At 68.2% G+C, this 56778-nt stretch carries 50 protein-coding genes and 1 pseudogene (1 of these 51 cut by a window edge); 36 read left to right on the top strand and 15 right to left on the bottom strand.

From position 1 onward, the window contains the following. Positions 1-21: 21 nt before the first annotated feature. On the bottom strand, positions 22-453 hold the full coding sequence (locus ABGB01_RS30060; protein WP_347776894.1) for a hypothetical protein: 432 nt from the start codon (positions 451-453) through the stop codon (positions 22-24). A gap of 797 nt (positions 454-1250) precedes the next feature. On the opposite strand from ABGB01_RS30060, the gene ABGB01_RS30055 reads away from it, so the two are divergent. Next, the gene (locus ABGB01_RS30055; protein ID WP_347776893.1) at positions 1251-1655 is read left to right on the top strand and encodes a hypothetical protein; all 405 of its coding nucleotides are present in this window, start codon (positions 1251-1253) and stop codon (positions 1653-1655) included. A gap of 104 nt (positions 1656-1759) precedes the next feature. Next, positions 1760-2608, top strand: coding sequence for a site-specific integrase (locus tag ABGB01_RS30050; RefSeq protein ID WP_347776892.1), 849 nt, complete (start codon positions 1760-1762; stop codon positions 2606-2608). Between the two features lie 179 nt (positions 2609-2787). Here ABGB01_RS30050 and ABGB01_RS30045 read toward each other — a convergent pair whose 3' ends face one another. Both ABGB01_RS30045 and ABGB01_RS30040 read right to left on the bottom strand, forming a co-directional pair. Next, positions 2788-3096, bottom strand: coding sequence for a hypothetical protein (locus tag ABGB01_RS30045; RefSeq protein ID WP_344987592.1), 309 nt, complete (start codon positions 3094-3096; stop codon positions 2788-2790). Further along, a complete protein-coding gene (locus tag ABGB01_RS30040) occupies positions 3097-11841 on the bottom strand; it encodes a DNRLRE domain-containing protein (RefSeq protein ID WP_347776891.1) in 8745 nt (2914 codons plus the stop codon). 1339 nt (positions 11842-13180) lie between these two features. On the opposite strand from ABGB01_RS30040, the gene ABGB01_RS30035 reads away from it, so the two are divergent. After that, positions 13181-13783, top strand: coding sequence for a histidine phosphatase family protein (locus ABGB01_RS30035; RefSeq protein WP_347776890.1), 603 nt, complete (start codon positions 13181-13183; stop codon positions 13781-13783). On the opposite strand, the gene ABGB01_RS30030 is transcribed toward ABGB01_RS30035, so the two are convergent. Together ABGB01_RS30030 and ABGB01_RS30025 are read right to left on the bottom strand one after the other, a co-directional pair. Continuing rightward, the gene (locus ABGB01_RS30030; RefSeq protein ID WP_347776889.1) at positions 13784-15793 is read right to left on the bottom strand and encodes a GxGYxYP domain-containing protein; all 2010 of its coding nucleotides are present in this window, start codon (positions 15791-15793) and stop codon (positions 13784-13786) included. Between the two features lie 169 nt (positions 15794-15962). Beyond that, positions 15963-18872, bottom strand: a complete 2910-nt coding sequence (locus tag ABGB01_RS30025; protein WP_347776888.1) for an AAA family ATPase — start codon at positions 18870-18872, stop codon at positions 15963-15965. Between the two features lie 163 nt (positions 18873-19035). Here ABGB01_RS30025 and ABGB01_RS30020 point away from each other — a divergent pair, with 163 nt between their 5' ends. From ABGB01_RS30020 to ABGB01_RS30005, 4 genes are all read left to right on the top strand, one after another. Further along, a complete protein-coding gene (locus ABGB01_RS30020; RefSeq protein ID WP_347776887.1) occupies positions 19036-22842 on the top strand; it encodes a S8 family serine peptidase in 3807 nt (1268 codons plus the stop codon). Between the two features lie 134 nt (positions 22843-22976). Next, positions 22977-23327, top strand: coding sequence for a hypothetical protein (locus ABGB01_RS30015; RefSeq protein WP_347776886.1), 351 nt, complete (start codon positions 22977-22979; stop codon positions 23325-23327). Between the two features lie 3 nt (positions 23328-23330). Continuing rightward, positions 23331-25454 (top strand): carbon starvation CstA family protein, encoded by a 2124-nt coding sequence (locus ABGB01_RS30010; RefSeq protein ID WP_347776885.1) that lies wholly within the window; start codon positions 23331-23333, stop codon positions 25452-25454. Positions 25455-25813: 359 nt separating this feature from the next. Beyond that, on the top strand, positions 25814-27034 hold the full coding sequence (locus tag ABGB01_RS30005) for an MFS transporter (RefSeq protein ID WP_347776884.1): 1221 nt from the start codon (positions 25814-25816) through the stop codon (positions 27032-27034). Here ABGB01_RS30005 and ABGB01_RS30000 read toward each other — a convergent pair. Continuing rightward, positions 27000-27881 (bottom strand): helix-turn-helix domain-containing protein, encoded by an 882-nt coding sequence (locus ABGB01_RS30000; protein ID WP_347776883.1) that lies wholly within the window; start codon positions 27879-27881, stop codon positions 27000-27002. The two genes, ABGB01_RS30005 and ABGB01_RS30000, sit on opposite strands and share 35 nt — an antisense overlap. Positions 27882-28093: 212 nt before the next feature. On the opposite strand from ABGB01_RS30000, the gene ABGB01_RS29995 reads away from it, so the two are divergent. Beyond that, positions 28094-28558, top strand: coding sequence for a GNAT family N-acetyltransferase (locus ABGB01_RS29995; RefSeq protein WP_347776882.1), 465 nt, complete (start codon positions 28094-28096; stop codon positions 28556-28558). Positions 28559-28573: 15 nt separating this feature from the next. Here ABGB01_RS29995 and ABGB01_RS29990 read toward each other — a convergent pair whose 3' ends face one another. Continuing rightward, positions 28574-28981: a hypothetical protein gene (locus tag ABGB01_RS29990; RefSeq protein WP_347776881.1), complete on the bottom strand. Its 408-nt coding sequence runs from the start codon at positions 28979-28981 to the stop codon at positions 28574-28576. 102 nt (positions 28982-29083) lie between these two features. On the opposite strand from ABGB01_RS29990, the gene ABGB01_RS29985 reads away from it, so the two are divergent. After that, positions 29084-29674 (top strand): TetR/AcrR family transcriptional regulator, encoded by a 591-nt coding sequence (locus tag ABGB01_RS29985; RefSeq protein WP_347776880.1) that lies wholly within the window; start codon positions 29084-29086, stop codon positions 29672-29674. A gap of 50 nt (positions 29675-29724) precedes the next feature. On the opposite strand, the gene ABGB01_RS29980 is transcribed toward ABGB01_RS29985, so the two are convergent. Next, complete coding sequence (locus tag ABGB01_RS29980) at positions 29725-30945, bottom strand: family 16 glycosylhydrolase (RefSeq protein ID WP_347776879.1); 1221 nt, start codon at positions 30943-30945, stop codon at positions 29725-29727. A gap of 198 nt (positions 30946-31143) precedes the next feature. On the opposite strand from ABGB01_RS29980, the gene ABGB01_RS29975 reads away from it, so the two are divergent. The 3 genes from ABGB01_RS29975 to ABGB01_RS29965 are packed head-to-tail and all read left to right on the top strand — an operon-like array spanning position 31144 to position 33679. Continuing rightward, complete coding sequence (locus ABGB01_RS29975) at positions 31144-32187, top strand: BtrH N-terminal domain-containing protein (RefSeq protein ID WP_347776878.1); 1044 nt, start codon at positions 31144-31146, stop codon at positions 32185-32187. Positions 32188-32221: 34 nt separating this feature from the next. Next, positions 32222-32905, top strand: coding sequence for a DNA alkylation repair protein (locus ABGB01_RS29970; protein WP_347776877.1), 684 nt, complete (start codon positions 32222-32224; stop codon positions 32903-32905). A 45-nt stretch (positions 32906-32950) separates the two neighbouring features. Then, entirely contained in the window at positions 32951-33679 is a 729-nt protein-coding gene (locus tag ABGB01_RS29965; protein WP_347776876.1) for a peptidase E, read from the top strand. Positions 33680-33773: 94 nt separating this feature from the next. Here the strand turns inward: ABGB01_RS29965 and ABGB01_RS29960 are convergent, their stop codons facing one another. Then, positions 33774-34529 (bottom strand): hypothetical protein, encoded by a 756-nt coding sequence (locus tag ABGB01_RS29960; protein WP_347776875.1) that lies wholly within the window; start codon positions 34527-34529, stop codon positions 33774-33776. Continuing rightward, entirely contained in the window at positions 34516-35028 is a 513-nt protein-coding gene (locus ABGB01_RS29955; RefSeq protein WP_347776874.1) for a SigE family RNA polymerase sigma factor, read from the bottom strand. The genes ABGB01_RS29960 and ABGB01_RS29955 overlap by 14 nt, the downstream gene beginning before the upstream one ends. A 143-nt stretch (positions 35029-35171) precedes the next feature. Between ABGB01_RS29955 and ABGB01_RS29950 the strand changes: the two genes are divergently transcribed. From ABGB01_RS29950 to ABGB01_RS29935, 4 genes are all read left to right on the top strand, one after another. Next, positions 35172-36068, top strand: a complete 897-nt coding sequence (locus ABGB01_RS29950) for a hypothetical protein (RefSeq protein WP_347776873.1) — start codon at positions 35172-35174, stop codon at positions 36066-36068. A 169-nt stretch (positions 36069-36237) separates the two neighbouring features. Then, a complete protein-coding gene (locus ABGB01_RS29945) occupies positions 36238-36636 on the top strand; it encodes a metalloregulator ArsR/SmtB family transcription factor (protein ID WP_347776872.1) in 399 nt (132 codons plus the stop codon). After that, entirely contained in the window at positions 36569-37051 is a 483-nt protein-coding gene (locus ABGB01_RS29940) for an SRPBCC family protein (protein WP_347776871.1), read from the top strand. The genes ABGB01_RS29945 and ABGB01_RS29940 overlap by 68 nt, the downstream gene beginning before the upstream one ends. After that, positions 37038-37610: a TIGR03086 family metal-binding protein gene (locus tag ABGB01_RS29935; RefSeq protein ID WP_347776870.1), complete on the top strand. Its 573-nt coding sequence runs from the start codon at positions 37038-37040 to the stop codon at positions 37608-37610. Before ABGB01_RS29940 ends, ABGB01_RS29935 begins: the two co-directional genes overlap by 14 nt. A gap of 303 nt (positions 37611-37913) precedes the next feature. Here the strand turns inward: ABGB01_RS29935 and ABGB01_RS29930 are convergent, their stop codons facing one another. Then, complete coding sequence (locus ABGB01_RS29930) at positions 37914-38597, bottom strand: DJ-1/PfpI family protein (RefSeq protein ID WP_347776869.1); 684 nt, start codon at positions 38595-38597, stop codon at positions 37914-37916. Between the two features lie 25 nt (positions 38598-38622). Beyond that, the gene (locus ABGB01_RS29925) at positions 38623-39588 is read right to left on the bottom strand and encodes a nitronate monooxygenase (RefSeq protein WP_347776868.1); all 966 of its coding nucleotides are present in this window, start codon (positions 39586-39588) and stop codon (positions 38623-38625) included. On the opposite strand from ABGB01_RS29925, the gene ABGB01_RS29920 reads away from it, so the two are divergent. The 15 genes from ABGB01_RS29920 to ABGB01_RS29850 all read left to right on the top strand — a co-directional run bounded on the left by ABGB01_RS29920 (position 39587) and on the right by ABGB01_RS29850 (position 50826). Beyond that, complete coding sequence (locus tag ABGB01_RS29920; protein WP_347776867.1) at positions 39587-39892, top strand: hypothetical protein; 306 nt, start codon at positions 39587-39589, stop codon at positions 39890-39892. The two genes, ABGB01_RS29925 and ABGB01_RS29920, sit on opposite strands and share 2 nt — an antisense overlap. Before the next feature lie 18 nt (positions 39893-39910). Continuing rightward, positions 39911-40378, top strand: coding sequence for a CBS domain-containing protein (locus ABGB01_RS29915; RefSeq protein ID WP_347776866.1), 468 nt, complete (start codon positions 39911-39913; stop codon positions 40376-40378). Further along, positions 40375-41565, top strand: coding sequence for a helix-turn-helix domain-containing protein (locus ABGB01_RS29910; protein WP_347776865.1), 1191 nt, complete (start codon positions 40375-40377; stop codon positions 41563-41565). Before ABGB01_RS29915 ends, ABGB01_RS29910 begins: the two co-directional genes overlap by 4 nt. Next, on the top strand, positions 41562-42101 hold the full coding sequence (locus ABGB01_RS29905; protein WP_347776864.1) for a Na+/H+ antiporter subunit E: 540 nt from the start codon (positions 41562-41564) through the stop codon (positions 42099-42101). The genes ABGB01_RS29910 and ABGB01_RS29905 overlap by 4 nt, the downstream gene beginning before the upstream one ends. After that, positions 42098-42358 (top strand): monovalent cation/H+ antiporter complex subunit F, encoded by a 261-nt coding sequence (locus ABGB01_RS29900; protein ID WP_347776863.1) that lies wholly within the window; start codon positions 42098-42100, stop codon positions 42356-42358. Before ABGB01_RS29905 ends, ABGB01_RS29900 begins: the two co-directional genes overlap by 4 nt. Continuing rightward, positions 42355-42669, top strand: a complete 315-nt coding sequence (gene mnhG, locus ABGB01_RS29895) for a monovalent cation/H(+) antiporter subunit G (RefSeq protein ID WP_347776862.1) — start codon at positions 42355-42357, stop codon at positions 42667-42669. Before ABGB01_RS29900 ends, mnhG begins: the two co-directional genes overlap by 4 nt. Beyond that, positions 42666-43649 carry a DUF4040 domain-containing protein gene (locus ABGB01_RS29890; RefSeq protein WP_347776861.1) on the top strand — a complete coding sequence of 328 codons (984 nt, stop codon included), beginning with the start codon at positions 42666-42668 and terminating at the stop codon, positions 43647-43649. The genes mnhG and ABGB01_RS29890 overlap by 4 nt, the downstream gene beginning before the upstream one ends. After that, a complete protein-coding gene (locus ABGB01_RS29885) occupies positions 43646-44011 on the top strand; it encodes a cation:proton antiporter subunit C (protein ID WP_347776860.1) in 366 nt (121 codons plus the stop codon). The genes ABGB01_RS29890 and ABGB01_RS29885 overlap by 4 nt, the downstream gene beginning before the upstream one ends. Beyond that, the gene (locus ABGB01_RS29880; RefSeq protein ID WP_347776859.1) at positions 44008-45483 is read left to right on the top strand and encodes a proton-conducting transporter membrane subunit; all 1476 of its coding nucleotides are present in this window, start codon (positions 44008-44010) and stop codon (positions 45481-45483) included. The genes ABGB01_RS29885 and ABGB01_RS29880 overlap by 4 nt, the downstream gene beginning before the upstream one ends. Continuing rightward, positions 45480-46925 (top strand): proton-conducting transporter membrane subunit, encoded by a 1446-nt coding sequence (locus ABGB01_RS29875; RefSeq protein ID WP_347776858.1) that lies wholly within the window; start codon positions 45480-45482, stop codon positions 46923-46925. Before ABGB01_RS29880 ends, ABGB01_RS29875 begins: the two co-directional genes overlap by 4 nt. Beyond that, positions 46922-47188: a hypothetical protein gene (locus ABGB01_RS29870; protein WP_347776857.1), complete on the top strand. Its 267-nt coding sequence runs from the start codon at positions 46922-46924 to the stop codon at positions 47186-47188. The genes ABGB01_RS29875 and ABGB01_RS29870 overlap by 4 nt, the downstream gene beginning before the upstream one ends. Continuing rightward, positions 47148-48863 carry a Na(+)/H(+) antiporter subunit D gene (locus tag ABGB01_RS29865; protein WP_347776856.1) on the top strand — a complete coding sequence of 572 codons (1716 nt, stop codon included), beginning with the start codon at positions 47148-47150 and terminating at the stop codon, positions 48861-48863. Before ABGB01_RS29870 ends, ABGB01_RS29865 begins: the two co-directional genes overlap by 41 nt. A gap of 155 nt (positions 48864-49018) precedes the next feature. After that, entirely contained in the window at positions 49019-49525 is a 507-nt protein-coding gene (locus ABGB01_RS29860; protein ID WP_347776855.1) for an RICIN domain-containing protein, read from the top strand. A 630-nt stretch (positions 49526-50155) separates the two neighbouring features. Further along, positions 50156-50416, top strand: coding sequence for a CopG family transcriptional regulator (locus ABGB01_RS29855; RefSeq protein ID WP_347776854.1), 261 nt, complete (start codon positions 50156-50158; stop codon positions 50414-50416). Continuing rightward, complete coding sequence (locus tag ABGB01_RS29850; RefSeq protein WP_347776853.1) at positions 50413-50826, top strand: PIN domain-containing protein; 414 nt, start codon at positions 50413-50415, stop codon at positions 50824-50826. Before ABGB01_RS29855 ends, ABGB01_RS29850 begins: the two co-directional genes overlap by 4 nt. A 307-nt stretch (positions 50827-51133) precedes the next feature. Here ABGB01_RS29850 and ABGB01_RS29845 read toward each other — a convergent pair whose 3' ends face one another. Next, positions 51134-51379, bottom strand: coding sequence for a hypothetical protein (locus ABGB01_RS29845; protein WP_347776852.1), 246 nt, complete (start codon positions 51377-51379; stop codon positions 51134-51136). A 459-nt stretch (positions 51380-51838) separates the two neighbouring features. On the opposite strand from ABGB01_RS29845, the gene ABGB01_RS29840 reads away from it, so the two are divergent. The 4 genes and pseudogenes from ABGB01_RS29840 (at position 51839) to ABGB01_RS29825 (ending at position 54220) form a co-directional block, all read left to right on the top strand. Then, positions 51839-51976, top strand: a complete 138-nt coding sequence (locus ABGB01_RS29840) for a hypothetical protein (protein WP_347776851.1) — start codon at positions 51839-51841, stop codon at positions 51974-51976. 234 nt (positions 51977-52210) lie between these two features. After that, on the top strand, positions 52211-52732 hold the full coding sequence (locus ABGB01_RS29835) for a hypothetical protein (RefSeq protein WP_347776850.1): 522 nt from the start codon (positions 52211-52213) through the stop codon (positions 52730-52732). Between the two features lie 561 nt (positions 52733-53293). After that, a pseudogene (locus tag ABGB01_RS29830) lies at positions 53294-53487 on the top strand (integrase core domain-containing protein); the annotation flags it as partial. Between the two features lie 382 nt (positions 53488-53869). Next, complete coding sequence (locus ABGB01_RS29825; protein WP_347776849.1) at positions 53870-54220, top strand: DUF1330 domain-containing protein; 351 nt, start codon at positions 53870-53872, stop codon at positions 54218-54220. A 327-nt stretch (positions 54221-54547) separates the two neighbouring features. Here the strand turns inward: ABGB01_RS29825 and ABGB01_RS29820 are convergent, their stop codons facing one another. Together ABGB01_RS29820 and ABGB01_RS29815 are read right to left on the bottom strand one after the other, a co-directional pair. Beyond that, positions 54548-55372, bottom strand: a complete 825-nt coding sequence (locus ABGB01_RS29820; RefSeq protein WP_347776848.1) for an inositol monophosphatase family protein — start codon at positions 55370-55372, stop codon at positions 54548-54550. Continuing rightward, complete coding sequence (locus ABGB01_RS29815) at positions 55369-55896, bottom strand: DUF5919 domain-containing protein (RefSeq protein WP_347776847.1); 528 nt, start codon at positions 55894-55896, stop codon at positions 55369-55371. Before ABGB01_RS29815 ends, ABGB01_RS29820 begins: the two co-directional genes overlap by 4 nt. A gap of 713 nt (positions 55897-56609) precedes the next feature. On the opposite strand from ABGB01_RS29815, the gene ABGB01_RS29810 reads away from it, so the two are divergent. After that, positions 56610-56778 carry the 5' portion of a hypothetical protein gene (locus ABGB01_RS29810; protein WP_347776846.1) on the top strand. 65 nt of this gene lie beyond the right edge of the window, so 169 of the gene's 234 nt are visible here — the first part of the coding sequence; its start codon is at positions 56610-56612; the stop codon falls past the right edge of the window.

Genomic DNA, 56778 nt, shown 5'->3' with positions numbered 1-56778 from the left:
TGTGCACGGAGGGATCTCGGTTCACGAATTAATCCACCGCTCCAGGAAATCATCGGCTTCACGTTGTGTGACTACTTTACTGGCAGGTGCAGGATCGAAACTGCCCGCTATTTGCCTGCGACTGAAAGGCTTCCCCATTCGGACAAGATAGCAGGCCTTGCCGTCGCTCATCTGGCGTGCCATCGCGCTGACGAAGGCGTTCTTTCGATACCTGTTGATGAGAAGTAGAAGGTTGCGCTCCTCTAGCCGTGCCCGCAACATCTGCAAGGCTTCTTCGAAGTCATCCTTGGCCTGTACGGCCGGCACGGTTTCATCGCCTTTCTTAATCTCGATCTCATACGGGGAGCGATCATCATGTCTGGATACAATTGTGCAGGCCTCTTTAACCCCTGTGGTAATGTCCAACAGCAATGGCGTGCGATGAATCCTCAGTATCCATTTGATATATCTCATTGTGGCTTTTGTGAAGAGCAAATCGAATTACCTCGCCCGAGAGAGTTTGTGTTGAAGGTGATGCGGCACCCTGAAAGCTGGTGCCGCATCACTTACCACTACACTTAACGTAGATTGGACTAGGAATCCAGGTGCGCCGAACTAGGCGGTTAATGCGCCAGGCTCGCAAAGGCGAAACCCGGACGGCACGCTGGACTTTTAGGAGAAGCGGAAAAGTACCCCGGACAGTGTATTGCGAAAGTGGGAAAATTCGCCAATCTATACCGTCGAAGGTGGGGATGGAGCCTACAGAGCCGCCATCAACAGTTATGGGGACATCGGATGGCTGAGTGAGCATAATTACAATAGAGTCTACATCTATCAGCCGCGGACTCCATGACGTCGGTTTAAGGCGACGGCATGATGCAACGCCATAGGCCATCGGGCTGACTAGCAGAGCAAAGAGTGAGAGGCGCCCAATAGGCGAGGGATCGAACACCGACCTTGGTGCGAGTCCACTCTATGGCGCCTCTCACCTTGTGTCTTTGTCCCTGTCTGGCGTCGTATCGGCCACAATGGATCAGCTGATGTCGAGGCGTATGTTAGAGTTCGGGTTAGTCTATTTGGCACATCCTTAAGCGAGAGCCCCTGTGAATGAAGATGAGCTTCGTGGAAGGCTATCCCCGGCGGGCTTGCGGCTGCTCGATATGCAAGCCCCTGTGGGACTGATCCCTCCAAGAGCGGCCGCGCTCATCACGAGCTGCCGACCGGAAGAGGGCAGACGCGACCACGTTGTGAGCAAAGACGACCTTCGTGTGGTGGAGAAGGCCAACGCCGGCTGGTTCCGTTTAGCCAAAGATCACGAACTTTTCTCTGACGATCGCAAGTTTCTGCTGAAAGTGAACCTTGCGAACGGGGACGAATCGGCGCTCCTTCGCTGGGTAAAGGTTCAGTTTCTCGACCGTTGGGACATTATGGGCGCCGAGGCTGCCTCTAGAGTCATGGGTTGGGATTTCGGGCGCCCCGAATTCACTATGCTCTCTCTCAATGGCCTTATCATCTGCGCGCGAACTGTTTGGTCCGACAAAATAGGATCCCTCCTTTTGCCGTATCCTCACCGCATAGAAAGAATCCGTCGATATGCGGAGTGGATCCCGACTATGCGATCCTCTTCACCCGACGAACAAACTGCAGCAGCGGAATGGCTACAACGCTATCCATAAAGCCCCACGGGGAGTGAGGCGATCTCGTGCTGTCCGGTGCCAGAAACTGGTAACGAGCTTTTGACCACGGCGCTCCCGGTACTACATTCAGAGATCTTGAGGGAGTGGGTCGCCGCGGCGGCGGTGATGGCACTCGCGACCCCCAGGCCGCAGACCCTAGCCAGCGGCCCCGCTGCTGTGCCCTTGGCCGCTGCTGCCAGCGCTACCTGTCCCCGCTGACCGTCCAATACATTCACGCCCTGCTCCGCACAGCCCTGGAACACGCCGTTCGCGAAGACGACCTCGCGCGCAACGTCCAAGTCCCCGTCGTCCGTCAACAACGCACCGAACCCTTCAGCCCGGCCGAGGCCCGCACCTTCCTCGACGCCGCCCAAGGCTTCCGCCTGCACGCCCTGTTCGACCTCGCGCTCCGCACCGGCATGCGGCGCGGCGAACTCCTCGGCCTGCGCTGGAGCGACCTGGACCTGACCGGCGGCACGCTGGCCATCCGCCAGACCCTGCAATACGTCCCCGGTACCGGCCTGGTCATCAGCCCCACCAAGACCCCCAGCTCCGAACGCCGGATCGCCCTACCCCGCGAGGCCATCGCCTCCCTGACCCGCCACCGCAACCAGCAGCAGGCCAACCGCGACGCCGCAGGCCACGCCTGGGCCGACACCGGCCTGGTCTTCACCACCAAGACCGGTGCGCCACTCCAGCCCAGCAACGTCAACCGTGACTTCCACCAGCTCCTCCGTGGAGCCGGACTCCGCAAGATCCGCTTTCACGACCTGAGGCATTCGTGCGCCTCACTCCTGCTGGATCAAGGCGTGGACCTCATCGTGATCAAGGAACTTCTCGGCCACGCCCACATCGCCATCACCGCCGACGTCTACGCCCACGTCCGACTCCGCCTCCAACGCGACGCCATCGAACGCATGTCCGGAGCACTCGACGAGCAGCCCGAACCGTAGCCGTCAGAAAACGATCACAACGTCTGTAGCCGTCAAGGTAGCCGTCAAGCGCGTAACGGGGCCTCGCTGAAACGCTCTACAGCGAGGCCCCGTTCGTGTCACTCAAATCTTAATGCCCGCGTCCGGACGGTTAGATCTGAGCGAACACATTTAGCGAATTAAATTCGCCCGACAAATACTCAGAGCGGAAAGTTGTTATGCCACGGGGCATCCAGCTCCTCCGGGTCAGCACCCGCTTCCCTTACTGCATCGTCAATTTCTGAGATCCCATCGACGATTTTGACGTAGGGGGTGTCGAAGTCCCCGTCGTAGAAACAGATGTCCTCGTCTACGAGGTGCTTGGGCACCTCAATGGCAGCGATACGGAACCGGCCATCCAGCATCGGGACAACCCAGACCCACGAGTAGCGGTCAGGATCGCTGCTCGGTCGACGAGCCGAGATCTCCGCCTTGGTCATGACCAGGCGATTCTCAGCTTGTGTCTTCATCTACCCTCCCCAGAAGATCCGGATGACGGGGCCATCGAAGGTATGGATCTGCAGGTGAGGGAAGTCTCCATCTGCGTTACCCGTTCCATGACCGAGAACACGTCCATCGGGACCGAGTTCATCGTCCCAATGATAGGTGCCGGGCTTCCGGCCGAAGTACTGCTTTGTGCCTGGCCCGTCAAAGCCCTGAGCGTTCCGATAGCCATGCCCCTGGAACTTTCCGAGGAACAGCTCCTCCGCCTGACTACGCGACTGAACATGGATGCTGGTCGCGCCCTCATCAATAGCTTTGGCGGCCTTGGAAACGGCCCCACTAGACCAAGGAATATCACAAGGTCCGGAGTTGTGGACGAGTACGGCTTGGTCACCCGCCAGCACATAGTACGTGTGGATGTCTGCGACCGTCAGGTTGTGAACGCGTTGCTGTGCGGTCCACCGCTTGATCGCCTTGACCTGGACCAGGGAGCCGGCGGACGTGCGCAGCCACATGCCGGGCGCGAGCTTCTCGGCGTCGACCCACTTGCGCAGCTCAGGCACCCAGAAAGGATGCTTATCGGTCGCTATGATGAAGCCGGTTGCTTGGCCCTGCTTTCCGTCCGTATCGATGGTGACTTGGACCAGGTTCTTTTCGCCCTCGCCCACGATGAGGTCAATGACCTGCTTGGCTTCCGTTTTGCCGGTTTCCGGATCGGTGGCGAGAACTTCATCCCCGATCTCAATATCTTCGATCGGCTTGCGGGTGCCGTCGGCCATGAGCACTTCGGTATCGGGCGTGAAGCTGTTCTTGCAGCGTATCAGTTTGCCGATGAACTTTCCGGAGTCGCCAGTTATGGGCACCATGCCGGCCAGGGCCCATGCTGCTTCCTCGGTATTGCCCTCGTTCATGGCCTTGAGCGCGAGCAGGATGTCGGCCGGGGTGCCGACCACAGGCAGGTAGCTGAGGGCTTCGAGCTCCTTCGCGCCAGGAGGCCGCCCATTTCTCGTGTCCCCGTCCAGAGCAATTCCGGCGCGAGATGCCTCCCACTCATCGATTTGGCCGTCTTTGTTGTCGTCCTTCATCGCCGGGTTGTATTCCGGGTGGGCGTTACTGACGGGAATCGTCTTGCCTGCGGAGCCCGGGTTGCATTCGACGCTGGCGTTGTCCCAGCAATCAGACGGCTTGTACTCGGGGTTGTGCCATGGACGCGGCTCGTGACCGTCGTGTTCGATGTTGGTGATGGGGTTGCCGCCGGTGAAGGCGTAGCGGTTGCTGGTCCAGGGGTCGAGGGAGAGTGACAGGTCCTCAAGGGCGCCGTTGTAGGAATCGAGGTTGAGGAAGCGGTTGAGGCCCGGGTTGTAGTCGCGGAACCCCATGTCATACATGCCGGTGGAGTTGTCCCAGCGCTTGCTGTTAAAGCGGTAGGGGTTGTACTCCTCCTTGGCGGTGGGATCGAGGGGGTCGGGTTTGTCGACGCCGGTGAAAAGTTTGTCGTCGTTGCGGCCGTACGCGGTGTAGCCGTAAGTGGCGCGGGTGTCGCCGTTCTCGCTGGTGATCTGTTCCACGTCGGTGTGCGGGTTGTAGCCGTAGTAGGACGACTCTTCGCTGTTGTCGGCGTTGACCTTCACCTGGGACAGCCGCTCGCCCCAGGGGCTGTACTGGAAGGACTTGGTGAGCTTGCCGGCCACTTCCTCGTCCAGCACCTCGGCGGACAGGCCGAGGTAGGAGAAGGTGGTGGTCTTGGCGCTCGCGGTGCCTTCCTTCTCGGTCTTGGACGTCGTGCGGTCCAGCGGGTCGTAGGTGTAGCTGGTCACCGTGGACGTGACGCCGTCGCCGCCGAGTTTCTCGTGCTTGATGACGTGGTCGAAGCCGTCGTAGGTGTACTTCTCCAGCGTCTTGCCGGCGGACTGGATGGTGCGCAGCCGACCGTAGGGGTCGTAGGTGAGGGTGGAGGTCTGCCCGTTGGAGACCGACGTCATCAGGCGGTTGCGGTCATAGGTGAAGGTGGTCTTCTTGCCGAGGACCTCCTCCTCCCACACGTTGCTGTTGGCGTCGTGCCGGTAGATCTCGTTCTCGACCGGGCCGCCGCCGGTCGGGGTCTTGGTCACCTTGGTGATGCGGTCGCGCGGGTCGTAGGTGTAGGCGTAGGTGTTGTCCAGGTAGGCGCTGGGGTTGTCGGCGTTCTGGATCTTGGTGTGGTCGCTGGCGCGGTGCAGGTTGCCCTGGTAGCCGATGGTGTGCTCGGCCACCACCGTGGCGTTGGGCTTCTTCTCGATCGAATGCCGTAGCACGCCGGACAGGAAGTAGTCGTAGGTGACGACGTTCCCGTTGGCCTTGGTCTCGGTGAAGCGCTCACCGCGCGAGGTGTAGCTGTAACCGGTGGTCTTGGGTGAGGGGTCGGTCGCCGACTTCTTGTTGACCACCTGGTCGACCAGGTCGCGGACGTCGTAGCGGTAGGTCGCGAGCGTCTTGTCGTGGGTGCGCTCGTCGACGGCGCTGTTTTCGTTGTAGCGGTAGCCGGTGGTGTTCTTCAGCGCGCCGTCGAGGTACTCCTTGATCTGGCCGATCTGGTTGAGGTTGGTGTAGGTGATGTCCCAGGTGTCGATCTTGGCGGTCGGGGAGGCGTCTTGGATCGTGGTGAGGTTGGCGTTGGGGTCGTAGGTGTAGGTGAAGTTTTTGGCCTCGGTGTCGGTGTCGCCGGTGTTGTCGCGGACCAGCTTGACCGCATCGGCGGCGACGGTGCCGTTGGCGTCGTCGGTCAGGGTGACGCTGTGGGTGGTGCCGGCGGTGAAGGTGTAGGTGCCGAGGTCGACCCAGGTGCCCGGGTTCTGGGTCTGGTCGAGGGTGACGGTTGCCTCGCCGTCTTGGTGTTTGACCTTGTAGGGGGCGTTGGTGGCGGTGGCGCCGGTCGGGTAGCGGACCCAGGCGGTGTAGGTGCCGTCTGAGGGGGTGGTCAGGTTCCAGGTGAAACTGCTCGTCCCGGTGCCGGCGGGGGCGGTGGCGTAGTCGTAGCCGACGAACCCGGTCGCCGCCTGAACCTGAGGGCCGACGATGTTCGATGACGGGCTGGCGCCCGTGCCGGGGGTCCAGGTGCCGGTGGTGGTGACCTGGCCGGTGTCGGAGTTGTCGTTCATGACGACGTCCAGGCCGAGGGGGACGCCGTCGTCGGAGTGGGTCTTGAGTTTGCCGTCGGGGTAGTACGACCAGTCCAGCGCCCGCTGGCTGGAGCCGCCCGCGCTGGTAACGGTGCGGTTGGTCTGCAGGCCCAGCTCGTTGTAGTCGTAGGTGGTCTTGATGTCCCACGGGTCGGTGGTGGTCTTGGACCAGCCGTTGTCCCAGTAGGTCATCGTCGACACGTTGCGGACAGTTTGTCCGTGGGAGGGCGGGTGGGAGATCTCCTTCAGGCGGGAGACCGCGTCGTAGGCGTAGATGACCTTGTCGGGGGTGTTGTAGACCGGGTCGTCGGGGTCGTAGGGGTAGATCTCCTCGAACGGGCGGTTGAGCTTGTCGTAGGTGGTTTCGGCGATGAAGTCGTCGGGGTCGTCGGGGGTTTCGACGCCGCGCGGGGTGACGGTCTTGGTGCGGTTGCCGGCCTGGTCGTAGGTGAACTGGGTGGTGACGTACTTGAGGGTGTCGCCGGTGCCCGAATGCGGCACCTTGGTCTCGGTGACGTCGCCGCGCTCGTTGTAGACGATGATCGTCTTGTTCTTGTCCTGGTCAGTCTGACCCACGACCTGGCCGTCCAGGTCGTAGTCGACGGAGGTCTCGAACCCGGCGGCATCCTTGACAGTGGTGACGCGGTGGTTGAGGTCGTAGGTGTAGAACGCGGTGTGGTCGCCGGCGTCGGGGGTGGCGTTCTTGCGCGGGTCGATGACCTTCAGGACGTTGCCGACGTCGTCGTACTCGTAGCTGATCTTGTTCTGGTGGTTGTTGTTGGCGACGTCGGTGGTGGTGACGTGCCGCAGCTGGTAGATCGGGTCGTAGCTGTAGGTGGTGGTGAACTCGGCCGCGTTCGCGCCGGTCAGGTTGCCGTTGGGTTCGGTCTGGGTTTCCAGGTTGCCGGCCGCGTCCCAGGTGAAGGTGGCCTTGCGCTCAGGTCCGTCGGTGCTGTCCTTGGGCAGCACCGAGGCGGTCAGCTGGTCGGCCTTGTCGTAGACCGCGGTGGCCACGGCGCCGTTGGGGGCGGTGGTCTTGGTGACGTTGTCGTTGCGGTCGTAGATCGGCGCCGGAGTCGTGATGAACACCGGCGGGGAAGCGTCCTGGTCTTTGGGGACCTTGGATTCGAGCGGGCGTTTGAAGATGTCGTAGGTCTGGGTGGTGGTTGTGCCGAGGGCGTCGGTGACCGACAGCACGTTGCCGCGCGCGTCGTAGGCGGTGACGGTGGTGTGGTCGTCCTCGGCCGCGGTTTCCAGGCCGTAGGCGTCGGTGATCTTCTTTGGGTAGCCGGTGGGGTGGTAGTCGGTGAAGGCGGTGGGGTTGTCGTTGGCGTCGACCGCCCGGGTTAGTTGGCCGAAGCCGTCGTAGGTGTAGGTGGTGTCGTAATCGTCGGGAACGTCGGTGGTTTTGACGCCGAGCGGGTCAGTGACCTTGATCAGGTTGCCGTTGGCGTCGTAGTCGAAGTCCCAGGTGTGGCCCTGGGGTGAGGTCTTGGTGTCCAGGTCGGCGATGTGGCCGCCCAGTCCGCTGGTGTAGTCCAGCGTGGTCGGCGGGGTGTTGTTCTGGTTGGCCTCGGCGTCGCGGATTTCCAGGGGGTAGCCGGTCAGCGGGTCGTAGGTCCACGTCGTGACGGCGTCAGGCGTGGTGGTGTCGGGGCGGCCCTTCTCGATCAGCGTGGTGACGTTGTGGTCGGCGTCCCACACCGGATCGGTGACCTCGCCGTTGGCGTTCGTGATCAGAGTGGGGCGGCCGTAGGCGTCCAGCACGTACCGGGTCTGGTTCTGCCGCGGGTCGGTGACGGTGGCGTGGATCGTCGCTTCCGTCGGGCCGTCGGGGTCGACGTAGTCGAAGCCGGTTGTGCCGTTGAGCCGGTCGGTGAGGGTCTGGACCTTCCACAGGTCTTCGGGGTCTTCGGTGGCGTCGTAGTAGTCCAGGGTGGTGGCGTACTTCTCCGCGCCTTGCGGGGTTTCGGCGTGGGAGCGCGGGTCGATGATCTTGACGAGTTTGACGTTCTTGTTGCCCTGGGTGGCGTCGTACTGGAAGCCGAAGGTCTTGGCCTGCTCGTCGCCGGCGCCGTCGATCATGCGGGCCATCAGGCCCTTGTCGGTGTAGGCGAAGGTGACCTTGCGGCCGGCGATGTCGGTGATGGACTCGACGTTGTCGATGATGTGCGGGTTGGTCAGCTTGGTGGCCTCGACGGGCTGCCAGGTGGTGTCGTCGATGTAGGTGTAGTCCTGGCCCTTGGCGTAGTAGTCCAGGGTGAGGGTGCGGCGGCCGGCGGCGTCGGTGATGTAGCGCAGGAACTTGGTGGGCTTGTTGCTGGATTTGCGGCGTTCGTAGGTGAACGACATGGTGTTGCCGTTCTTGTCGACGATCGCGGACTGGAAGCCCTCGTCGTCGAAGAAGAACTGGGTGCGGTCGGGTTTGGTGAACACCCACTGGCGCAGCGGGTCTGTTGAGCCGGTCTTTTGCAGGTACAGGTGCACGCCGCGCGGGTTCTTGTAGGCGCAGTTCTCCGTGCAGGTGGGCGGGTCGCGCTGCCACACGTGGGTGGTGCCGTCGCCGTCGGTCAGCCGCACCTGCTCGGGCCAGGGCTGGCCGGGTGGGTGGAAGGCCAGTTGCGAGCCGAGCTTGTTCAGCGTGGAGGTCTGCAGGGACCAGCCGTAGCCGAGCGAGGCGGTGCTCGTGTCGAGGCTGTTGTAGGTCATGCGGGCGAAGGTCTGCACGCCGCGGGAGGGGTTGGAGAAGGCGTTGTAGCCCCACACGACGTTGCCCGCGTAGGGGTTGGTCAGCGCGGTGCCGCCGGCGCCGGTGTTCTTGCCGGTGTAGGCGTAGAACTTCTCCAGCCCCAGCAGGTTGGAGGTCGGCGTGGTGAGGCGGATCTGTTGCGGCAGTTGCGGGATGTGGTGGCTGGCCGATTTCCATTCGTTGGTGGTGGTGTCTTGTACGTCCCACACCAGCGAGACCGCGTCGGCGAGGTTCGCACTGTTCAGCACCGGCGCTTTGACCTGGGCGGTGACGGTGACCGTGTTCTGGGGTTCCAGGTCGGTGGGCAGCGGGGTGAGCAGTTGGGTGTCGCCGGTGACGTCGCTGCCGTCGGGCAGCTTCCAGAAGTAGCCGAGCCGGGTGGAGGCGGCCGGCCAGATCTCGTCGGTGGTGTTGGTGATCGTCACCTCGATGGTGCGCTGCTCGCCGGCGCTCATGTCGGCGGGGGTGGCCTGCGCCTGATAGGACGCCGCAGGGTCGTAGTAGTAGACCACCAGCCACGGCCGTACCTCCGGCTCGGCCACCTCGCTGGAGGTCAGCGAGATACCCGCGCCGCTGGTCGCACACGCCGTGCTGTCCTCGCTTTCGGACTTCATCAGCAGCCCGTGATTGCTGGATGGATCGGCCACCCATTGCTTGACCAAGTCGCTGAACCCGTCCAGCGTGTGCCAGCTGGAGGAGTCGTGGTCGTCGTAGGGGTAGGCGATGATGCCCTCCCCGACCGAGGCGGCATCGAAGTCGCCGCCCGCCGTGGCCCATGGCACGCCGGGAGCGGCGTTGGTCCACGAGGCGTCCGCTTCGTCGAAGTCGCGGGTCAGCGGGTACAGCTCAAAGGTGGCTTCGCCACCGCGGTGGGCCACCTGATACAGCCGCAGACTGGCCCGCCCGCTGGTGACCGTCGACGGGATGATCGAGGTGTCGAATTTGAGCAGGCTGCGGGTGTTGCCGTAGGCGGCTCCACCCCATCCGGCGGACAGATTCGCCCGTTCGCCCAGCGTGTCGTGACCCGTGCCGGGCTGGCAGGACGACAGCGTGGTGTCCGCACTGGGCGGGATGGTCGCGTACGACACCCCGCCGTCGGGCAAGGCGACCCCGACCGGCCCCGACAGCGAGGTTTTCCCGTCGTCGCGGACGGCCACCACGCGGTAGTTCACCCACTCGTCGATCGGCGCCGAGGTGTCGACGTAGCTGGTCCTCTGCCCGTCCAGCGGCGCCACCAGCGTCGCCGGTGAGGGTGTGAAGGCGTCTTCCTGGCTGCGGTGCACCTGATACTCGACCACCTCGCCCGGCCCGTCATAAGCGCTCCAGGACAGCTCGGCGCCGGTGGAATGCACCACCAGCGGCCGGGCCAGCTGCACCGACGGCATGTCGTAGGTGAGCGTCAGCTTCGGCATCGGGCTCTCCGGGAACCCCGCCCCCCAGTCCCCGGCCGTATAGACCGGGCCGCCGGCGGCGACCGACTCGTTGACTGCCTTGACCATCACCCCGTGGTTCGGCGCCGACCCGCTGATCCAGCCCTGGGCCAGGCCCGTGATCGTGTAGGTGTGCCACACGTTGGCCTGCGCCGGCTCATAGGTGGCGGTGCCCGCCACCGCGCCCAGCGCGGCGTTGATCGAGTTCCAGGTCACCGTGGACGGCTCCCACGCCTGGGTGATCGCCCGCGCCTCCAGCGGCACCGAGGCGGCTGTGCCTGCCAGCGTCTGGTCGTAGTACAGACCCAGCTCGGCAACGTCCAGTTGCGCCCCTGTCGGCACCAGCGAGGCCACCTCGGGGAACTTGATCACGCCGCGGTAGACGGCGCCGCCGGACACGCCCGCGCCCAGGCGTCCGTCCCAGTCGTAGTTCACCCTGGGCGAGGAGGAGACGATCATCGCGTCGTTGGAGGTCTCGGCGTTGGACGCGACCACCACGGTCGGGTCGATGACCACCGGCCAGGCCCGCTCCGGCGCCGCCAGCCAGCCCGTGTCCGCGCTCACCGTGATCGTCACCTGATCGCCCTGCTGGCTCGCGGTCTGTGTGACCGCCGGCGAGTAGCGCTTGCCGTGCGGCGCGGCCGGATCGTCGGCGGCGTCGGTCATGAACGGTTTGGGGATCGTGAACACCGCCGGCCTGCCCGACGGCGGTGCGAAGGTGATCGACCCGTCCGCGTTCGTCGTGGCCCGCAGCCCGCCGGAGACGGTGACCGTGAAGGTGTAGGACGCCGGGCCCTGTGGAGCGCGGGCCAGCACGATGCTCTCCTTCACCCCGCTCGCGCTCAACTCGTAGACCAGGTCGACGCCCTCACCCAGTGCGCCCGGGTAGGTGACCGTCGAGCCCTCCACCGTGGGGGTGAGCTGTCGTGTCTGGCCGGGCAGTCCGAGCGTGAGCCGCCGCTCGCCCAGCGAAACCTGCATCAGCTTGCCGGAGTCGTCGCCGAAGCGGGTGGAGAAGCCGTTGCTGTCGTTACCGTGGACGAACCCGTCCTGCGACATCTCCTTGACCCGGGTGTCGATCGGGCGCCAGTCTCCCTTGGCGTCCAGGTAGTGGGCCGGCTGGGCTGAGATCTCGGCCTGCACCCGGCCGTCCTCCAGCTCGTACACGCTGGCGAACCGGGAGCGCTTGCCCTTCAGCTCCTTGACCCGTTTGCCGGGCGGCGCCGGCGGCTTCCGCTCGGCGACCGGGGCATCGCGCCCGGGCAGAACGACCTTCTCCTCCGACGGGCGCACCTCGCCCTTCGGCTCCTCGGCGAACCAGCCGGCCACCTGCGCGGCCACCCAGCCGGCTGCCCGGGAGATCAGGTTCGGCTCACCCGGAATCGAGGTGGCCGTCTGCGCCGTGGCGGGCGGCGCTGATGCGAGTGAGGCCACCAGGGCAAGCGTGGTGACGAGGACGACAGATCGGCGTAACCGTGTGTGACGCCGGGATCGGGGCCGTTCGGCCGGTTTCGGTCGAGGGAGGGGTAATTGCGGCACGGGCACACTCCACGACTCACGCGACCACACAGGCCGCACATAAGGCGGATCTAAATATCCTGGGAGCAAAACATCCGCATCACGCCACAAAACGGCACATTCGGTCAATATGCACAGAAAGTGACCTACATCAAGAGTCGAACACACTGTGGAATAAGTCGCGAGACGGCACTCAAGCTGCGGGGACTCGCCTCAGGAACGAACCTCGGTCGATCACCCTCGACAGTTACGGAAAGTGAGAGATCAAGGTCGGGTAGACCACCACCCGGCGTAGCCGTGAGTCAATTCCCAGCAAACTCACAGCAATCGACACAGTCCGTAAACTCTCCCACCGTCACGCCATCACGCCCCTGACCTGCAGAAAGGCTCACCCAACAGTGCCACAGCAGCGAATCCTCGCCAGACGGTCTTGACCGCCGTCACCATCCATGTCTTGATCAATAAGGTTTGCCGTTGCCCGCCCCCGCACCCCCGGGACCACACGACATGACCGCGACCAGAACGCCCCCACGGTGACGACCCACCCGCACGAAGCCACCACCGAACAGCGACACAGCCGCGGACTGTCGACGATCCGCATCGCCGCCGCCCTGGCCGGCCTCCTCCACCTCGTCTTCGCCGCCCTCCTGATCGGCATCCCCGCCAACCACCCCACCCTCGACGAACTGCCCACCCCGCAAACGACACCACCATCACACCCCCAGCCGCCCTCGCTGCCCACCCCACCGCCGCACCAGCCAGCCCAACCGCACACCCCCGCCCTGCCACCACGCCCACCCCCGCCCCGTCCATCACCGCCCCGTCCCCTATCGCCCCGACACGCACTCCGCCGTCGCCCCCCGCCACACGCCGACACCGCGCCACACCACCCACCGCCCCAGCCCGGATCACACCTCCTCGGCGTCAGACGACAACCGCCGCCGCGCTACCGGACGCCCCCACGCCAACGAAAACCGTCATCCGCCCCAGTCCACCTGACGCGCAGCCAACGCCGCCGAGCGTGCCTCCCGAAACCAGCCGTGAACACACCCCGCCAGGCCAAACCAGACAACCACCAGGACAAGAGAAGAAACCACCAGCACAGGCAGCCACAGACGAACACCCCGCCCAGGACGTGCACACCCCACCCGGCCAGGCACGAAAGACGACCTCGCCGTAGCACAACTGATTCAGAGATGCATGGGGCACCCGGTCCGGTGTGGGACTCTGACGCGATGCGAACGAAAGCACGGCCATGACCCGTTACCTCTATCTCACCCGGCACGGCGACGCCACGCCCGACGGCGAGCTGACGGACGCCGGCCGCCGCCAGGCCGCGCTGCTCGGCGAGCGGCTCGCCGACGTGCCGCTCGCCGCCGTGCACCACGGCCCGCGCCCCCGGGCGGCCGAGACCGCCCGCCTGGTCGGCGAGCGGCTCCCCGGCGTCCCGCTGCGCGAGTCGCGGGCCGCCGGCGACTATCTCCCGTACGTCCCGGTCAGGGAGGAACTGCCGGAGGAGTACGCCGACCGCCTCCTGGGGTTCGTCGGCCAGTTCCCCGGGGACGAGCGCCGCGACGGCCCGGCGCTCGCCCGCGAGGCCATGGAGCTGTTCACGGGACCGGTGGCGCAACTCCGGCACGAGCTGGTGGTCACGCACAACTTCCTGATCGGCTGGCTCGTACGCGCCGCCATGGACGCCCCGGACTGGCGCTGGCTGGGCGTCAACCACTGCAACGCCGCCCTGACCGTCATCCGTTACGCGCCCGGCCGCCCGTCGTCCGTGCTCTTCTTCAACGACATGGCCCACCTGCCGGCGGAGCTCAGGTGGACCGGCTTCCCACCCGAGCTCCGCCTGTGATCACCGTCCGAGGTGGTCGCCCAGCAGCTTGAAGAAGACGTCGCCGCGGACGATCTCGAAGGGGTCGTCGAGCAGCGTGCCGAGCTCGGCGATGTCGCTCGGTGACCAGTTCCAGGCATTGACGGCGCCGGCGATGAACAGCGGCTGGCTCCCGTCCCACCCCTCGATGTGCTTCACCAGCGTGTCGTGGTATTCCTGGGCCCTGCCCTGCGGCATGAAGTTGCCGATCACGGGCAGGCCCGCGGGGTTGATCTGCAGGTCGCCGGTCTCCCACGACTGGATGATGCCGCGCAGGTCGGTGTTCTTCTTGTACGACCGCACGATGCGCTCGTCGAAGGCCACCCAGCCGTCGTCCTCCTCGTTGCGGTGGTTGTAGGCGTAGACGAGGTCCATGCCGGTCCTGCGCATGAAACGTCCTGACAGCTCCGTGTACGCGTCCAGCGCCTCCTTCGGCCACGACCCGGGGTAGGTGTAGCCGGCGCCCGACGGCCCGGCGATGAGCAGGTCGTTGGGCGTGGCCGTGCGCTGGAAGTAGGCGAGGATCGCGGGGCCGATCTCGGCCAGCAGGGGGCTGACGGTCCAGTTCGTGGGCACTTCGCCGCGCTTGTCGTCGTCCCAGATCTGCCGCATCCGGCGCTGGCAGTACTGGATGTTGTCGCCCTCGCCGACGGTGAGGGTGACGTAGACGCGGTTGCGGAGGGTGGCCTTCGGCCTCGGCGGCACCCGGTCGGAGACCTCGGCGCGCACGCCGGCGTGGACGGTGGCGTTCATGTAGTAGTCGGCGGGGATGACCTCGACGGCGTGCTGTGAGGCCCGGTCGACGCCGCCCCACTCGCCCGCCACGTCGTTGGAGAACCATCCGGCGTACGGCGTGGTCGGCTCGACCTTGCCGAGGATCTCGTCGAGCAGCTCGCCGGTCTGGCCGCTGGGCGGCAGCCAGAAGACCATGGCGCGCATGGCGACCGTGTAGTCGCGGAAGTAGGGGAAGGGCTCGACCCTGGTCGGCGCGGTGGTGGTGGCGGTCACCAGGAACTGGTTCCACAGGTCCACGTCGACGGTGAGCTGCTGGGTGCCTTCGGGCGCGGTGAAGCGGTAGACGAAATAGCCGCCGCCGTCGGAGAAGCGGTTGCTGTCGCCTCCGATGGCGGAGTTGAGGCCGTCGAAGAGGTACGGCGTCTCGGCGTCCGTGCCGGGGGTGAAGGAGGCGATCTCCTTGCCGTCGGCCTTGACCGTGACGGCGCCGACCGAGGCGCCCCAGCCGTCGTCGCCGAACGAGTCCTGGAAGCGCAGGTAGACGCCGTCCTCGCCGGACAGTTCCTGGCTTAAGTCGAAGGTGCGCACCTCGCGGTTGGAGGTGTCGCGGATGCGCTCGGTCTCGCGGGCGACCTCGCGCCACTGGACGTTGTCGACGCTCACCGTCCTGGTCGGCGGCAGGCCGCTGAGCAGGGCGTGGGTGCAGCGCGGGAAGAGGTTGTCGAGCTGCCACCGGTACGTGCCCAGGATGTCGTCAGGGTCGAACTTCCCGCGCAGGTCGGTGATGGTCTTGAAGCCGTGCTCGGCGGCCTGCTCGGCCGTGGCGGCCACGGCGCCCTCCAGGCCGGCGAGGGTGGTGGCGACGTTCACCGAGTCGGGGACGTCGGGGTCGTGCAGGATGGCGCCGCGGGCCTCGCGGCCGTAGCGGGCGACCAGGTCGAGGGCGTTGTCGTGGCGGGTGACGCGGGCGCCCGTGCTGTCCAGCCAGGGGACGTCGAAGTTCTCCTTGTTGTAGTTGAAGTAGAGGCGCGGGCCGCGGCGGTTGACCACTCCTTGGAGGGTGGTCAGGAGCAGCTGGTCATTCCCGTGGAGGGCACTCACGTCGGCGTAGTCGAGCCTGGTGGGGCGACCGAAGTTGGGGAGGAGGGGCCGGGTGGCTGCGGTCGTGGCGGCGGCGGGGGTGGAGAGGCTGACTCCGAGCCCGCCGGCGGCGAGGACCGCGGTGTTGGCCAGCAAGAAGTTACGTCGTGACACCATGAGCGATCTCTGCTCCTGCGAGGGGGGGACCAGGAATGACATCGTTGTCATCTGCCAGAGAACGTAACAACCTGACGTAAGGATGTCCATGGCGTAAACCGCGCAATTCCCCCAGCAGCCCCCGGAACCACGCGCACCCGGGTTCCCGCGAGAGCTCACCGCGCCCGGCTCACCCGGCCGGCAGGGCGAGCCCGCGCAGTTCCTTCCGCGACGGCAGGCCCAGCTTGCGCAGCACGCTGGAGATGTGGCTCTCCACGGTCCGCCGCGACAGGAACAGCTCCGTGGCGATCTCCTGGTTCGTCTTGCCCGCGGCGGCGAGCAGCGCCACCTCGCGTTCCCGCGCCGACAGCGCGCGCCCGTGCGAGGGCCGCCCGCCCCGCCACGGGTAGGGGATGGGCACGCCGTTCTGCCGCATCGCGCGGCACACCCGCGCGATGTCCCGGTCCGCGCCCATCGACCCGTACAGGCGCAGCGCGCTCTCCAGGCAGTCGCCGCCCGCGGCGCCGCGCAGGCGGCCCAGCCGCTCGGCGGCCTGGGCCTCGTCGTAGCGCAGCCCGGCCTCCCCCACCGTGGCACGCGCCGCGTCCAGCAACCGGTCGGCCTCGGGGTCGTCGCCCCGCGAGCAGGCCAGGACGGCCCGCGCGGTCAGCAGCGCGGCCTGCGCGGCCGGCGCGCCCGCACCCTCGATGCCGGCGGCCAGCTCGGCCACCAGCCCGGCCGCCTCGCCGGCCTCGCCGAGCGCGTCCATGGCGTCCACCAGGCACAGCACGGTCTCGGCGCCCCACACCCAGTTGCCCTTGGCCCGGACCAGGGCGAGCCCGGCGGTGGCCTGCTCGGCGGCGGCCGCGGGGTCGTCCAGGGTGAGCAGGAGCCGCGACAGCGCCATCCGCGCCGGGATGAGCGGCCAGACCGCGCCCACCCTCTCGGCGACGGCGATCACCTCGCCCAGGCACGCCGCGGCGTTCTCGACCGGCCCCATGGCCGCCAGCAGCGTGCCGTGCAGCAGCCGCGAGTCCAGGAACGCCGCCGCGAACGTGGCCGACGGGCCCGCCAGCCGGCGGGCGCGGGGCTCCAGCCCGTCCCAGCGTCCCGCGGCCCGGTCCACGGCGGCGGCGACCAGCTCGACGACCTCCGCCACGCGCAGGTACTCGGCCTGGTCGGCCACCCGGCGGCCCTCGGCGAGCAGGGCCTCGGCGCGGTCGAGCCGCCCGATGTGCAGTGCCCCCTGCGCCCAGTTGAGGCAGGCGCGGGCGTGCTCCCTGGGCACGGCGCGGAGCCGGTCGTCACGCAGCAGGTCGTCGATCAGCCGCCAGCTGCCCGGTTCGCCCTGTTCGAGCAGGAGCGAGGCCCGCGCGATGCGTACGGCGATGTCCACGTCGCGGTCGCCGCTGCGGCGGGCCGCCCGCTCCGCCTGGTCGCAGCGGGCGGCGTGCTCGTCGACGTGCCGGTCGGGGACGGTCTCGGGCGCTGCGAGCACGGCGAGCGCCCGTCCCAGAAGGGCGGGCCGGTCGCCGAGGTCCTCCACCGCGCCCTCTATCTGCAGGTAGCCCGCCCGCGCCTCGCCCTGCTGGCGCAGCAGGCGGCCGAGCGCGAAGCGCAGCTCTCCGCGCAGGTGTGCGGGGAGCGGCTCGGTCGCCAGCAGGCGTTCGAGAATGGGTACGGCCTCCGCGTGCGCCAGCCCGTCGACCGCGGCCCGGCCCAGCTTGACGGCCAGCCGCACGCGCACGTCGCTGGACAGCTCGCCGGTCTCCAGCGCCTGCAGCAGGAACCTCGCCGCGGTGGCGTCGTTGCCGTGGGCGAGCGCCGTGTCGGCGGCGGCCTCGGCGTTGCCGACGAAGTCCGCCGTGCGGCCCGCGAGCCGGTAGTGATGGGCGAGCCGGGCCACGGGCCTCGGGCCCGGCCCTCGTTCCAGGGCCTGCGCGGTCCTGAGATGCAACCAGCGCCGCCCGGAGACGGGCACCGACTCGTACACGATCTGCCGGGCCAGCGCGTGCCTGAACCGGCAGCGGCCGTCCTCCTCGTGCAGCAGCCCGGCCGCCTGCGCCGTCGCCAGGGCCTTGGCGACCTCCTCCCCGTCGCGGCCGGTGACCTCCGCGAGCACCCGGTCGTCGGGCGTCACGCCGATGACGGCGGCGGCCCCCAGGATCCCCCGCGCCGGCTCGTCGAGCGAGGTCAGGCGCCGCACCACCACGTCGCGCAGCACGGTCGGGACCGCGAGGCCGGCCAGCACGTCGGGGCGTCCGGGGATCTCGCTCGCGGGCAGCCGCTCCAGTAGCGTGCGGAGCACCTCCTCCACGACGAACGGGATGCCGCCGGTCGTCTCGTGGAGCGGCGCGGCGAACGCAGGCGGAAGATCGGTCTTCAGGATGCCGCCCGCCAGCTCCTCCACCTCGGGCGGGCTCAGCGGCGTGAGGCTGATCGCCCGCGCGGGCCCTGACGGCGCTCTGGCCAGGGCCTCGCGGATGGGCAGCGGGCCCGTCTCGGTGCGGGTCGTGAGGATCACCGACAGCTCGCGCGGCTGGTGGGCGGCGAGGAAGGCGAGGAAGTCGTGCGTGCCGCTGTCGGCCCAGTGCACGTCCTCCAGGACAAGCACCAGCGGGCTGAGGTGGTCGAGCAGCGCGACGGCGGCGCGGAACACCCGGTGCCGCTCCGCCCGCTGGTCGGGTAAGGCGGGCAGCGGCGGCGGCAGGTGCCCGGCGATCTCGGGCAGGAGCGGCGCCAGCGCCCCGATCACCGGGTTGGCCGGGCGGGACGCGGCGAGCTCGTCGCCGGCCAGGCGGAAGGCGTCGAGCAGCGGCGACAGCGGCAGCGGCTCCTGGAGCTGCTCGCACTGTCCCACCAGCGTGCGAACCCGGGCCGATCCCCTCCTCAGCGCCCCGGCCGGCGCTCCGGGCACTTCCGGCGCGGCGAGCAGTTCTCCCACGAGCCGGCTCTTGCCGATCCCCGCTTCGCCCTCGACCAGGGCGAGGGACGGCGGGGCGGCGATGACCGTACGGAGCAGGGCGAGCTCGGCCTGGCGCCCGACGAGGACGTCGGACAGGGAGCCTGAGGGGGCGACGCGGGCCTGGCCGGAGGGCATGCTTCACCCTCCCACCTGCCCCGATGGCGATATATCAGCTTCAACAGGCTACCGGATCGAGTGATGGTCAAAAATCCGTATGCGTTACGGATGTCCCCTTCCCCGCCCGTCACTAGCGTCTCGACCGTCCGCGTGATCGGCGGCGACGCACTGAGGGGCGACGATGGACCTGTCCACATCTCCTGGATCTCCTGGATTCACGACGTTCAGACGCCGGCTGGCGGCGGCCGTGGCACTCACGGGGCTGGCGCTGGCCGGAGCGACCGCGCCGGGCCAGGCCACCGCGGCGGCCGGCCCGGCAGAGCAGAAGACCTACATCGTGCAGATGACCCCCGACCCCGTGGCGACCTACGAAGGGGACGTCGCGGGGCTGGCCGAGACCAAGCCCGAACAGGGCGAGAAGATCGACCCCGGCTCCAGCGAGGTGACGAGGTACGCCGACCACCTGCGCGGCAGGCACGACGCCGCGTTGAAGAAGGTGGGCGGCGGCACGAAGGTCTACGACTACGTCTACTCCTACGGCGGCTTCGCGGCCCGGCTGACGGAGGCGCAGGCCGCCGGGTTACGCGCGCTGCCCGACGTCGTGGCCGTGACCGAGGACAGGAAGGTGCCGGTGGCGACGTCGTCGACGCCGTCGTTCCTCGGCCTCGACAAGCGCGGCGGCCTGTGGGACGAACTCGGCGGCCCCACGGGCGGCCGGCGGGGCAAGGGCGCGGGCGACGGCCTGGTCATCGGCGTGATCGACAGCGGCATCTGGGCCGACAGCCAGAGCTTCGCCGACCCGGGGCCGGGCGGGAGGCCGTACGGCAAGGTGTCCGGCTTCCACGGCACATGCCCGGGGAGCAGTCCTGACGAGTCGTGGACCGCCGCCCTGTGCAACGGCAAGCTCGTCGCGGCGCGGCACTTCAACGCCGGCTGGGGCGGCGACGAGGGCGTCAAGCAGGCGATGCCCTGGGAATACCTGTCGCCGCGCGACTACAACGGCCACGGCACGCACACCGCCTCGACCGCGGCGGGCAACCACGGCGTCGAGGTGACCGGGCCGGCCGCGGTGTTCGGCTCGATCAGCGGCATCGCGCCGCGCGCCAGGGTCGCCGCCTACAAGGCGCTCTGGTCGGCCGAGGACGCCTCCACGGCCAACGGCTACTACTCCGACCTGGTCGCCGCCATCGACCAGGCGGTGGCGGACGGCGTGGACGTCATCAACTACTCGGTCTCCGGCACAAGCTCGGACCTGCTCGACCCCGCCGAGGTGGCGTTCCTGTCGGCGGCCGAGGCGGGCGTGTTCGTGGCGGCCTCGGCCGGCAACAGCGGTCCGGCCGCGGGCACCGTCGCGCATCCGTCCCCCTGGGTGACCACGGTCGCGGCGGGCACGCATGACCGCGGCACGCGGGGTTCGGCCACACTCGGCGACGGGGCCACCCTGAGCGGCGCCTCGCTGGCGGCGGTCAAGGCGGGGCCCGCGCCTCTCGTCGACTCCACCGCCGCGGGGCTGCCGGGCGCGGACGCGACCCGGCTGGCGCAGTGCCACGCCGCCAGGGACAACGGCGGCCAGGCGGTGCTCGACCCAGCCAAGGTCAAGGGCAAGATCGTCGTCTGTGACCGCGGGGAGACGCCGCGCGCCAACAAGAGCGTCGCCGTCGCCGAGGCGGGCGGGGTCGGCATGATCCTGGCCAACACCGACGACAACTCGCTCAACGCCGACCTGCACGCCGTGCCGACGCTGCACGTCGCGCAGAAGGACAGGCAGGCGGTCAAGGACCACGCCGCCGCGGACGGCGCGACGGCCACGATCGAGCAGGCGAAGATCGTCGATGACGCGCCCGCCCCGTACGTGGCCGCGTTCTCCTCCCGGGGGCCGTTGACCGCCGCGGGCGGCGACCTGCTCAAGCCCGACCTGACCGCTCCCGGGCAGGACATCCTGGCCGCGTACGCGCCGCCGGGCGCCAACGGGTCCGCGTTCAACGTCGCGAGCGGCACGTCGATGTCGGCGCCGCACGTCGCCGGGCTCGCCGCGCTGCTGAAGGACCTGCACCCGCGCTGGTCGCCGATGGCCGTCAAGTCGGCGCTGATGACCAGCGGCTCCGACGTGCTCGACGGGCCCGGCCACGACCCGTTGGTGATCTTCGGCCAGGGCGCCGGCCACGTCGCGCCGAACAGCGCCGCCGACCCCGGGCTGGTCTACGACAGCGACATCAAGGACTGGCTGGCCTTCCTGTGCGGCTCGACCAGCGGCGTCGAGGAGCGGACCTGCGAGCACCTGGCCAGGAAGGGCCACTCGTTCGAGGCCGCCGACCTGAACGTCCCGTCCATCGCGGTCGGCCGGCTGCCCGGCACGCGTACGGTGACCCGCGAGGTCACCAACGTCGACCGCCGCACCGCCACCTACACCGCCTCCACGACCGGGCTCCAAGGCGTCGACGTCACGGTCAAGCCGCGCCGGCTCACCCTGCGGCCGGGGCAGACCAAGTCGTTCACGGTGACCCTCAAGAGGACCACCGCCCCCATGAACGCCTACGTGGGCGGGCAGCTCACCTGGAAGGACCGCCGGCACACCGTACGCGTGCCCGTCGTCGTGCGGCCGGTGGCCGAGGCGTGGGCGGCCGCTCACGGGGTCGCGGGCGGGGAGGACACCGCCGAGCACATCGCCCTCGACCCCGAGGGCGAGCGGGTCTACGTGTCCGGCGCGAGCTACGGCTCGCAGCCCGGCGTGCGCAGCGCGCGCATCTCGACCGTCGCCCACGACGCCGCCACCGGCGCCGAGCTGTGGAGCACGGCGTACGCGGGACCGGCCGGCACCTTCGACGAGCCGGCGGGGATCGAGGTGAGCCCCGACGGCGCCCGGCTCTTCGTCACCGGCATCAGCGCCGGCCAGGACACCGGCAACGACGCCGTCACGATCGCGTACGACACGGCCACGGGCGAGGAGCTCTGGGTCGCGCGGCACAACGGGTCGGCGAACGCCTCCGACCGCGCCGACGCCCTGACGGTCGGCCCCGACGGCACGCACGTCTACGTCACCGGCATGACCTCGCTGGGCGTGGGCGGCAAGGACGACTACGTCACGGTCGCGTACGACGCGGGCAGCGGCGAGCAGAAGTGGGTCGCGCAGTACAACGGGCCCGGCGACGGCACCGACTCCGCGCGGGTGGTCAAGACGACTCCTGACGGCTCCAAGCTCCTGGTCACCGGCCAGAGCCAGGGCGCGCCCGGCACAGGATGGTCCGACTGGGGAACCGTGGCCTACGACGCCGCCACCGGCGAGCAGCTCTGGACGGCCCGGCACGACGGCCCGGCGCACGGCTGGGACATCCCTGGCGGCATGTCCGTCGCCGCGGACGGCGGGTCGTTCTTCGTCATCGGAACCAGCGCCGGGGAGACGAAGACCGACATGACCACGATCGCGTACGACACCGTCACGGGCGGGGAGCTCTGGGCGGACCGTTTCGACGGCCCCGCGCACGGCGGCGACACTCCGCGCGACATCACGGCGGGGCCCGGCGGCACGCTGTATGTCACCGGCAACACCGAGGGTGAGGGGACGAGGGACGACTTCACCACGATCGCCTACCGTCCCGGGACAGGCGAGCGGGTGTGGGTGCAGCGTCACAACGGCAGGGCGAACGAGCAGGACCTCGCCTGGGACGTCGCCGTGACACCGGACGGCAGCAAGATCGTCATTACGGGGCAGGGCTGGAACGAGGTGTCCGGGCCCGACGAGTTCCTTCAGAAGTTCGACTACGTGACGATCGCCTACGACGCCGCGACCGGTGAGCCCGTCTGGACCGGCGAGTACGGCGGCGCGGCCGGCGCCGCGGACAAGGCGCATGCGCTCGCCGTGGACGCGACCGGCGACTCCGGGGTGCGGATCTTCGTGACCGGATCGAGCACGACGTCCGGGGACCTGCTTTCAGGAACGGAGGTCGATTTCACCACGGTGGCCTATTTCGAGCCGTGGAACAAACCATGACCCGTTGACGGTGCGCCCCCTGACCCTTTGGGCCAGGGGGCGCTCTTGCCCAGAATTGCCATAACTGTTTCAAGGGCTGATAAACCGGGTAAAGCCGACATTAATTCTGAGCTACCTGTTATCAGGAGCGCCAGATGTCCCGAATCACGTTGACTCCTGCCGCACGTGAAGCGCTCGGCGACGAAGAAGTGCTGTTCTTCGACTGGCACGTGACCGGGCTCTGCTGCGCCGACGCGGGCGAGTTCTCGGTCCGGCCGCTGCGCCGCCCGCGACTGCCCCGTCGCGCACGCCCGCTCGGAATCGACCTGGTGTACGCGCATCCGACCGCCTGGGTGCATCTCACCGACCTCCCCGTCACGATCGACTGCCGTCCGCTGTGGCGCTGGCGGCGGTTCACCTCCGATCTGCCGCCGGACGCCGGACTGCGCTGCTGCCTGGGGCGCCCCCTGTATGGCTCGCTAGATGGCTCCTTAGATGGGAGGTAACGGGTGAAACTGCGTTCCATCATCATCTGGACGGCGGTCGCCCTCGTCGGCGCCGCGGGATGGGCCGTGCTGGCCCTGTCCAGAGGCGAGAACGTCAACGCGGTCTGGCTGCTGGCCGCCGCGCTCGGCTCGTACGCCATCGCCTACCGCTTCTACGCCCGCTTCATCGTGCGCAGGGTGCTGGGCGCCGACGACCGGCGCGCCACCCCGGCCGAGCGGCTCGACAACGGCATCGACTACCACCCGACCGACCGGCGCATCCTCTTCGGCCACCACTTCGCCGCCATCGCCGGCGCGGGGCCGCTGGTCGGGCCCGTACTCGCCGCGCAGATGGGCTTCCTGCCCGGCACCATTTGGATCGTCGCAGGCGTCATCTTCGCCGGGGCCGTACAGGACATGGTGATCCTGTTCTTCTCCATGCGGCGCAACGGGCGCAGCCTCGGGCAGATGGCCCGCGACGAGATCGGGCCGGTCGGCGGGGCCGCCGCGCTCGTCGCCGTCTTCGCCATCATGATCATCCTGCTGGCGGTGCTGGCGCTGGTCGTGGTCAACGCCCTGGCGCAGTCGCCGTGGGGTGTCTTCTCCATCGCGATGACCATCCCGATCGCCCTGTTCATGGGGTTCTACCTGCGGGTGATCCGGCCGGGCAAGGTCGTCGAGACCACCGTGATCGGCGTCGTGCTGCTGCTGCTGGCGATCGTCGCCGGCGGCTGGGTGCAGGACTCGAGCTGGGCGCCGTTCTTCACGCTGAGCCCGTCGGCCCTGTCCCTCTGGCTCATCGCGTACGGGTTCGTCGCCGCGGTGCTGCCCGTGTGGATGTTGCTCGCGCCGCGCGACTACCTGTCGACGTTCATGAAGATCGGCACCATCGCGCTCATCGCGATCGGCATCGCCGTCACGATGCCGACGTTGAAGACCCCGGCCTTCACCGACTTCGCGTTCAACGGCGAAGGGCCGGTCTTCGCCGGGTCGTTGTTCCCGTTCGTGTTCATCATCATCGCCTGCGGGGCCCTGTCGGGATTCCACGCGCTGATCTCGTCCGGCACGACGCCCAAGATGATCCAGAAGGAGACGCAGGTCCGGATGATCGGCTACGGCTCCATGCTCATGGAGTCGTTCGTGGCCGTCATGGCCATCACGGCCGCCTGCGTGCTGACCCCGGGCCTCTACTTCGCCATGAACTCCCCCGCCGGCGTCGTCGGGGCCACCGTCGAGAGCGCCGCCCAGGCCGTGACGAACCTCGGCTTCGTCATCACGCCCGAGCAGTTGTCGGCGGCGGCGGACGCCGTACAGGAGGAGACGCTGATCGCCCGGACGGGCGGCGCGCCCACCCTCGCCGTCGGCATCTCGCAGATCTTCTCGGGCTTCCTCGGCGGAGCCGGCTGGCAGGCATTCTGGTACCACTTCGCGATCATGTTCGAGGCGCTGTTCATCCTCACCACCGTGGACGCCGGCACCCGGGTGGGACGGTTCATGCTCCAGGACACCATCGGCAACGTGTGGAAGCCGATCTCCCGGGTCAGCTGGTGGCCGGGACTCATCGTCACCAGCGCCGTCGTCGTGGCCGCCTGGGGGTACTTCCTCTACCAGGGCGTCAACGACCCGCTCGGCGGGATCAACCAGCTCTTCCCGCTGTTCGGCATCGCCAACCAGTTGCTCGCCGCCGTGGCGCTCACCGTGGCCACCACCCTGCTGATCAAGAGCGGGCGGCTGAAGTGGGCCTGGGTGACGGCGATCCCGCTGGCCTGGGACGCCGCCGTCACGCTCACGGCCAGCTGGCAGAAGGTGTTCTCGTCCGATCCGACACTCGGCTTCTTCTCCCAGCGCGACCGCTACCAGACGGCCCTGGACCAGGGGCAGTTGCTCGCACCCGCCAAGACGCGGGGCGAGATGGAGCAGATCGTGCTCAACTCCACCGTCGACGGCATCCTGGCCGCGCTGTTCGCGATCCTCATCATCGTCGTGATCGTGGACGCGCTACGGGTGTGGATCCGGGTGATCAGGAGCGGGGAGACGCTGCCGACCGCGGAGGCGCCGTACGAGGAGTCCAAGATCTTCGCACCGGCCGGTCTCATCGCCACCCGGGAGGAACGCGCGATGATGGCGAAGTCGTCACCCGACGGCTGACCGGACCGCTGTTCCGCCCGTTCACGCCTCACCAACAACCTGGCGACTCCCGGCCAACGACAACGGCGCGAATCTCCTGAAACGCTTGAGCGGAGCGCTTCACGACGAGGGGAGGAGTGCCATGCGCACGAACGGCTGGCAGTAGGAACAGGTGAGACGACAGCACTCGGGGTCCCGTCCTCGAGTGCTGTCTCACCACGCACGCAGCCGCCGTGGGCGGTGTGCACGCCTGGCATACGAACTGTGCACTCCATGCCGTTGCCCACGGCAACGGCCGCCCAGCATGGTGAAGCCATGCCGACAACGAGAAGGCCGGCGGTCCTCGGAACCGTCGCGGCCGCGAGCGCGCGGACTGAGTGATGGCCACCTTCGCCGGCCTTTTCACGGTGCGGGAGTTTCGCTACCTCTACCCGGCCTATGCGCTCTCCTACGTGGGCGACCAGCTCTCGTCCGTCGCCGTGGCCATTCTGGTGTTCGACAGGACCGGCTCGCCGGTCGCCACCGCGGTCGCGTTCTCCGCGGCGTTCCTGCCGTCCGCGCTCGGCCCTGTGCTGGGTTCGCTCGCCGACAGATTTCCGCGCCGGGGCCTGCTCATCGTCTGCGACCTGGCCAGGGCGATACTGGTCGCGGCGCTGGCGCTGCCGGGCATGCCGATCGGCGCCGCGATCGCTCTGCTCTATCTCGCGCACCTGTTCACCCCGCCGTTCATGAGCGCTCGCGCCGCGCTGATGCCGGACGTGCTCAGCGGCGAGGCCTACATCGCCGGCAACGGCCTGACCAACCTCACCTACCAGATCAGCCAGGTGGCCGGGTTCGCGATCGGAGGCGCCGTCGTCCTGCTCGTCACGCCCGCAGGTGCGCTGCTCGCGAACGCCGCGACATTCGCGCTCTCCGCGGCGCTCATCTGGCGGGGCGTCCGGCCCCGGCCCGCGCCCGAGAGGGGGAACGCCCGCTGGTCACCCCTCAGGGACGCGGCGGCAGGGGTGCGCCACGTGTTCGCCGACCCCTGGCTGCGACAGTGCCTACTCCTGGTCTGGCTGGTGCCGGCCTTCGCCTTCGGCACCGAGGCGATCGCCTATCCCCTCGCCCGCGAACTGGGCGGCGGCCCGCCACTCGCCGGGGTGCTCATGGCCTCCATCGCCCTCGGCTACGCGACCGGGGCGGCGGTCCTCACCCGGTGGACGCGCCCGTCCGTTCGCGACCGCGTCACGGTGCCGCTCGCCGTGCTCTCCGGGCTCGCCCTGCTCCCCATGCTCGCGCACCCGCCCGCACCCGTGGTGCTCGCCCTGCTGTTCTGCTGCGGACTGGGATGCTCGTTCAGCACGCCGCTCAACGCGATGTTCATTCAGCGGGCCGCGCCGGCCTACCGCGGACGCGCCATGGGAGTCGCGATCGCCGGCATCGCCGCCGGCCAGGGCGGCGGATTCCTCCTGGCGGGATGGGTCACCGAACTCGGCGTCACCGCCTCGGCCACGGTGGGGCTGTGCGGGATCGGCGCCCTCGCCTCCGCGGTGTGCTGCGGCGCCACCTACACGTCCGCGGCGGCTAATCCGGTGCCGTCCGAGCCGTCCGGGACCTGAACTCCCGCGGCGACTCGCCATAGACCTTCCGGAACGTACGGCTGAAATCCGCCGGCACGCCGAAGCCCCACCGGGCGGCGATCTGGTGGATCGGGACGTCGGCCAGAGCCGCGTCGGCGAGGTCGCGACGGGTACACCTCAGCCGCTGATCGCGTATCCAGCCGCAGACCGTGTCGCCCTGGTCCTGGAACAACCGGTGCAGGTAGCTCACCGAGATGTGGTACGCCGCCGCGATGGAGCGCGGAGTCAGGTGCTGGTCGTGCAGGTGGCGCTGGATGTAGGCGCGTATCCGCCGGGCGAGGTCCTGCCGCCGGTAGCTCGCCCGCCCGCCGGCCCCGCATTCGAGCAGGCTGGAGAAGCACACGGACACGAGGTCCACCAGCACCATCCCCAGCCGCTGCCCGTCGGCCGGGCTGAGCGACAGCTTCTCGTCGGACAGAGCCTCGACGAACTTCTTCAGCAGCTCGTACACCCCGCCGTCGGTGGAGACGCCATGCCCGAGCACCGCGTCCACGGCTGGGGCCCGCAGCGGCAGCACCGGCTTCGGGATGATGACCACGGCCACCTCGAGGCCGCCGCGCCCGTCGGGCCGCAGAACCATCTCGTCGAGCCGGGCGAGGTCGTGCGCGTAGAGATCGCCGGCGGTCACGGTGTCCTGCCGCCCGGCCCACGTCGCGCTCACCGTGCCGCGCACGGGCAGGACGAGCTGGATCACGTCCTCGCCCTCCGCCCTCCCCCAGCCGGCCTCACGCCGTAGGCGTACCGGGCGGTACCTCCTCACCTCAAGCGCGGCCACGCCGAGATCGACGACACGCCCGCCGATGAACGTCGTTCCACTCCCGCGCACTCGTGTCCTCCACACGCAGCGTCACGGCACGACCCGACACCTCGACGACTCCCACCGTGATCCCTCGCGGGTCCGCTCGGGAGGCACGCCCTGCCGGGGTGGAACGCCTCCGCCACGCCCCGAGTCATGTGTAGGGCGGCGCGCGTTTCCTCAGCGTTTCGCCCTTGGACGCTCACGGAACGGCCGAGAGCACCGGCGCCTATCGTTCTCCCATGACCGCAGACGCGCTCCGGCTGGTGCCGATCATCCCTGCCAACATCGAGACGGCCCTCGCCGTGCGGGTCCGCCCCGACCAGGAACGGCTCGTCGCGCCCGTGATGAAGTCGCTGGCGGAGGCGTACGTCCACCAGCAGGTCGCCTGGCCCCGGCTGATCCTCGACGGCGATCGTCCCGTGGGATTCCTCATGGCCTTCCTCGACATCGACTGGAACGGCAAGGGGGTCGACTTCCGGTCGGGCCTGTGGCGGCTCAACGTGGCGGCCGACGCGCAGGCGCGCGGGGTCGGCCGCTTCGCCGTCGAAGCCGTGGCCGGGCACCTCAGGCGCCGCGGCTGCACGCGGATGTACGTCACCTGGCACCCCGGCGACGACGGCCCCGGGAACTTCTACCGCAAGCTCGGCTTCCATCCCACGGGCGAGGAGAGCGACGGCGAGACGGTGGGGGCGCTGGACCTGTAGCGGCGGTCGCCGCAATCATCCGGAGTGCCGGCGATGCGCGGCGAAGAACGCGCGGGCGGAGGCCGGCAGCCAGAGGGCGGCGATCATGGCGAGATGGATGACGTTGCCGGAGATGACGGCCCACCAGTACTCCGAGCCGGCGGCGGCGGAGATGTAGCTGGCGAGGGTGGCGATGACCAGGTAGACGGTGAGGGCGATGCGGGCCCAACGGCGCCCCTGGAGCGCCTTGAGAACGAACCAGACGACGAGGACGACGTCGAGGGCATGCAAGACGATCGCGTAAACGATGGCGGCGTTGACGGCGAAGTCGAGATTGGCGGGGTCGAGAGTGGGGTTGTTGCGCATGATCGACGCGCTGGTGAAGTCGCGGTCGACGGCCATCTGCACCGGTAGGGCGATATAGAGGACGACCAGGACGAGCATTTGGGGGACGAGGAGGCGGAGAGCGGCGGGAACACTCTTTTCTTGGTACAGTCGTACTACCATAATTCGAGATGCTAGCACGACTGAGCTAACATGGCTCCCATGCCCAGGCTCATCGATCATGAACAGCGCCGCGAAGAGCTCGCCGAAGCAGCCTGGCGAGTGATCATGCGGCATGGCGTAGGCCACGTCTCCGTGCGCATGGTGGCCGCCGAGGCGGGAGTCTCCGCCGGATCGCTGCGTCACGTCTTCAGGACGCAGAGCGAACTGCTGGTCTTCACCATGCAGCTCGTGGTCAATCGCGTCCGCGCCCGCATCACCGCCATCCCGCCACAACCCACCATCAGGCAGGCCGTCGAGGCCGTGGCGCGCGAGCTGCTGCCGCTCGACGACGAGCGGCGCGCGGAAATGGAGGTCAACATGGCGCTGTTCAGCGCCGCCACCGCCGAAGAGAGCCTCAGAGGCCCCCGCGCGGAGGCGCACGAGGCCGTCCGCGACACCTGCCGCTGGATGATCGCCCAGCTCGACAACGGCATCGACCTGGCGCCGGGGCGAGACGTGCAGCTGGAAGCCCTACGACTGCACGCGGTCATCGACGGACTCGCCGGCCACCTGGTCTACGAGCCGCCCACAGCGGACACGAGCTGGGCGACCGACGTCCTCTCGACGCACATCGACTCACTCAAGGCTTGACCTGCTCTCCGCCCAGAAGGACGGAGAGCCCCGTCCTGCGGGAACATCGCTCAGGAGCGGGTCCACTTCTGGTTGGACGCGCCGGTGCAGTCCCACAGTTGCAGCCGCGCGCCGTTGGCGATGTTGCGGTCTACGACGTCCACGCACCGGTTGGCCGCGATGTTGACGAGGTCGCCCGCCGGGCTGAGCGTGAAGCGCTGGGCGCCGGTGCCGTTGCACGTGTAGAGCTGGATCGGCGTGCCGTTGGCGGTGCCGGCCGCCTCGGCGTCCATGCACTTGCCCATCGCGCGGACCGTGCCGTCGCCGTTGACGGACCACTGCTGGGCGACCGTTCCGTTGCAGTCGTACATCTGCAGCGGGGCGCCGTCCACGGGGTCGGCGCGGGGGATGTCGATGCAGCGGCCGTTCAGGCTGGACTTGAGCGCGGTGCCGGATCCCGGCCCGCCGTCGGTCCACGCGGAGACGCGGACGTAGTCGATCAGCATTGTCTGCGGGAAGGTGGTGCTCGAGTTGGGCGGGCCTGGCCAGTTGCCGCCGACCGCCACGTTCATGATCATGAAGAACGGGTGGTCGAACACCCACTGGTTGCCGCGGAGGTCGGCCGGGGTGATGCGGAAGTATTCCGAACCGTCCAGATACCAGACGATGAGGTTGGGTGACCACTCGACCGCGTACCTGTGGAAGGCGTCGCCGAGCGGCCCGCCGATCGTGCGGCTGCCGCCGATCCCGCTGCCGCCGGAGTAGCCGGGGCCGTGGACGGTGCCGTGCACGGTGTTCGGGACGCTGCCGATGTTCTCCATGATGTCGATCTCGCCGTCGCCCGGCCAGTTGCGCCCGCCGAGCATCCAGAACGCCGGCCAGATGCCCTGGCCCCGGGGGATCTTGATGCCGGCCTCGAAGCGGCCGTACGTCTGGGTGAACTTCTCGGCGGTCAGGATCCGGCCGGAGGTGTACTGGCAGGTGCCGTAGTGGCACTGCAGGTTGGACGGGTTCTCCCGGCGTGCGGTGATGGCCAGGTGGCCCTGCCCGTCGTGATAGACGTTACGGGTCGAGTCGGTGTAATACTGCAGCTCGTTGTTGCCCCAGCCCCCGCCGCCGATGTCGAACTTCCACTTGGAGCCGTCGACGGACGTCCCGGCGGCGGCGTTGAACTCGTCGGACCAGGTGACCGGGCCGATGTCGGCTTCGGCCGGTGGGGCGCCGGTGACCAGGCCGCCGGTGAGGGTGACGAGCAGGGCCGTGGCCGCGAGAAGGAGCCGGGGTTTGCGCATGGAGACCTCCGGTGTGTGGTCCTTGCCCCCCCGATCAACAGGATGTAATCCCAGCGCCGTTTCATTGTCAACAAGAAGCTTTACTTATTATTCACCGGCCTGTCCGTCCGGCTGGACTCTCCCCCTGTGGGAGGCCTCATGCTGTATCCCGGCGGGAGGGTGTGGCCGTACGCCGCGTCCGCATGAGGAGAGCGACACATGACCATCGTGAAGGGCGTCGAGGCCCGCGGCATGCACCACTGCGAGACGACCGCGCTGGGGGCGCTGTTGCGGCATGAAGGGCTCGACCTGTCCGAACCCATGCTGTTCGGGCTGGGCTCGGGCCTGTCCTTCCTCTATTGGGACAGCAAGAGCATGGCCTTCCCCTTTCTCGCCGGCCGTGTCAGGCCTTTCGACCTCACCCGGAACCTGGCCGCCAGGCTGGGGCTGACGTTGCTGGTCAAGGAGACCGCCTCGGCGCGCAAGGCGTGGGAGAACGTGGCCGCCCCCATCGACGCCGGCCGGCCCGTGGGCCTCCAGCTCGACTCGTACCACCTTGACTATTTCCGGTCCAAGGTGCATTTCGGCGGTCATGTCGTCGCCATGTACGGCTACGACGAGCACGACGCCTACCTGGTGGACACCGACCAGCAGGGAGGAGCGGTGCGCACCAGCCGGACAAACCTTGCCAGGGCGCGCTCCGAACGCGGCCCGATGACCGCCAGGAACCGGTCCTTCACCATCACCCTGCCGGCTCACCCGCTCGCCTGGCAGGAGCAGATCGTCCCCGCCATCAGGCACTGCGCCGACGCCTTCCTCGCCGCCCCCATCGCGAACCTGGGCCACCGCGGCATCGCGAAGGCCGGCCAGAAGGTGCCCGGATGGCTGGGGCGAGCCGGCGAGCCGCGGCAGGATCTGCCGCAGGCCGCCCTGCTCATGGAGAGGGGCGGCACCGGCGGCGCCCTGTTCCGGGCCCTCTACCGTGACTTCCTCGACGAGTGCACCCGGCTGATCGACGACAACGACCTCCGCGCAGGGCACCGGCTGTACGCCGAGGCCGCCACCCTGTGGACCGACGTGTCCGCCCTGATCGCCAAGGCAGGGGAGAGCGGCGACGCCGGTCACCTCCAGCAGGCCGGCGCCATCCTGCACGATCTTTCACGCATCGAGAAGGACGCGATGCAGGCGCTGCGCCGGTTGCAGCCCGGCGGTGAGGCCGTAGGAGCACGGGCGCGCACGACAGGAAGCCGGCTTCCGTCGTAGGCTCGATCGCGCACGTGACGGACAGGAGGCTGAGGTGGCCGAGACGACGGTGGCCGAGGTGCTGGCCGAGCTGGCCGGGCTCGAGGACCCGAAGGCACGCGCGGTCAACGAGAGACACGGTGACGACCACGGCGTCAACCTGAGCAGGCTGCGCGCGCTCGCGAAGCGGCTGAAGACGCAGCAGGAGCTCGCGCGCCGGCTCTGGGAGACGGGTGACACCGCGGCACGACTGCTGGCGCTCCTGATCTGCCGCCCGAAGGCGTTCGAGCGTGACGAGCTTGACGTCATGATGCGGGAGGCGCGCACGCCCAAGGTGCACGACTGGCTCCTGAACTACGTGGTGAAGAAGAGCCCGCACGCCGAAGAGCTGCGCCTGGCCTGGTTCGCCGACCCGGATCCGGTGGTCGCGAGCGCGGGCTGGGCGCTGACCGCCGACCGCGTGGCGAAGCAGCCAGAAGGCCTCGACCTCCCAGGACTGCTCGACGCCATCGAGGCGGAGATGAGAGACGCCCCGGACCGCCTGCAGTGGGCGATGAACACCTGCCTGGCCCAGATCGGGATCGAGCACGCCGGACTCCGCACCCGTGCCATCGACATCGGCGAGCGCCTGGAGGTGCTCAAGGACTACCCGACCTCCCCGGGCTGCACGTCTCCCTTCGCGCCGATCTGGATCACCGAGATGACGCGCCGGGCAGGGCAGGGATCCGGCCGCGGCTGAGCGCGACCTCCAGGCGCACCGCGTATGGGCGGATAATACGTTTTCATGATCAGAGAGCCGCAGATCCTGGCCTGTTCCGGGGTGCTGTTCCCTCCTGCGGGGTTCCGGCACGTCGGCGTCCAGATATGGCAGGCGAGGCAGCTGGCCGCTGTGCGCCGACCGCGGATGTGCCTCATCGCGACGGCGGTGGGTGACTCGCGGGAGTTCATCGACGGCTGGAGCGCGCGGGCCGCGTCGTTCGGTGACGCGGACCTGTCCTCCCTCCAGTTGTTCACGCAGCCGAACGTGACCGACGTGCGGGCGCATCTCCTCGCCCAGGATGTGATCTTCGTGTCGGGAGGCAGCGTGGTGAATCTGCTGGCGGTCTGGCGTGCGCACCGCCTCGACGAGATCTTGCGAGAGTGCTGGGAGAAGGGTGTCGTGCTGGCCGGCCAGAGCGCGGGCAGCCTGTGCTGGCATGCGGGCGGTATAACCGACTCCTTCGGCGACGACCTCGACGCCCTCGATGACGGCCTGAACTTCCTGCCGTTCAGCAACGGTGTCCATGACGATCTGGGCGACCAGCCCCGGCGGGCGCGGTTCCGCGAGTCCGTGGCGAGCGGGACGCTGCCGGCCGGATACGCCACCGAGGACGGCGTCGCCCTCCACTATGTGGGCACCGGGCTGCACGAGGTCGTGAGCGTGCTGCCCGACCGGAACGCATGGTTCGTCGAGCCCGACGGCGCGGGCGGGGCCAGAGAGAAGGCCCTTCCCGCTCGCTGCTGGGTTCCCTGAGCACTGGAGCTGAGCCATGGCCGGTCTTTCGCGTAGCGTTGCCTGATCGATCGCGGCACCACCTCCTGATCTCGTGTTCCGGTCCTGGCGGAGGTCAGAGGGTCGAGGTGAGCCCTTCCGCGATCTTCCTCAGCTCGGCGCTGACGGCCTCGGCGCCGGAGAACTCCTTGGCGTACACGGGACTGAACATGATCTCGGCGCGCTGCCGGTCGCCCATCCTGAGGAAGAGCGTGGGAGTGCCCTTCATGCCGTCCTCACCCACGTGCTGGATGACCAGGTAGCCGGTGCGGTCGCCGACGGTGATCTCCTCACCGTCGTCCTCGTCGCGGTACTGCTTGATCCGGTCGTCGACCTCCTGGACGGCCGCTTCCTCGTACATGTAGATCTGGACGCAGTAGAAGCCGTTCTTGTCGCCGTCGAAGTTGTACGAGGTCGTGTAACGGTCGCCGAAGTCCAGCGACCAGTTCGACCATTTCAGCCGCTCGGGCAGATAACCCACCTTGACGTGCCCGAACTCCTTCCCCTCGCCCAGGTCTCCGAAGTCCGGCGTCGGGGAGGGGGCCGGCGGGGTGTCGTCGATGGCGGGCGGTCCCAGCGTCGCGGAGGTGGTGGGCTCCGGCACCGCGGAGATCGCGGGCTCCGGCCCGGTGGTGGCCACCGAGCCGACGGTCACGTACCCGATGGGCGCGGCGGCGATGACGGCGACCGACGCGGCCAGCGCCGCGGCCCTGGCCCTCTTCCGCTTGCCGCGGGAGGAGCGCATGACCCGCTCCGCCAGGTCGGGCGCGACGCGCAGCCTCGCGGTCTCGTCCGCCATGATCTGGCGGATCTCCTCCTCAAGCGTGGGCACTCCTGATCACTCCTTCCACTGATTCCCGGCCAAGCGCCGCGCGGAGCTTGGCCATGGCCTTCGACGCCTGGCTCTTGACGGTGCCGACCGAGCATCCGAGCACCTCGGCGGTCTGCGTCTCGCTGAGGTCCTCCCAGTACCGCAGGACGACCACCGCGCGCTGCCGGGGCGGCAGGGCGCGCAGCGCCTCCATGAGCACATGGCGCAGGTCGACGTCGGTCGCGCGGGCCGCTCTCTCCGGCGGGCTGTGCATCGGGATGATGTTGAGGATGGCCCGGCGGCGGGCGCGGCTGATGGCGGCGTTGATGATGACGCGGCGCACGTAGGGCTCGGGGCTGTCGTGGCGCACCCGGTCCCAGCTCCTGTACGTACGCTCCAGCGCTGTCTGCAGCAGGTCTTCGGCCTCTGTCTCGTCACCGCAGGTGAGATAGGCGACCCGCAGCAGGCTCGTGCCCCGCGCGGCCACGAAAGCGCCGAAGTCGTGCTCCACGCCGCTCACGACTGTCTGTCCGATTTCACGCCTCCTAATACGCCTCGGCCGTCCCAAAGCGTTGCCCGCCGGCGAAGAAAGGTCCACGGGCAACCATTCGGGCGGTCCCAGGCGTATTGCAGATCGTCACATCGAATCCACGGAGGAACCCTATGAAGTTCGCGACCGCACCGATCCGGCGGCTGAGTTCCCTGGGCATCGGCCTGGCCGTGGGCGCCACCGCTCTCATGGGCGCGCCGGGGGCGGCCGCGGCGGCTCCGCCCGAGGGCGCCTACTGGCATTCCCGGGCGCTCATGACGACCACCCACGCTTGGCGGTTCGGCTCCAGGTCGGACCCCTACTCTCTGGTCCAGCGGCGGGTCGCGGAATACTGGAACGCGCCCGACGGCAGGATGTGGATCGGGTTCCGCGAGCTCGGAACGCTGCCGAAGAGCGCGGCGGACAAGAAGGCGTGGCGGCGTGACGGCTCCCCGTCCAAGTGGAGCGAGTCGATCGACGGCAAGACCGTGAAGCTGTCCACCGAACCGGCCAAGGGCAGCGTGACCCCCGTACGGGATGAGAACTCGTTCCGGCTCGCGGGGCAGCGGCTGACGTACGACGAGGTGCAGCGCCTGCCCGTCGACCCGAACATCCTGAAGGACTGGCTCAGGAGGGCGGGCAAGGTCAGCCGTGTGCCGGACGGCGCCCTCGACGGCTGGGTCACGAGCTCCCTGCCGGAGATCCTGCACTCCATACCCGCCTCGAAGGAGGTCCGCGCCGCCGCCTACCAGGCGCTGCTGACGATGCCGGGCGTCCGCGCCGGCGGCAACGCGAAGGACACCCTGGGCAGATCCGGCGCCGCAGTCCTGATCGAGCGGACGAGCAAGGGAAAGAGCGGTACGAGCTCGGCCAAGATCAGGTTGGTCGTCGACACCGGCACGATGGTGCTGCTGTCACGGGACCAGACGGTCACGCACAACGGCAAGACGCTCGGGGGCAAAACCCACAACCAGACGCTGGTCGAGGTCGGCTGGACCAACTCCCAGCCCGCCGTCCCAGCCCTGCCCTAGCACCCCGGGCGGACACCGCGTGCAGCAGGATCTCACCCCCGGGGCCGGGTAGGGCTGCTTGTACGAGGTCCGTCAAGGCAGGCACGAACAGCACTTTCAACCTCGAGGTTGACGGGCGGATGCCTTCGGCCTACAGTTTTCAACCACTAAGTTGAAAACTGAGGGGCTGATGACCACGGACACGCTGTCGCGCGTCTTCGCCGCCCTCGCGGATCCCACGCGGCGTGACATGGTGGCCCGGCTCTCGGAGCGCGACGCGACCGTGAGCCAGCTGGCCGAGCCGTACCGGATGACGCTGCAGGCCGTCTACAAACACCTGCGGGTGCTGGAGGACGCCGGGCTCGTCAGCCGGCCGCACGGGCCGCAGCCCAGGCCGGTGCGCTTGGAGGCCCAGGCCTTCGACCTGATGGACACCTGGATGGAGCGCCACCGGCGCCGCGTCGAGCAGCGCTACCGCCGCCTCGACGCGGTTCTCGAGGAAATGAACGGAGACGAACCACATGAGCACGGCCAAGGAGACGGCCATCGAAGCCGACCCGGGGGTGCCGATCATCCGGACGACTCGTGACTTCGCGGCGACGCCCGAGCAACTATTCCGCGCCCACACCGATCCCGCGCTGTTCGTCCGGTGGGTGGGCCCCGACGACACGGCCACCCGGATCGAGCACTGGGACGCGCACACCGGCGGCAGCTGGCGCTACGTCTCGGTGCACAACAGCACCGAGCACGGGTTCCGCGGCTGCTTCCACGAGGTACGGCCGGACCGTATCGTGCAGACCTTCACCTTCGAGGGCGACCCCGACGGAGTCGCCCTGGAGACGTTGCGGTTCGAGGACCTGGGCGATGGCCGTACGCGGCTGCTGTCGCAGTCGCTGGTCGACAGCTTCGAGGGCCGCGACGCGTGGCTGCGCAGCGGTATGGAGGTCGGCGTCGGCGAAGGCTACGCCAAGCTGGAGAGGATGATCATCGATGGCTCTGTCTGACCACCCTGCCGAGCGACACCGGCAGGTCGCCGGGCTGTTCACCGACCGGGTCCGCGCCACCAAGTCGTGGGACGTGCCGTCCCCGGTCGCCGGCTGGACCGCCCGCGACATCGTTCGGCACCTGACCGAGTGGTTCCCCGGATTCCTGGCCTCCGGCTCCGGCATCGAGCTGCGCCGCGGACCCTCGGTGGACGAGGACCCGGTCGCCGCGTGGCAGGTTCACAGCGACGCTGTGCAGGCGGTGCTGGACGATCCGGAGACCGAGCACCGCACATTCACCAACCCGCACATCGGCAGCCTGCCCCTGGCGACCGCGATCGGCCAGTTCTACACCGCTGACGTGTTCATGCACACCTGGGACCTGTCCAGGGCGACCGGCCAGGACGACCGGCTGGACCCCGACTTCTGCGCCCAACTCCTCGACGGGATGGAGCAGATAGAGGAGGTGCTCCGCTCCTCCGGCCAGTACGGCACCCGCGTCGAGGTGCCCGCCGGCTCGGACGTCCAGACGAGACTGGTGGGCTTCATCGGCCGGGACCCGTTCTGGCAGGGACAGTGATCCGGACGCCCTCAATCTGACCGGACACCGAAGCCACCGGCGTCCAGCAGAGATCGCGTGATCCACGTCAGCGAAACGCGGGCGACTCCTCTTCGGACAACGTGCCCCGGAGCCGGGCTGCCAGCCGGTCCACCATCCTTGGCGGCCAGGCCCGGCACTGCGGTGGATCCGACGTGGTCTTCGATGAGCGGCATGGCTGGCCTTCGTAGGCTCGCCGGGCCGGTCTGGCCGGGGTGCGCTCGCCCGCACCCCTGTTCGGAGCCGGACCCCTTGGACAAGGTCGGCGCTCTGATCGCTTGGAGGTCAGCGGCGTCCGATTCCCCTGGCGAGAAGATCCTTGGCGGCCTGGGACGCCTTGGCAGGGGAGCCCGCGTCGAAAGGTGGCTGAGGGTCGTACTCGATGGCGAGCTGGATCGCCTCGGCCGTGGTCTGATCAGCGATCTGCGCCGCCAAGGCGAGGGCCATGTCAATGCCCGACGAAACCCCCGCAGCGGTCACGATCTTCCCCTGGAACACGACTCTCTCGGGGGTGTAGGCAGCTCCGTACGATTCCAGGACGTCGACTGCCGCCCAGTGCGTCGTCGCAGAGAGACCATTGAGCAGCCCCGCCGCGGCCAGCAGCAGTGAGCCTGTACAGACGGAGGTGGTCCAGACACTTCCTTCGTGCATTCGACGGATCCAGTCGAGCAGATCGCCGTCCTGGAGGAGGCCTCGAGCGCCTGGTCCCCCTGGAACGAGCAGGACATCGCAGGAGTCGACGTCGGCGAACGCCGCGTCGGCACTGATGGCCAACCACTTGGGCACATCTCGCACGGGCCCCGGTTTCTCGGCGACGAACACGATCTCGGCGTCAGGGAGAAATTTGAGCACCTCGTACGGGCCGACCGCGTCAAGGGCCGTGAACCGATCAAACAGCGGAATGGCGATGCGCACGATGGCTCCTCCGGTCAGCTCGATAATGCTACGCCGGCGAGCCGCGTCGGTCATGGTCGCTACTTCCCGGTGATCGCGGTCAGCGCCTGCCGGCTCGGGCCAGCGCTTCCTCGGCCTGGGCGGCCAGGGCGCTGACCAGATCGGCGGCGGACGGCAGATCGTTGATGAGGTCGATGGCCTCGCTGGCCCACTGCGGCAATGCGGAAATCTCACCTCGTGCAGCGGCATCTTGGTACGCCTGCCGGGCATGAGCGGCAGCTGCGAGTTCGTCCTCCCGGCCCCGCCATTCGTCCAGGAAAGGGTGGCCGAGGGTACGCGCGGTGTACTGCGCCGGCCACTGGGAGCCGCGGGCGATATCCAGCACCCTGTTGCGCTCGGTGTCCTCCCCACGCCCCTCGACGATCGCCTTGGCGGTCGCGGGGGCGATCAGGGCCTCGGTGGTGGCTTGGAAGCGAGTGCCCAGCAGCGCTCCAGCAGCTCCCAGCGCCAGGGCGGCCGCCACGCCGCGGCCATCGGCGATCCCGCCTGCCGCCAGCACCGGCACCGGCGCCGCCAGATCCACCACGATGGGCACGAACGGCAACGTGGACCGTCCGTGCCTGGCGCCGTGCCCGCCGGCTTCGGTGCCCTGTGCCACGATCACATCGGCGCCCAGGTCCACCGCTCTGCGGGCTTCCTCCAGGTCGGTCACCTGAATGATCAGCGCCGTGTCTCCCCTGCGGATGCGCTCCACGAACGGGCTGGGGTCGCCGAAGGACAACATCACCGCCATCGGATCGTGCTCCAACGCCCGCGCGATCACACCGTCGTCAATTGCCCACGTCTGGAAGCCGATGCCCCAGGGCTTCCCGGTGCGCTCGTCGGCCAGGACAGCCAGTTCGCGAGCCAGCCAGTCCTGGGCCCCGTTCCCACTGCCCAGCAGTCCAAGGCCGCCACCGCGCGAGACCGCCGCCGTCAGGGCGCCACCCGCCGACCCGCCCATCGGGGCCAAGGCGATCGGATGCTCCACACCGAACAGCTCCGTGAATGCTGTCGACAATCCCATGATCCCCATGCTCGCCCACCCGTCGTGCCTTTCGCAGCGCAATCAACGTTTCCAGCCGTCCGGGATCCCCGCTCCTGTCGGCGTACCGTCAGAGGTCTTCCAGATGATCGCGGCCGTGCCGCTCAGGGCGTTCTCCCAGCGCGAAGGGCGTGGGCGACACCCTGAGCAGGGTTTCGACAGAGGGTTCGCCAGGAGGTTGCCGGTGGTCGGCAACGAGCAGACCTTGCTACTTGGCCCCGCCGCCCATTGGCTCATCGGCCCGAGTCTCGAATACTCGAAGGAGCCACCCGTCCCCATGCGGTAGATGATGTCAGGAGGGTTCATGCGCGCAGCCGAAATCGTGGAGACGCTGCCCACCGCGCGTCTCGACGACGAGGCGCTGGCGGCCGTGCGCATGCTCTGCGAACACCGGCTGCCGGGACTGATCGTCGCTGACGAACAGGGGCGCGTGGTGGGCTGCCTGTCGTCGGTCGACCTGCTCAAGCTCGCCTTGCCCCGCTACGCGCTGGGCGAGCCGCTCCTGGCCCGCGTGTTCGACGAGGCGCACGCGGACAGGATCGCCGAACCCCTGGCACGCAGGCCCGTCCGTGACCTACTGGAAGAAGCAGAAGCTCGGATCCCTGTGGCGCGCCCGGAGGCGACGCTGGTCGAGCTGGTCGAGCTGATGACACGCCACGGCTGCCCGCTGATACTGGTGGAACAGGCGGATGAGGGCGGCTCACTCGGAGTGATCACGGCCAACCGGCTGCTGGAGAAGCTGGCAGCCGCCATCAGCGAGGCCTGCCCATGACCGTGACGACAGCCTCCCAGCAAGGAAGAGGTGCCCAGCCGGCCGCTCCCGACGAACTCGCCGCGCTGGCCACGAAGATCGCATCCGAGGCCGACGGGACATCCGGCGAGTTGCTGGACGGCTATCTGCAGACCCTGGCCGAGGTGAGCGTGAGCCGGCGTCCGCCCAGCGACGACGAGCTGAGGCAGTGGCGCGACATCGGGGCGCGGGCGGCCGAGCTCGGCGTCCCGATGCGGAGCCTGATCAATCTCTATCTGCGGGCCACCTGGCAGGCCTGGCCGCATCTGCCCGGCGTGCGCGGTCCGGACGCGACAGACCGCCTCTGCCCGATCGGTGAGTCGATCATGCGTACGGCCGACACCGCGGTGATGACCCTGGCCGAGGGGTACGAGGAGGTCCAGCGGTGGATCGTGCGCCGCGAGGAGTCCCTGCGCCGCGAGTTCATCGACGACCTGTTCGACGGGCGCGACATCGGCGGGCTGGCGGAGCGTGCCGAGCGCTACGGCCTGCACCTCGGCTGGGCCCACGTGGTGGCGGCGGCCCGCGGTGCCGCGCCCTTCGTGGACGGCGACCTGATCGCACGCCAGGTCGAGACAGCGCTGCGCCCGCACTTCGGCACCCGGGACGCGCTGGTGGGCACCAAGGACGGGCTCCTGGTCTGCCTCGCACCCCAGCAGCACCGGGCGGTCCTGGACGAGTTCGTGCGCCAGCTCTCCCTCGCCCTCGGTGCGGACACGTCGTGGCGGGTGGGCATCGGCCGCCCGCACTCCGGCGCGGGCGGAGTCGTCCGCTCCTTCGAGCAGGCCCGCGGCGCGCTGGAGATCGGCTCGCGTCTCAGCCTTCCCGAGCAGGTGCTGCGCGCGCGTGAGCTGCTCGTCTACCAGGTGCTGCGCCGGGACACCGCGGCGCTGTCCGAGCTGGTCACCGAGGTCCTGGAGCCGCTGCGCACCACGCGGATGGGAGCTGAGCCACTGCTCAACACCCTCTCGGCCTACTTCGATTCGGGCAGTGTCGCGACGGTCACCGCGCAGCGGCTCCATGTGGGCGTGCGCACGGTCACCTACCGCCTGCGGCGCATCCGCGACCTCACCGGCTACGCGGCCGACGACCCTCGGCAGGCGTTCACCCTGCACGTCGCGGTGCTCGGCGCGCAGCTCATCGGCTGGCCGAACCAAGAGAGCTCATGACGCAGCCACGTCTCGCACCATCGGACACGGGCGGCACGCACTCCGACGGGACCAGCACCATCCGTCTGATCCGTTGGGCCGCTCCGCTGCTCGCGGCGTTCTGGCTGCTGCTCTCCGGCCATATCGATCCGCTCTTCTTGACGCTCGGCGTGATCTCGGTCGTCCTCGCCTGCGTGCTGGGCCACCGCGCCGGGCTCAGCCTGGAGAAGGGCCCCACGCTGGGCCTGGTGCTGCGGCTTCCCCGATATCTTCTCTGGCTCGTCAAGGAAGTCCTGATCTCCGCGGTCACCGTGACGCGCCAGGTGTGGTCGCCTCGACCGGACCTGGCCCCGGTCGTCACCTGCACGCCCTCGCGCGGCCTGTCCCCTCTCACCCAGGTGGTGTATGCCAACTCCATCACCCTCACCCCCGGCACGCTCTCGCTGGACCTCGACGACGAGCACATCGAGGTGCACGCCCTCGACAGCGCCGGGGTGGAGGACCTGGGTGACGGGCGCGTGCTGCGGCAGGTGCACAGGCTGGAGGCACGGCGGTGATCGTCGCGGTGATGGCCGCGCTCCTGGTCACCATGCTCCTCGCCCTGGCGAGGGCGTTCCTCGGGCCGGGACGCTACAACCGCATCCTGGCGATCAACATGTTCGGCACCAAGACCGTCCTGTTCGTCGCCGTCTCCGGTTACCTCTTCGGCCGGCCGGAGTTCCTCGACATCGGCATCCTCTACGCCCTGGTCAACTTCGTCGCCGTCATCGCGGTCCTGCGCCTCACCCACGAGACGGAGAGCGACGCCGCATGATCCTCCTGGAGATTCTGAGCACCATGCTGCTCGCCGCCGGCGCGCTGTTCATCGTGTCGGGCGCGGTGGGCCTGCTGCGCTTTCCCGACTTCTACACCCGCATCCACGCCACCGGCATCACCGACTCGGCCGGGGCCGGCCTGATCCTTTGCGGGCTGCTGCTGCGGACCACAACATGGGAGGCGGGAGTCCGGCTGCTCATCATCATGCTGTTCCTCGTGGTGACAGGTCCGACGGCGACACACCTCCTGGCGCACGCCGCGCGCCGCGACGGCGTACCGGTCTGGCGTAAGGGCGACTCCCGCCGATGACGACGTTCACCGTGATCAACTTCACGCTTCTGGCGATCCTCACCGTGACCGCACTGGTCATCGCGCGGTTACGCGCTCTGTACGAGGCCGCCATGCTGACCGCCCTGTCCAGTCTCGTCACCGCGAGCCTGTTCGTGCTCATGGACGCGGTGGACGTGGCCTTCACCGAGGCGGCGGTCGGCGTCGGCATCAGCACTGTCCTGCTGCTCGGCGTGCTCGCGCTCACCCGGTCGCGAGAGGCGGTCACTCCACGGCGCAGGCATCTGCCGGCCATCGCCGTCACCGCGCTGACCGGCGGCCTGCTCGTCTACGCCGCCCAGGACCTCCCCGCCTTCGGCTCTGCGGACAGCCCTGTCCAGCGACACCCCGTCACGGAGGTCTACCTGCACCAGTCGCAGGAGGAGATCGGCGTGCCCAACACCGTCACCGCGGTGCTGGCGAGCTACCGGGCGCTGGACACGTTCGGCGAGCTGGTCGTGGTGTTCGCCGCCGGCACCGCCGTACTCCTGCTGCTCGGACCACTCACGCACGGAAAGCCGCGACAGAACCTGGACCTGATGGAGTACAAGGTGCTGCGGGTGGTCAGCAGCCTGCTGATGCCGTTCGTCCTGGTGTTCGCCCTCTATGTGCTCTTCCACGGTGACTTCGGGCCCGGAGGCGGATTCCAGGCAGGCGTGATCTTCGCCACCGGCTTCGTGCTGCACGGCCTGGTCTTCGGCCTGGACAAGTCTCAGCGGGTGTTGCCGCCGGCAGCGCTGGGGTCTCTGGTCCCGCTCGGCCTCGGACTCTTCGTGGGTCTGGGCGTGGTGACCATGCTGCTGGGCGGCTCATTCCTCGACTACGGCACGCTGCTGCCCGCCGGCGGGCCCGCGGCGCAGCACCTGGGCATCCTGATCGTCGAAGCGGCCATCGGCATCACCGTCGCGGCGGTCATGACCTCGATCTTCTTCGCCTTCGCCGGCCGGAGACCCACGCGATGACCGGCACGCACTACGTCTACTGGCTGCTGTTCGCCCTCATGATGATCGGCCTCTACGTCGTCATCAGCCACGGCAACCTGCTGAAGAAGATGATCGGGCTCACGCTCTTCCAGGTCTCGGTCTTCCTGTTCTTCATCAGCCTCGGCAAGGTCGAAGGCGGCAGCGCGCCGATCATCTCCCCCGAGGTCGAGACCTACTCCCACCCGCTTCCCCAGGTGCTGATCCTGACCGCCATCGTGGTCGGCGTCGCCACCCTCGCGGTCGGCCTGGCTCTGGCTGTGCGCATCTTCGAGGCCTACGGCACCGTGGAGGAAGAGGACATGCGCGAGCGTGACGAGGACCGGCAAGGAGCCGCCTCATGATCGCGAACCTGCCGGTGCTGCAGGTGCTCATCCCCCTCGGGTGCGCGCCGCTGTGCGTGCTGCTGCGCCGCCGGAGCCTGGCGTGGCTGGTGTTCCTGGTGGCCGCGCTCGGATCGCTGGCCTGCGCCGCCGTACTCGCCCGGCAGGTGGCGGCCCACGGCCCGCTGCACTACGCCGTGGGCGGGTGGGCGCCGCCGTACGGCATCGAGTTCGTGGTCGCCGGCTACAACACCCCCGTGCTGCTGGTCGTGTCGGCCGCGGCCGTGGCCGCGGCCGTCTACAGCCTGGGAAGCGTGCGCACCGAGATCGACGACCGCCGGGCACCGCTGCTCTACACCTTTCTCTGCCTCACTTTGGGCGGCCTGCTGGGGCTGACGGTCACCGGCGACGTGTTCAACGCCTTCGTCTTCCTGGAGATCAGCTCCCTGTCGACCTACGCCATGGTCGCGCTGGGCCCGCGGCGCCGCGCCCTGCCGGCCGCCTTCCGCTACCTGGTGATCGGCACGGTGGGCGCGACGTTCGTGCTGATCGGCATCGGCCTGGCCTATGCCGTCACGGGCACCCTGAACATGGCCGACCTGGCGGCGCGCCTGGCCGCGGCCGACAGCGACCGGGCGCTCTATGCCTCCGTCGTCTTCGTCTTCGTCGGCCTGGCGGTCAAGGCGGCGGCCTTCCCGCTGCACGCCTGGCTGCCGGGAGCCTACGGCGAGTCGCCATCGGCGGTCAGCACCTTCCTGGCCGCCACGAGCACCAAGGTGGCCCTGTACGTGTTGTGCAGGCTCACCTTCACCGTGTTCGGCGCCGGCCTGGTCTTCGGCACGATGCCGATCGGCCGGATCGGCCTGCTGGCGGGCGCGCTGGCGGCGGTGGCCGCCTCGGCCATCGCGTGTTTCCAGACCGACCTGAAATACCTGCTGGCCTGGTCGAGCATCGCACAGATCGGCTACATCCTGGCCGGGATCAGCCTGGGGACCGCCGACGGAGTCTCCGCCGCCTACCTCCATCTGATCAACCACGCGGTGATCAAGGCTGCGCTCTTCGCCGCCGCCGGCCTCCTGCTGGTGCGGCTGGGCTCGGTGCAGTTGTCCGCGCTGGCCGGTTTGGGCCGGCGCATGCCCTGGACCTTCGCGGCGATCGTGATCGCGGGCCTCGGCCTCGTCGGCGTGCCGCCCACGGCCGGTTTCGCCGGCAAGTGGGCGCTGGCCTCGGCTCTCATCGAGGCCGGCCAGTGGCCGGTACTCGTGGCCATGCTGGTCAGCTCCCTGCTGGCGCTCGGTTACATCGGGCGCGTCGTGGAGACCGCCTGGTTCCGCGAGCCCGTGTCGGCCGCTGAGCCGTCAGGAGCGCCCGCGTCGATGACCGCGGTGGTGTGGGCCCTGGTCGCGGTCTCCGTCGTCTTCGGTCTCGATGCGGCGCTGCCCGCCACGCTCGCCGAGTCCGCCGCCGAGGCGCTGTTGAACGGTGGTGGATGATGCCTCTCCTCCTGGCGGTCGCCGTGACGCTGCCGCTTCTGGCCTGCGGGGCCGTCCTCCTGCTGCGGCGCAGGCCGGCCGCACGCGAGGCCGCTTCGGTGGTCGCCGGCGTCGCGCTGGCCGCCACGATGCTCAGCCTGTGGCCCGCCGCCGGGCAGGACGTACGGCTGACGCTCTGGTCGTGGCTGCCCGGACTGTCGCTGGAGTTCGCACTGGAGCCACTCGGGCTGCTGTTCGCCACCGTGGCGGCGGTGCTCTGGCCGGTCACGACCGTGTTCGCCGCCGGATACCTGCGTGCGAGCGAAACGCCGCACCAGACACGCTTCTTCGCCTTCTTCGCCCTGGCGATCGCGGCTGCGATGTGGATCGCTCTGTCGGCGAACCTGGTCACGCTGTTCATCGGCTACGAGATCATGACGGTGGCGACCTGGCCGCTGGTCGCGCACGGCGGCGCGGCGGCCCGGCGCGGCGCGCGCACCTACGCGGCGATCCTGCTGACCAGCTCGATCGGCCTCCTGCTGCCCGCCGTCGTGTGGACCTGGGTGTTGGCCGGCGACACCACCTTCCGTCCCGGCGGCCTGCTCGACGGAACCGCGGGAACCGGCGTGCTGACCGTGCTGTTCGCCCTCTACCTGTTCGGCATCGGCAAGGCCGCGCTGATGCCGGTGCACCGCTGGCTGCCCGCCGCGATGGTGGCGCCCGCCCCCGTGTCGGCGCTGCTGCACGCTGTCGCGGTGGTCAAGGCCGGGGTGTTCGCGGTGCTCAAGGTCACCGTCTACGTCTTCGGGATCGACACGCTCACCGAGACCGGAGCCGCGGCCCCGATGAGCTGGGTGGCGGCGTTCACCGTGATCGCGGCGGCGGTGATCGCCATCAGGTCCGACAACCTCAAGCGCCGCCTGGCCTACTCCACCGTCGGCCAGCTCGCCTACATCGTCCTGGGCGCGACCCTCGCCCGCGACATCGCCGTGGCGGGCGGGGTGTTCCACCTGGTGACGCATGCCGCCGGGAAGATCACGCTGTTCCTGTGCGCGGGCGCGATCGCGGTGACGGCGCGCAGGACACGCGTCAGCGAGCTGGACGGCCTTGGCCGGGCCATGCCGTGGACGTTCGCCGCATTCCTCACCGCCGCCCTCTCGATCATCGGGCTGCCTCCCCTGGGCGGCACCTGGAGCAAGTGGCTGCTGTTGATGGGCGCGGCCGAGGCGGGACAGTTCGCCATGATGGCAGTGCTGCTGGCCGGCTCCTTGCTCGCGCTGGCCTACCTGATGCCGATCCCGGCGCGTGCCTTCCTGCTGCCGCCGGCGGATCCGCCTGCGCACGGGGAGGCCCGGCTCTCCCTGTCGGGACCGCTCGTGCTGACCGCGCTCGGCTGCGTGGCGCTGTTCTTCGGCGCGGAGGCCGTACTCGCGCCGCTGGCCGGGATCCTGGAGGTGCCGTGAACGACGATGACGACCGCCGCTGGCTGGACGAGCCGCGCAACGTGACCCGCATCGTGTACGGCCTGGCCGTCCTGTGCGCGCTCACCTTCGCCGCCGACCTCTTCTACACCAAGCATCCGCACTTCGCCGTCGAGGAATGGTTCGGCTTCCACGCCATATACGGGTTCGTCGGCGCCTTCGCCCTGGTCATCGTCGCCAAGGTGCTGCGCAGGGTGCTGCGGCGTGACGAGGACTACTACGAGCGGGGCCGCGATGACGGCTAATCCCGCCCTGCTGCTGATCCTCGGCGCGGCAGGCGTGCCGCTGCTGCGCGGCCTGCCCCGGCGAACCCTGATGGCGGCGGTGCCGGTCGCCGGGCTGGTCCTGCTGTGGGCGCTACCCGAGGGCGCCGCGTCCGGCCTGCAGTTCCTGGGGCTGGAGCTGATACCGGTGCGGGTGGACGCCCTGTCGCGGGTGTTCGCCACGGGTTTCCTGATCGCGGCGCTGCTGACCATGGTCTACGCCATGCATCTGCGCGACACGCTGCAGCAGGCCACGATCCTGGTGTACGCGGCGGCGGCCGTCGGCGGCACGCTCGCGGGCGACCTGGTCACGTTGTTCGTCTTCTGGGAGCTGGCCGGGCTGTCGTCGGCGTTTCTGATCTGGGCGGGACGCAACGAGCGCAGCCATCGGGCCGCCACCCGCTATCTGGCCGTGCAACTGCTGTCCGGCCTGCTCATGCTGGCCGGGATCGTGCTGCGGGTCCAGTCGGGCGCCGGACTGGAATTCGGCCATCTCGGGTTGGACGCACCCGGCGGCGCACTGATCCTCGCCGCGATCGGCATCAAGTGCGCCTTCCCCCTCCTGCACTCCTGGCTCACCGACACCTACCCCGAGGCGACCATCGTCGGCGCCGTCGCGCTGTCGGCCTTCACCACCAAGTTCGCGGTCTACACGCTGGCGCGCGGCTTCGCCGGGACCGAGATGCTGGTGTGGATCGGCCTCGTCATGGCCGTCTTTCCGATCTTCTACGCGGTCATCGAGAACGACCTACGCCGGGTCCTGGCCTACAGCATGATCAACCAGCTCGGCTTCATGGTCGTCGGCGTCGGCATCGGGGGCGCGCTGGGCATCAACGGCGCGAGCGCGCACGCCGTGGCCGACATGGTCTTCAAGGGCCTGCTGTTCATGAGCGTGGGCGCGGTCATGTTGCGCACGGGCACCGCCAACGGCTCCGACCTGGGCGGGCTCTACAAGTCCATGCCGCAGACCGCCGCGCTGTGCATGGTCGGCGCGGCATCGATCTCCGCCTTCCCGCTGTTCTCCGGCTTCGCCACCAAATCGCTGATCATGGAGGCGGTCGGGCAGGAACACCTCACCGTCGCCTGGTTGCTGCTGCTGTTCGCCTCCGCCGGCGTCTTCCACCATGCCGGCATCAAGATCCCCTATTTCGCCTTCTTCGCGCACGACCGGGGCTATCGCGTCGCGGAGGCGCCCCTCAACATGCGCGCGGCGATGGCCATGGCCGCAGTGGTGTGCGTGGCGATCGGGGTGGCGCCCTCCCTGCTGTACGGCATGCTGCCGTACGCCGTGGACTACGCGCCGTACACCACCGCCCATGTGATCAACCAGTTGCAGCTGCTGCTCCTGGCCGCGCTCGCCTTCACGGTGCTGGTGCGCACCGGGCTCTACCCGCCCGAACTGCGCTCGGTCAACGTCGACGCCGACTACGTCTACCGCCGGGCGCTCCCCCAGGGATGGCGGGCGTTGTCGCGGGCCGCGGACGCGGGCCGCGGCCGGGCCGGGCCCGTGCTGCGCCGCCGTAGCAAGGAGATCTGGGAGATCGCCACGGGCCCGCTCCGGCCGGGCAGCCGGGTCGCCGGGCCGTGGTCCACCCACCTGATGGTGTGGTGGACGGCGCTTGCGCTCGGCGCCATGCTGCTGCTGGCCTTTCTGTGATCGTGTCCAGTGATCCGCAAAGTGTCTGAGGGCGGCCGACCGGTCCGGCCACCCAGAAATGTCCGCCGAATGCCCGGTTCACACCCTGGGCGCACTCACCTGCGAACCCGCACTCTTGAGCGGAGGAAGCCAACGAGGATTCACAAAGGAGCACGATGAGATCCACCCGCGCAGCCGCAGCGATCCTCTCCGGACTCTGTGTGTTCGGCGCCGCCCTGGCGACCGCGGCTCCCGCATCTGCGGCGAAGACGGCCGAGAGGAGCGAGGTCGGCATCGTCGAAACTCAGGCTGCCTCGTTCCGTCTCTACGTCAGGGCCACTGGTCGCTGTCTGATCAACAGCGGTGGCTCCATCAGCGGCACGTTCACCGGCAGCTGCACGACAGGGGGCAACCGCTACTGGTATGGAGTCGCAGACGTGGGAGGTGGCCGCATCGTCAACAGCGGGACGGGGCGCTGCCTGACCGCCAGCTCCAACGGGAGCGTCTGGACGGCCCCGTGTAACGGATCTGGCTCCCAGGTGTGGATGCGTACCGGGCTTGGCCTGGTCCAGAACTCCGGCCTGGGCAAGTGCCTGCAAGGGGCGACCGCGGGCGGAGGGGTCACCCTGAATCCCTGCAACCAGAGCAGCACGTATCAGCAATGGGGTCAGTTCGATTACTGAGCCCTTGTTGACCGATGCCGGAGTCCGTGTCGTGAACGAAAGCGGGAGCGTTGCCACAGGCCGCTCGGGTAACGCTGTCATCACCCGAGCGGTGCGTGCGGATAAGGCTGTTACGCCGTCGGGCGGCCTTCGCCGGTGTGGCCGGCCGGATCATGATCCCCGCACGTCAGGCTGATCCGGCGACGCGACGACCGTATTGGTGGCATTCGCCAGTCAAGACGTGACCCGGAACTCGGTGCGGCGGATCTCGTCCAGGGGGATGAGCTGGGCCATGGCTTCGGCCAGGAGCCAGGAGATCGCCTTCAGCTACCACCTGACCATCTGAGGCATCACGGCGCTCGCCCTGGGGTTGATCATGGCAGCCGGGTGTTCGACCCTCCTGCTCCGCCGCCCCGCCCGACCCGTCCTCCCGGCTTCGCCATACCACCATGGTTGGGGCGTGGAGACTGGCGGGGGCATTTCCGTGGATCGCCTTGCTTTCGCGCGCCGGCGAGACGGGCCTGCACCAGCTGGTGAGTGGCTGCCCGACGTTTTCATCGCCTCCGCTGATGCGCAAACTGACCGGCGGCCTTTTCAACGCCGGGAGAGCGGTCGCGACACTGCAGGAGGATGAGAGGTAGGATAAAGGGCATGAGCGAGCCTACCGGCAAGTACTCGATCACCATGCCGCGCGACATCGCCGAGGCCGCCCGATCCCGGAGCGGCCCTTCCGGCCTGTCCGCCTACGTCGCCGCCGCCGTCGCCCGCCAGATCGAGCGCGACAACCTCAACGAACTCATCCAGGTAGCCGAGGCCGAGCACGGCCCCATCACCGACGACGAGGTCCAGGCACTGCGCGACCAACTCCACCAGGCCCGCAGGGAACAGGCCGACGGTGGGGCAGCCGCGTGACCCGCGCCCCCGCCCGTCCCGGCGGCACCCTTGTCCTCGACAGTGAGGGACTGGCCAAGGCCGTCCTGCGCGACCGTACGGTCACTGCATGGCTCGCTCTCGCCCGTGCCGACGACCTTCGCGTCATCACCTCTGCCGCCACCCTCGTCGAGGTGGTCCACCCTCGTGTCAACCGGCCGGCCCTGGAATGGACGCTGTCCCGCCTTGTCGTCGAGCCGGTCACCGAACCGATCGCCCGCCACGCCGCCACGCTCTTGTCCGACGCCGGCCTGCACGGGCACAAGTACGCCATCGATGCCATGCTCAGCGCCACCGCCCTCGCTGCCCCAGGCCCCGTCACGGCCCTCACCTCCGCCCCTGAGGACCTCACTGCGCTGTGCGGCGTACGCGTCACTGTCATCAAGGTTTGAGCTATGCCCCGTCCTGCTGGCCCGACACGATGATCATAGTCCGGCCGCCGGTGTCGCCCAGGCTCCGAAGGGGAAGTGGCGCCGGCAAGAGCTCGTCCTACGCAGGGAATTCGACGTGAACCCACCTCACATCGAGCTGCTCTTCAAGCCCGTCCGCCAGATCATGACAATGGGCGATGGTCTTGTCATCGGTATCGATGATCGCCCGCGCGGCGCAGCGGATGCTCCGACCTTCGCTAGCACCTTGAACTCCGGAGGCAGATCAGCCTTGAGCCACCAGGCAACCTAAACCGCACCAGAAGCGCGGTCATGACCCGAGGCCGCCGAGGAATACCCACAACACGCCTGCCTGGATGAGACCAGCCACATCAAGGGCAGCTATCGCGGCAACTCCGCTCAGGCCTATTCGAGCGACGAGATAACTTGACGGAAGAGTGAACAGGGCCTGTGCCATAATGAAGAAGTCTGGCACGCCCTTCTTTGACGTGAACCAGCCCACGATTCCAAGGAACGTTACAAGCGTCGCGTAACTCACTACTATCCAGGTAGCCACAAACTATCCCTATCATTTTCTGCCATTCTGTGGTGGACCCACTGAGGGTGGTACAGGCGTCAGCTCTGAAACGAACGACAACCGCTTTTGTACGGTGAGCCGCGCCGAGGAACGAAGCACCGCTCACCGATCGCCCCTAGCGCTCGACGGCGGCGACGAGCCATGCCGTGGCGATCGTAAGGGCTGTATCTGGGCAGCACGGCAACACCGGCCAGTGCACCGATTTCAGGCGGCTCTCGGGGCGGGAACTTGCGTACGGCATGTTCCACGGCGCAGTGCACCTCCATCGCCATGCTCAGCGCCGTGACAGCGTCCCAAAGCGGGTTTACGAGACGCGCCTCGGGCTGGGATGCCATATGAACCCAGGAACTCCGTCACACGGGAAACATGACGCGGCAGACTCGGGCGAGAGCCTCAAGGGCCTCATGGCACGCATGGGACACGACAGTCCGCGCCGCGATGATCTACCAGTACACCGTCGGGAGAGCCGACGAGCTGATCACGGAAGCGATCGATAAGCACCTCATCGGACACGAACGGGCACGCGACGAGGACGATGACGACCCGCCTGGCCTGCTCCGCGTTGAGAGCGGGTGACGGGAACCGAACCCACCCTGTCAGCTTGGGAAGCCTTTACTGATCTTGCCGTGCTGAGTGTGGGAACCGAGATGCCGGTCAGGGAAGACCAATTGACCGTGAGTCCCCGTGAGACACCGTTGATCCTCGCTCGTTCTGACACGGAAGCGGCTGTGCATCCATCGCGCACAAGCAGGCTGGTTGCGCTACTCCGGTAGCTGAAATTGTCGTGGACGGACTCTATGCTTCCCGCCCATGAGTAGAGACGGATCTTCTGTCGTGCGTACGAAGCGGATGGACGTGGAGGTGGAGGACTGTGGTCAGGTCTATCTCATGGATCGAGGAGACTATGAAGCCGCCGGCAGGTCAAACGACTCAGGGACTCACTCCGTTGGGCTCATAAAATTAGAGGAGAGAGGCCTCGCGAGCCTGAACATCGCCACGCAGTGGGGGGAGATTCCGTTCACGGTGACCGCAGCCGACCAGGATCCAGGTGCTGACCTCGACGGCTATGAGGACATCGTGGAGATCAGTTTTGAGGCCCCGTCGGGCGAGGTCTTCCTGGTGGGATGGCTCATGGATTGGGACGACGAAAAGGCTCACGACCTTTCCCTGCTGCTTTCTGGCCCTGGTACGTACCGCTTGCGATATCACATCCGAGGAATCGATGAAGAGCGCTGCCGGGTAGATGACCACTACCTTCAGATATGGCCTGAGCCACAGCACGGCCCGGCCGTGCTGAAGACTACAGATGAAGCCTTCCAGCACCTTCTGTAGCCTGACGCGGATCAGACCCACCGCATCAGGCACGCCGGATCACTGGTGCTCGGTTGCTCTCCCGGCGAGGTTGCGCCTCGCCCCGTGGTGGGCCGGGCCAGAACCTGGACCAGAGCATGCTCCCCGTCACGCAGATAGGCGGGCGCGGCGGTCTGCGAGAATCCGGTCGTCAGCTTGGAAACTCGCGATCATAGCCGCTGAGCAGGGGAAACGCCGACCTGGGCGTATGCCGATCGAGTGACCGTGAGCCCCGAGTCTCCGTAGATCGCTCTGCGAACGGGCACGGCCACAGCCTGCGTCGCCTGCATAAACAGCCAGGGAGGCGAGCATGGGCGAGGCGTAGGCTGCGAGCATGAGCGCCATGCGTGAAGAGCTGCATGCTCTGGTCGATCGGCTCCGGAAGACCGCGTCCAGCCGGTTCTCGCGCTTCCCTCTGTCCGCGAGAATTCAACCGGTCGTCGCAACACTGCTGCTCAGCAGCAAGTTTAGATGATCGCTGAAAGCCTCGGCTGGTGTCTTCCATCCGAGGGTCTTTCGGGGCCTGGTGTTGAGCGCGAACGATACAAGACCGAGCTGATCAAGCCGCGAGGACCCTGGCGCAGCGTGGCCGACGTCGAACTGGCCACCGCCGAATGGGTGGACTGGTTCAACACCACCCGCTGCACTCAGCGATCGGGCACCTGCCACCAGAGGAGTTCGAAGCTCTCCACTACGCTCAACACCACCCCAACGAACCCGCCGGAATCAACCGTTGAGGTCTCCATCAAAGTCGGGGCGCTTCAGCTATCGCCCGTGGAAGGGCTTGCACTGATCATGATCGGACCAAGAGCCATTCCGATCGACCAGGGGATCACTGAACCTTTTTCAGGCTCCTTAGTGTTGGCTCCGTAAATCCTTCGGGGGTTGACGTAGAGCTGAGTGCTGTGCGGACGCGAGAGGCCGGCGATGTCGCCATCCTGGGCAACCTCGCCGCCCACGGCATCGACCACCTTCAGGCGATCATCAAGAACCGGCTCAAACGAATGCCACAAGTCGGCCTGCGATGCCAGATCGCCTACCTGCCAGGTAATCGCCCTGCCTACGAAGGGCGTGTCAGGATCGGCAGCGCACCGAACACCACTTCACCGGGAGGACACCATGCCGGCTTACGTCATCGCCCAACTGCAGGAGGCAGCCCCGCACCCGGAGATTGCCGAGTACATCGAACGGCTCCCCACCACCTTCGAGCCGTACGGCGGCCGTTACCTCGTCCACGCCACCCAGCACGAGGTGAAGGAAGGCAACTGGCCCGGACATGTCGTGATGATCGGGTTCCCGGGGATCGCCGAGGCACGGGCGTGGTGGGATTCTCCCGCGTACCGGGAGATCGCGCCGCTGCGCTCGCGGCGCATCGAGGGCGACATCATCATGGTCGACGGCGTGCCCGAGAACTACATCCCAACGGCGGCCGTCACCGCCATACGGGAGGCGGCGGCCCTGCCCGCGTAGGTCAGCGTCCGGGATGACAAGGGCTATCTCCACCTCAGCCGCTGACCCCCGAACGGCTTACGGGCGGGACCACTGCTCCGGCAAACCGTTTCCGGGTGGGCAGTCGGGCCCTGACGCACAATGCAGGTGTGCTCAGAGTGGGTCGTGGCGGTGGCGCGGCAACCTCGGTCGGAGCGTTCAGTTGGTACGGCGCGGCAGGTGTACGGCGGCCGGCCCAGTGTCCCGCCGCCGTCTGGGACCGGCCCTCAGGCCGCACGCCCGGACGGCGGGCGGGCGGAGGGCCGGGGTACGGCGGCGCGCCGCGCCGCCGCTTGATACCTACAAGAGCTATTCGGCAATCTTCCGGTCGAACGCCCCGGCCTTGCGGGCCTCTGCGATGAGTTCGACGAGATCGGCTACAAGCTTCGGGCTTGCGGCGATGGTCGCTTGGGCGGTCATGCTGTGCGGGCTGCCGTCGAGATCGATCACCGTTGCCCCCGCTTCCCTGGCGATGATGACGCCTGCTGCGGTGTCCCACGGATTGTTGCTGAGCATGATGGCGGCATCGATCCTTCCGTGGGCCACCCATGCGAGATCGACCGCGGCTGAGCCGAACATCCGAATGCGCTGAACGCGCGCGGCAAGCTCTTCGGTCAGGGCGAACCTCGGCCGGTTACGCTCCTCGGCGTTCTCCCCCACGGCATAGTCACCGATCGCCACAATCGCCCTCCGCAGCTCGCGGGCATCGCCCACCTGGATCACGGAGCCGTTGACGGCAGCGCCGGCCTCTTCGGCCGCCGCATAGCGGAGGTTGAAAAATGGCAGGTCGATCACTCCAAGCGTGGGGGCGTCCTTATCGACGAGGCCCAGGGAGACGCCGCAGAGCGGGATGCCGTGCAGGAAGTTGGCCGTCCCGTCCACGGGGTCCAGCGCCCACATCAGGCCATCGCCCAGGCGACTGCCGCCTTCCTCCTCACCCAGAAAGCCGATCTCAGGAGTCTCACGGGCCAGGAACTCCCGCACGGCGTGCTCGACGGCGTAATCCACCTCCGTCGCCATGTCCCGATCCCCCTTGGCCGTCACGACCCCGGGAGCCTTGGTACGGATGATCTCGCTGGCGATCTGCACAGCTTGTTCACCGATGGGGAGCAGCGATCGGGCGTCGATGGTCATACGGGTTTGCTCCGCTCCCACATATCCCTGAACACCTGGTCGAAGATGGGGAACAGCCCCTCTGCGGCGGTGTTGTCCGTGATCACAAAGGTAGGTGAATCGACTCCGCGTGCCTGCGGTAGGTACGGCTGGACCACGCACAACCCCCGGTCCACGATGATCAGGTTGAATCGGATCGTCTCGTCGTAGACGTGGAGTTCAAGGCGCTGGGCCGACGCGGTGTCGAGCCGATCGCGCAGCCTGGTCAGCATGCTGATGTTGAGCGCTGTGAGGGTCGTCAGCGTGCTGTCGGTGTAGCCCTCTTCCGCTTCGCGGGCGCGGATCGCCTGGCCCTTCGGATCGAGGAAGAGGCAGCGAATGCGCGTGCCGGAGTCGAGCAGGCGCTTGAGCTGATGATCGGGGTAACTCTGGCAGAGGATGTTGAGCGACAGGCCCACTGCGTTGATCTCCTTCGCGTCGTCGAACAACGACGAGGCTGGATATGCGGAGGAGAAAGCCGAACGGCTGCTGAAGACTGCGGTCACGTCGGCCAACTGAGCGGCGGTTACTGCGGCGTCGGGGCCGGCGCTTCTGGCTGAGTCCGGCTCTGTTCTCTGAGCGGGGACCTCGACGGCGGCCGTGGAGAACAGCTCATGGACCGACCTGCCAGGGAACATCGCCTCAAGACGCGGCAGTGACCCGAGTACGGCAGACCCTTAAGCTCGCCGTTCAGCCACCGGTGGAGCTGCGCCCGGCTCGGCCAACCACCCCGCAACGACGGGTCCACCTTCTTGGCCGCCTTGTCGTACTCCTTACAGAACGTGCTGTACGTCTGCCAATGGCGCTGCGTGAGGAGGGTCTTCAACAGGACCGGCTGGTCGGTCATGATCCGCGCCTCGGGCTGGGGTGCCATATGAGCCCAGGTTAGCGACAGAGACGGGCTCGGACGAGACGAAGAGGAGACGAAACGAAACGAGTCGATCACAGACGGTATCCATGAGCGGTCGAGAGGCGACATGTCGTCGGGCAATCCTCGTTGCATGACTGCGCCATGTAGCTCCTGCTCAGGACGGGGCTGGAAGTACGTCAGCCTTCGCCAGAGCGTTGTGGCGGCTGAGTATCCGTCCGACGCCGCTATCGACGAGCGCCACCAGGACGACTGCTGGCGGTGCAACGGGACCGGACAGGCGGGTGCGCTGCTGTGAACATCTACGTCGGCTGCCTCGCTCCTCACGTCGGCCCACCTCGGAGGGACCGTATGCGCTTGGTATGGCGGGAGGCCGCACTGGAGCAGGACTCCCTGCGGGTGGTCGCGCACACCTGCGACTGCGAGGACGTGGTCTACGAGCTGTGCCGTGAGGCCGGTCTCTTCTACATCCTCCGGACCGAGCGCCGTGACGGCGTCGAGCAGCGGGTTCACGAGACCT

The sequence above is a fragment of the Nonomuraea sp. B5E05 genome, from assembly GCF_039880665.1.
Taxonomy (GTDB): domain Bacteria; phylum Actinomycetota; class Actinomycetes; order Streptosporangiales; family Streptosporangiaceae; genus Nonomuraea.
The sequence above is the reverse complement of the archived record's forward strand: the minus strand, read 5'-3'. Positions and strand labels throughout refer to the sequence as shown.

Coding starts and splice junctions, on each gene's coding strand:
- ABGB01_RS30060 (WP_347776894.1), bottom strand. CDS start 453: ATGAGATATATCAAATGGATACTGAGGATTCATCGCACGCCATTGCTG.
- ABGB01_RS30045 (WP_344987592.1), bottom strand. CDS start 3,096: ATGAAGACACAAGCTGAGAATCGCCTGGTCATGACCAAGGCGGAGATC.
- ABGB01_RS30035 (WP_347776890.1), top strand. CDS start 13,181: ATGACCCGTTACCTCTATCTCACCCGGCACGGCGACGCCACGCCCGAC.
- ABGB01_RS30030 (WP_347776889.1), bottom strand. CDS start 15,793: ATGGTGTCACGACGTAACTTCTTGCTGGCCAACACCGCGGTCCTCGCC.
- ABGB01_RS30025 (WP_347776888.1), bottom strand. CDS start 18,872: ATGCCCTCCGGCCAGGCCCGCGTCGCCCCCTCAGGCTCCCTGTCCGAC.
- ABGB01_RS30020 (WP_347776887.1), top strand. CDS start 19,036: ATGGACCTGTCCACATCTCCTGGATCTCCTGGATTCACGACGTTCAGA.
- ABGB01_RS30015 (WP_347776886.1), top strand. CDS start 22,977: ATGTCCCGAATCACGTTGACTCCTGCCGCACGTGAAGCGCTCGGCGAC.
- ABGB01_RS30005 (WP_347776884.1), top strand. CDS start 25,814: ATGGCCACCTTCGCCGGCCTTTTCACGGTGCGGGAGTTTCGCTACCTC.
- ABGB01_RS29995 (WP_347776882.1), top strand. CDS start 28,094: ATGACCGCAGACGCGCTCCGGCTGGTGCCGATCATCCCTGCCAACATC.
- ABGB01_RS29990 (WP_347776881.1), bottom strand. CDS start 28,981: ATGCTCGTCCTGGTCGTCCTCTATATCGCCCTACCGGTGCAGATGGCC.
- ABGB01_RS29985 (WP_347776880.1), top strand. CDS start 29,084: ATGCCCAGGCTCATCGATCATGAACAGCGCCGCGAAGAGCTCGCCGAA.
- ABGB01_RS29980 (WP_347776879.1), bottom strand. CDS start 30,945: ATGCGCAAACCCCGGCTCCTTCTCGCGGCCACGGCCCTGCTCGTCACC.
- ABGB01_RS29975 (WP_347776878.1), top strand. CDS start 31,144: ATGACCATCGTGAAGGGCGTCGAGGCCCGCGGCATGCACCACTGCGAG.
- ABGB01_RS29965 (WP_347776876.1), top strand. CDS start 32,951: ATGATCAGAGAGCCGCAGATCCTGGCCTGTTCCGGGGTGCTGTTCCCT.
- ABGB01_RS29950 (WP_347776873.1), top strand. CDS start 35,172: ATGAAGTTCGCGACCGCACCGATCCGGCGGCTGAGTTCCCTGGGCATC.
- ABGB01_RS29945 (WP_347776872.1), top strand. CDS start 36,238: ATGACCACGGACACGCTGTCGCGCGTCTTCGCCGCCCTCGCGGATCCC.
- ABGB01_RS29940 (WP_347776871.1), top strand. CDS start 36,569: ATGAGCACGGCCAAGGAGACGGCCATCGAAGCCGACCCGGGGGTGCCG.
- ABGB01_RS29935 (WP_347776870.1), top strand. CDS start 37,038: ATGGCTCTGTCTGACCACCCTGCCGAGCGACACCGGCAGGTCGCCGGG.
- ABGB01_RS29930 (WP_347776869.1), bottom strand. CDS start 38,597: ATGACCGACGCGGCTCGCCGGCGTAGCATTATCGAGCTGACCGGAGGA.
- ABGB01_RS29920 (WP_347776867.1), top strand. CDS start 39,587: ATGATCCCCATGCTCGCCCACCCGTCGTGCCTTTCGCAGCGCAATCAA.
- ABGB01_RS29925 (WP_347776868.1), bottom strand. CDS start 39,588: ATGGGATTGTCGACAGCATTCACGGAGCTGTTCGGTGTGGAGCATCCG.
- ABGB01_RS29915 (WP_347776866.1), top strand. CDS start 39,911: ATGCGCGCAGCCGAAATCGTGGAGACGCTGCCCACCGCGCGTCTCGAC.
- ABGB01_RS29910 (WP_347776865.1), top strand. CDS start 40,375: ATGACCGTGACGACAGCCTCCCAGCAAGGAAGAGGTGCCCAGCCGGCC.
- ABGB01_RS29905 (WP_347776864.1), top strand. CDS start 41,562: ATGACGCAGCCACGTCTCGCACCATCGGACACGGGCGGCACGCACTCC.
- mnhG (WP_347776862.1), top strand. CDS start 42,355: ATGATCCTCCTGGAGATTCTGAGCACCATGCTGCTCGCCGCCGGCGCG.
- ABGB01_RS29890 (WP_347776861.1), top strand. CDS start 42,666: ATGACGACGTTCACCGTGATCAACTTCACGCTTCTGGCGATCCTCACC.
- ABGB01_RS29885 (WP_347776860.1), top strand. CDS start 43,646: ATGACCGGCACGCACTACGTCTACTGGCTGCTGTTCGCCCTCATGATG.
- ABGB01_RS29880 (WP_347776859.1), top strand. CDS start 44,008: ATGATCGCGAACCTGCCGGTGCTGCAGGTGCTCATCCCCCTCGGGTGC.
- ABGB01_RS29875 (WP_347776858.1), top strand. CDS start 45,480: ATGATGCCTCTCCTCCTGGCGGTCGCCGTGACGCTGCCGCTTCTGGCC.
- ABGB01_RS29860 (WP_347776855.1), top strand. CDS start 49,019: ATGAGATCCACCCGCGCAGCCGCAGCGATCCTCTCCGGACTCTGTGTG.
- ABGB01_RS29855 (WP_347776854.1), top strand. CDS start 50,156: ATGAGCGAGCCTACCGGCAAGTACTCGATCACCATGCCGCGCGACATC.
- ABGB01_RS29840 (WP_347776851.1), top strand. CDS start 51,839: ATGATCTACCAGTACACCGTCGGGAGAGCCGACGAGCTGATCACGGAA.
- ABGB01_RS29835 (WP_347776850.1), top strand. CDS start 52,211: ATGAGTAGAGACGGATCTTCTGTCGTGCGTACGAAGCGGATGGACGTG.
- ABGB01_RS29825 (WP_347776849.1), top strand. CDS start 53,870: ATGCCGGCTTACGTCATCGCCCAACTGCAGGAGGCAGCCCCGCACCCG.
- ABGB01_RS29820 (WP_347776848.1), bottom strand. CDS start 55,372: ATGACCATCGACGCCCGATCGCTGCTCCCCATCGGTGAACAAGCTGTG.